Origin of the sequence: Zhongshania sp. (assembly GCF_041584495.1) — a bacterium.
GTDB lineage: Bacteria > Pseudomonadota > Gammaproteobacteria > Pseudomonadales > Spongiibacteraceae > Spongiibacter.
In genome coordinates this window covers 1-57,671 of sequence record NZ_JBFHDY010000004.1, presented here as the reverse complement: position 1 = coordinate 57,671, position 57,671 = coordinate 1, and the positions used below count along the sequence as shown (strand labels likewise).

The 57,671-nt window shown below is 51.1% G+C and carries 54 protein-coding genes (1 of these 54 running past the window's edge); 35 read left to right on the top strand and 19 right to left on the bottom strand.

Annotated elements, in window-relative coordinates; all coding sequences use genetic code 11:
- The 3 genes in view from ABYP33_RS01545 to ABYP33_RS01535 are tightly spaced (at most 48 nt apart) and all read left to right on the top strand, a layout consistent with a single transcriptional unit that may run on beyond the window.
- Window positions 1-641 carry the 3' portion of a TerC family protein gene (locus tag ABYP33_RS01545; RefSeq protein WP_373087561.1) on the top strand. It extends 103 nt beyond the left edge of the window, so 641 of the gene's 744 nt are visible here — the last part of the coding sequence; the start codon falls outside the window, past its left edge; it ends in the stop codon at window positions 639-641.
- Window positions 642-689: 48 nt separating this feature from the next.
- Window positions 690-1,937 (top strand): hypothetical protein, encoded by a 1,248-nt coding sequence (locus ABYP33_RS01540; protein WP_373087558.1) that lies wholly within the window; start codon window positions 690-692, stop codon window positions 1,935-1,937.
- Window positions 1,938-1,967: 30 nt separating this feature from the next.
- Window positions 1,968-2,492: an O-acetyl-ADP-ribose deacetylase gene (locus tag ABYP33_RS01535; RefSeq protein ID WP_373087556.1), complete on the top strand. Its 525-nt coding sequence runs from the start codon at window positions 1,968-1,970 to the stop codon at window positions 2,490-2,492.
- Here ABYP33_RS01535 and ABYP33_RS01530 read toward each other — a convergent pair.
- On the bottom strand, window positions 2,489-2,944 hold the full coding sequence (locus tag ABYP33_RS01530) for a TlpA family protein disulfide reductase (RefSeq protein ID WP_373087554.1): 456 nt from the start codon (window positions 2,942-2,944) through the stop codon (window positions 2,489-2,491). The two genes, ABYP33_RS01535 and ABYP33_RS01530, sit on opposite strands and share 4 nt — an antisense overlap.
- 84 nt (window positions 2,945-3,028) lie before the next feature.
- Between ABYP33_RS01530 and arsC the strand changes: the two genes are divergently transcribed.
- From arsC to sppA, 4 genes are read left to right on the top strand one after another with little or no spacing between them, the layout of a single operon-like run.
- Window positions 3,029-3,382 (top strand): arsenate reductase (glutaredoxin), encoded by a 354-nt coding sequence (arsC, locus tag ABYP33_RS01525; protein ID WP_373087552.1) that lies wholly within the window; start codon window positions 3,029-3,031, stop codon window positions 3,380-3,382.
- A gap of 35 nt (window positions 3,383-3,417) precedes the next feature.
- The gene (wrbA, locus tag ABYP33_RS01520) at window positions 3,418-4,014 is read left to right on the top strand and encodes an NAD(P)H:quinone oxidoreductase (protein ID WP_373087550.1); all 597 of its coding nucleotides are present in this window, start codon (window positions 3,418-3,420) and stop codon (window positions 4,012-4,014) included.
- A 7-nt stretch (window positions 4,015-4,021) separates the two neighbouring features.
- A complete protein-coding gene (locus tag ABYP33_RS01515) occupies window positions 4,022-4,414 on the top strand; it encodes a DUF2069 domain-containing protein (protein ID WP_373087548.1) in 393 nt (130 codons plus the stop codon).
- A complete protein-coding gene (gene sppA, locus ABYP33_RS01510) occupies window positions 4,411-6,228 on the top strand; it encodes a signal peptide peptidase SppA (protein ID WP_373087546.1) in 1,818 nt (605 codons plus the stop codon). The genes ABYP33_RS01515 and sppA overlap by 4 nt, the downstream gene beginning before the upstream one ends.
- Before the next feature lie 39 nt (window positions 6,229-6,267).
- Here sppA and glpE read toward each other — a convergent pair whose 3' ends face one another.
- Window positions 6,268-6,591: a thiosulfate sulfurtransferase GlpE gene (gene glpE, locus ABYP33_RS01505; RefSeq protein WP_373087544.1), complete on the bottom strand. Its 324-nt coding sequence runs from the start codon at window positions 6,589-6,591 to the stop codon at window positions 6,268-6,270.
- A gap of 44 nt (window positions 6,592-6,635) precedes the next feature.
- Here glpE and ABYP33_RS01500 point away from each other — a divergent pair, with 44 nt between their 5' ends.
- Window positions 6,636-7,022, top strand: coding sequence for a diacylglycerol kinase family protein (locus ABYP33_RS01500; RefSeq protein ID WP_373087542.1), 387 nt, complete (start codon window positions 6,636-6,638; stop codon window positions 7,020-7,022).
- A gap of 41 nt (window positions 7,023-7,063) precedes the next feature.
- On the opposite strand, the gene ABYP33_RS01495 is transcribed toward ABYP33_RS01500, so the two are convergent.
- The 6 genes from ABYP33_RS01495 to cls form a co-directional block, all read right to left on the bottom strand.
- Window positions 7,064-10,207, bottom strand: a complete 3,144-nt coding sequence (locus tag ABYP33_RS01495; protein WP_373087540.1) for an efflux RND transporter permease subunit — start codon at window positions 10,205-10,207, stop codon at window positions 7,064-7,066.
- Window positions 10,204-11,433, bottom strand: a complete 1,230-nt coding sequence (locus tag ABYP33_RS01490) for an efflux RND transporter periplasmic adaptor subunit (protein WP_373087538.1) — start codon at window positions 11,431-11,433, stop codon at window positions 10,204-10,206. Before ABYP33_RS01490 ends, ABYP33_RS01495 begins: the two co-directional genes overlap by 4 nt.
- Before the next feature lie 149 nt (window positions 11,434-11,582).
- On the bottom strand, window positions 11,583-13,904 hold the full coding sequence (locus tag ABYP33_RS01485; protein ID WP_373087536.1) for an MlaD family protein: 2,322 nt from the start codon (window positions 13,902-13,904) through the stop codon (window positions 11,583-11,585).
- The gene (locus ABYP33_RS01480) at window positions 13,897-14,511 is read right to left on the bottom strand and encodes a paraquat-inducible protein A (RefSeq protein ID WP_373087602.1); all 615 of its coding nucleotides are present in this window, start codon (window positions 14,509-14,511) and stop codon (window positions 13,897-13,899) included. Before ABYP33_RS01480 ends, ABYP33_RS01485 begins: the two co-directional genes overlap by 8 nt.
- 6 nt (window positions 14,512-14,517) lie before the next feature.
- Window positions 14,518-15,144 (bottom strand): paraquat-inducible protein A, encoded by a 627-nt coding sequence (locus ABYP33_RS01475; RefSeq protein ID WP_373087533.1) that lies wholly within the window; start codon window positions 15,142-15,144, stop codon window positions 14,518-14,520.
- Between the two features lie 4 nt (window positions 15,145-15,148).
- On the bottom strand, window positions 15,149-16,621 hold the full coding sequence (cls, locus tag ABYP33_RS01470; protein WP_373087531.1) for a cardiolipin synthase: 1,473 nt from the start codon (window positions 16,619-16,621) through the stop codon (window positions 15,149-15,151).
- 193 nt (window positions 16,622-16,814) lie between these two features.
- On the opposite strand from cls, the gene ABYP33_RS01465 reads away from it, so the two are divergent.
- The 11 genes from ABYP33_RS01465 to chrA all read left to right on the top strand — a co-directional run bounded on the left by ABYP33_RS01465 (window position 16,815) and on the right by chrA (window position 23,536).
- Complete coding sequence (locus ABYP33_RS01465) at window positions 16,815-17,330, top strand: MaoC family dehydratase (protein ID WP_373087529.1); 516 nt, start codon at window positions 16,815-16,817, stop codon at window positions 17,328-17,330.
- Window positions 17,327-17,542, top strand: a complete 216-nt coding sequence (locus tag ABYP33_RS01460) for a hypothetical protein (protein WP_373087527.1) — start codon at window positions 17,327-17,329, stop codon at window positions 17,540-17,542. The genes ABYP33_RS01465 and ABYP33_RS01460 overlap by 4 nt, the downstream gene beginning before the upstream one ends.
- A complete protein-coding gene (locus ABYP33_RS01455; RefSeq protein WP_373087525.1) occupies window positions 17,526-17,687 on the top strand; it encodes a hypothetical protein in 162 nt (53 codons plus the stop codon). The genes ABYP33_RS01460 and ABYP33_RS01455 overlap by 17 nt, the downstream gene beginning before the upstream one ends.
- A 110-nt stretch (window positions 17,688-17,797) precedes the next feature.
- A complete protein-coding gene (locus tag ABYP33_RS01450) occupies window positions 17,798-17,989 on the top strand; it encodes a hypothetical protein (RefSeq protein ID WP_373087523.1) in 192 nt (63 codons plus the stop codon).
- The gene (locus ABYP33_RS01445; protein WP_373087521.1) at window positions 17,986-18,342 is read left to right on the top strand and encodes an amidohydrolase family protein; all 357 of its coding nucleotides are present in this window, start codon (window positions 17,986-17,988) and stop codon (window positions 18,340-18,342) included. The genes ABYP33_RS01450 and ABYP33_RS01445 overlap by 4 nt, the downstream gene beginning before the upstream one ends.
- Before the next feature lie 129 nt (window positions 18,343-18,471).
- Window positions 18,472-18,768 (top strand): hypothetical protein, encoded by a 297-nt coding sequence (locus ABYP33_RS01440; RefSeq protein ID WP_373087519.1) that lies wholly within the window; start codon window positions 18,472-18,474, stop codon window positions 18,766-18,768.
- A 192-nt stretch (window positions 18,769-18,960) separates the two neighbouring features.
- The gene (locus ABYP33_RS01435) at window positions 18,961-19,578 is read left to right on the top strand and encodes a hemolysin III family protein (protein ID WP_373087517.1); all 618 of its coding nucleotides are present in this window, start codon (window positions 18,961-18,963) and stop codon (window positions 19,576-19,578) included.
- A 26-nt stretch (window positions 19,579-19,604) separates the two neighbouring features.
- Window positions 19,605-19,874, top strand: a complete 270-nt coding sequence (locus ABYP33_RS01430) for a hypothetical protein (RefSeq protein ID WP_373087514.1) — start codon at window positions 19,605-19,607, stop codon at window positions 19,872-19,874.
- A 38-nt stretch (window positions 19,875-19,912) separates the two neighbouring features.
- Entirely contained in the window at window positions 19,913-20,299 is a 387-nt protein-coding gene (locus tag ABYP33_RS01425; RefSeq protein ID WP_373087511.1) for an acyl-CoA thioesterase, read from the top strand.
- Window positions 20,300-20,467: 168 nt separating this feature from the next.
- The gene (locus ABYP33_RS01420) at window positions 20,468-22,300 is read left to right on the top strand and encodes a DEAD/DEAH box helicase (RefSeq protein ID WP_373087509.1); all 1,833 of its coding nucleotides are present in this window, start codon (window positions 20,468-20,470) and stop codon (window positions 22,298-22,300) included.
- 66 nt (window positions 22,301-22,366) lie between these two features.
- A complete protein-coding gene (gene chrA, locus ABYP33_RS01415; RefSeq protein WP_373087507.1) occupies window positions 22,367-23,536 on the top strand; it encodes a chromate efflux transporter in 1,170 nt (389 codons plus the stop codon).
- A gap of 72 nt (window positions 23,537-23,608) precedes the next feature.
- Here chrA and ABYP33_RS01410 read toward each other — a convergent pair whose 3' ends face one another.
- On the bottom strand, window positions 23,609-25,597 hold the full coding sequence (locus tag ABYP33_RS01410; protein WP_373087505.1) for an SDR family oxidoreductase: 1,989 nt from the start codon (window positions 25,595-25,597) through the stop codon (window positions 23,609-23,611).
- Window positions 25,598-25,647: 50 nt separating this feature from the next.
- Window positions 25,648-27,051 (bottom strand): wax ester/triacylglycerol synthase family O-acyltransferase, encoded by a 1,404-nt coding sequence (locus ABYP33_RS01405; RefSeq protein WP_373087503.1) that lies wholly within the window; start codon window positions 27,049-27,051, stop codon window positions 25,648-25,650.
- A 261-nt stretch (window positions 27,052-27,312) separates the two neighbouring features.
- Between ABYP33_RS01405 and ABYP33_RS01400 the strand changes: the two genes are divergently transcribed.
- Together ABYP33_RS01400 and ABYP33_RS01395 are read left to right on the top strand one after the other, a co-directional pair.
- The gene (locus ABYP33_RS01400) at window positions 27,313-28,158 is read left to right on the top strand and encodes a peroxiredoxin family protein (RefSeq protein ID WP_373087501.1); all 846 of its coding nucleotides are present in this window, start codon (window positions 27,313-27,315) and stop codon (window positions 28,156-28,158) included.
- Window positions 28,159-28,164: 6 nt separating this feature from the next.
- Complete coding sequence (locus ABYP33_RS01395; RefSeq protein WP_373087498.1) at window positions 28,165-28,839, top strand: NUDIX domain-containing protein; 675 nt, start codon at window positions 28,165-28,167, stop codon at window positions 28,837-28,839.
- 413 nt (window positions 28,840-29,252) lie between these two features.
- Here the strand turns inward: ABYP33_RS01395 and ABYP33_RS01390 are convergent, their stop codons facing one another.
- Window positions 29,253-29,426, bottom strand: coding sequence for a hypothetical protein (locus ABYP33_RS01390; protein ID WP_373087496.1), 174 nt, complete (start codon window positions 29,424-29,426; stop codon window positions 29,253-29,255).
- Between the two features lie 273 nt (window positions 29,427-29,699).
- Between ABYP33_RS01390 and ABYP33_RS01385 the strand changes: the two genes are divergently transcribed.
- Genes ABYP33_RS01385 through ABYP33_RS01370 form a run of 4 tightly spaced genes read left to right on the top strand, consistent with a single transcriptional unit; the run spans window position 29,700 to window position 31,660 of the window.
- Entirely contained in the window at window positions 29,700-30,125 is a 426-nt protein-coding gene (locus ABYP33_RS01385) for an EF-hand domain-containing protein (RefSeq protein WP_373087494.1), read from the top strand.
- A 37-nt stretch (window positions 30,126-30,162) separates the two neighbouring features.
- Entirely contained in the window at window positions 30,163-30,717 is a 555-nt protein-coding gene (locus tag ABYP33_RS01380) for an RNA polymerase sigma factor (protein ID WP_373087492.1), read from the top strand.
- Window positions 30,714-31,187 carry a hypothetical protein gene (locus ABYP33_RS01375; RefSeq protein WP_373087488.1) on the top strand — a complete coding sequence of 158 codons (474 nt, stop codon included), beginning with the start codon at window positions 30,714-30,716 and terminating at the stop codon, window positions 31,185-31,187. The genes ABYP33_RS01380 and ABYP33_RS01375 overlap by 4 nt, the downstream gene beginning before the upstream one ends.
- Window positions 31,184-31,660, top strand: coding sequence for a periplasmic heavy metal sensor (locus ABYP33_RS01370; RefSeq protein ID WP_373087486.1), 477 nt, complete (start codon window positions 31,184-31,186; stop codon window positions 31,658-31,660). Before ABYP33_RS01375 ends, ABYP33_RS01370 begins: the two co-directional genes overlap by 4 nt.
- 497 nt (window positions 31,661-32,157) lie before the next feature.
- On the opposite strand, the gene ABYP33_RS01365 is transcribed toward ABYP33_RS01370, so the two are convergent.
- From ABYP33_RS01365 to purM, 3 genes are read right to left on the bottom strand one after another with little or no spacing between them, the layout of a single operon-like run.
- Window positions 32,158-33,021 (bottom strand): DUF3108 domain-containing protein, encoded by an 864-nt coding sequence (locus ABYP33_RS01365; RefSeq protein ID WP_373087484.1) that lies wholly within the window; start codon window positions 33,019-33,021, stop codon window positions 32,158-32,160.
- The gene (gene purN / locus ABYP33_RS01360) at window positions 32,975-33,625 is read right to left on the bottom strand and encodes a phosphoribosylglycinamide formyltransferase (protein WP_373087482.1); all 651 of its coding nucleotides are present in this window, start codon (window positions 33,623-33,625) and stop codon (window positions 32,975-32,977) included. Before purN ends, ABYP33_RS01365 begins: the two co-directional genes overlap by 47 nt.
- A 3-nt stretch (window positions 33,626-33,628) precedes the next feature.
- Window positions 33,629-34,678, bottom strand: a complete 1,050-nt coding sequence (purM, locus tag ABYP33_RS01355; protein ID WP_373087480.1) for a phosphoribosylformylglycinamidine cyclo-ligase — start codon at window positions 34,676-34,678, stop codon at window positions 33,629-33,631.
- 43 nt (window positions 34,679-34,721) lie between these two features.
- Between purM and ABYP33_RS01350 the strand changes: the two genes are divergently transcribed.
- The 6 genes from ABYP33_RS01350 to ABYP33_RS01325 all read left to right on the top strand — a co-directional run bounded on the left by ABYP33_RS01350 (window position 34,722) and on the right by ABYP33_RS01325 (window position 43,588).
- Entirely contained in the window at window positions 34,722-35,921 is a 1,200-nt protein-coding gene (locus tag ABYP33_RS01350) for a DUF2066 domain-containing protein (protein ID WP_373087478.1), read from the top strand.
- Window positions 35,918-37,009: an AI-2E family transporter gene (locus tag ABYP33_RS01345; protein ID WP_373087476.1), complete on the top strand. Its 1,092-nt coding sequence runs from the start codon at window positions 35,918-35,920 to the stop codon at window positions 37,007-37,009. The genes ABYP33_RS01350 and ABYP33_RS01345 overlap by 4 nt, the downstream gene beginning before the upstream one ends.
- Window positions 37,009-37,704 carry a DnaA regulatory inactivator Hda gene (gene hda, locus ABYP33_RS01340; RefSeq protein WP_373087473.1) on the top strand — a complete coding sequence of 232 codons (696 nt, stop codon included), beginning with the start codon at window positions 37,009-37,011 and terminating at the stop codon, window positions 37,702-37,704. Before ABYP33_RS01345 ends, hda begins: the two co-directional genes overlap by 1 nt.
- A gap of 242 nt (window positions 37,705-37,946) precedes the next feature.
- Entirely contained in the window at window positions 37,947-39,053 is a 1,107-nt protein-coding gene (locus tag ABYP33_RS01335; protein ID WP_373087471.1) for an OmpA family protein, read from the top strand.
- A gap of 398 nt (window positions 39,054-39,451) precedes the next feature.
- Entirely contained in the window at window positions 39,452-41,635 is a 2,184-nt protein-coding gene (locus ABYP33_RS01330; RefSeq protein WP_373087469.1) for a molybdopterin oxidoreductase family protein, read from the top strand.
- Between the two features lie 102 nt (window positions 41,636-41,737).
- Window positions 41,738-43,588 (top strand): DmsC/YnfH family molybdoenzyme membrane anchor subunit, encoded by a 1,851-nt coding sequence (locus ABYP33_RS01325; RefSeq protein ID WP_373087467.1) that lies wholly within the window; start codon window positions 41,738-41,740, stop codon window positions 43,586-43,588.
- A 69-nt stretch (window positions 43,589-43,657) separates the two neighbouring features.
- On the opposite strand, the gene ABYP33_RS01320 is transcribed toward ABYP33_RS01325, so the two are convergent.
- Window positions 43,658-44,338, bottom strand: coding sequence for a DNA-3-methyladenine glycosylase I (locus ABYP33_RS01320; protein ID WP_373087464.1), 681 nt, complete (start codon window positions 44,336-44,338; stop codon window positions 43,658-43,660).
- A gap of 251 nt (window positions 44,339-44,589) precedes the next feature.
- On the opposite strand from ABYP33_RS01320, the gene ABYP33_RS01315 reads away from it, so the two are divergent.
- The 3 genes from ABYP33_RS01315 (at window position 44,590) to ABYP33_RS01305 (ending at window position 49,242) form a co-directional block, all read left to right on the top strand.
- A complete protein-coding gene (locus ABYP33_RS01315; RefSeq protein ID WP_373087462.1) occupies window positions 44,590-46,302 on the top strand; it encodes an FAD-binding protein in 1,713 nt (570 codons plus the stop codon).
- A 153-nt stretch (window positions 46,303-46,455) separates the two neighbouring features.
- Complete coding sequence (locus ABYP33_RS01310; protein ID WP_373087460.1) at window positions 46,456-48,726, top strand: esterase-like activity of phytase family protein; 2,271 nt, start codon at window positions 46,456-46,458, stop codon at window positions 48,724-48,726.
- Window positions 48,727-48,903: 177 nt separating this feature from the next.
- Window positions 48,904-49,242 carry a hypothetical protein gene (locus ABYP33_RS01305; protein ID WP_373087458.1) on the top strand — a complete coding sequence of 113 codons (339 nt, stop codon included), beginning with the start codon at window positions 48,904-48,906 and terminating at the stop codon, window positions 49,240-49,242.
- Window positions 49,243-49,357: 115 nt separating this feature from the next.
- On the opposite strand, the gene ABYP33_RS01300 is transcribed toward ABYP33_RS01305, so the two are convergent.
- The 4 genes from ABYP33_RS01300 to ABYP33_RS01285 all read right to left on the bottom strand — a co-directional run bounded on the left by ABYP33_RS01300 (window position 49,358) and on the right by ABYP33_RS01285 (window position 55,959).
- Window positions 49,358-49,765, bottom strand: a complete 408-nt coding sequence (locus ABYP33_RS01300) for a response regulator (protein WP_373087456.1) — start codon at window positions 49,763-49,765, stop codon at window positions 49,358-49,360.
- Entirely contained in the window at window positions 49,762-51,573 is a 1,812-nt protein-coding gene (locus ABYP33_RS01295) for a CHASE domain-containing protein (protein WP_373087454.1), read from the bottom strand. Before ABYP33_RS01295 ends, ABYP33_RS01300 begins: the two co-directional genes overlap by 4 nt.
- A 234-nt stretch (window positions 51,574-51,807) precedes the next feature.
- Entirely contained in the window at window positions 51,808-53,295 is a 1,488-nt protein-coding gene (locus tag ABYP33_RS01290) for an FAD-dependent oxidoreductase (RefSeq protein ID WP_373087452.1), read from the bottom strand.
- A 147-nt stretch (window positions 53,296-53,442) separates the two neighbouring features.
- Complete coding sequence (locus ABYP33_RS01285; protein WP_373087449.1) at window positions 53,443-55,959, bottom strand: TonB-dependent receptor; 2,517 nt, start codon at window positions 55,957-55,959, stop codon at window positions 53,443-53,445.
- A 343-nt stretch (window positions 55,960-56,302) separates the two neighbouring features.
- On the opposite strand from ABYP33_RS01285, the gene fabV reads away from it, so the two are divergent.
- Window positions 56,303-57,493 carry an enoyl-ACP reductase FabV gene (gene fabV, locus ABYP33_RS01280; RefSeq protein ID WP_373087446.1) on the top strand — a complete coding sequence of 397 codons (1,191 nt, stop codon included), beginning with the start codon at window positions 56,303-56,305 and terminating at the stop codon, window positions 57,491-57,493.
- The last annotated feature ends 178 nt before the right edge of the window (window positions 57,494-57,671 follow it).

Genomic DNA, 57,671 nt, shown 5'->3' with positions numbered 1-57,671 from the left:
TGGTTGGACGCTTGCCGGTAGAGCAGCGTGACCGCGCACGCAAATTAGGTCTGGGCTTGGCGATGGCATCGCGGTTGGTTTTACTTTTTAGCCTAGTTTGGGTGATGGGCTTGGTCGAGCCCTGGTTTACCGCCTTTGGTCACGAGATTTCCGGGCGCGATGTAATTTTGATTTTGGGAGGTTTATTTTTACTCGGCAAATCCACCCGCGAAATTCACGGTAGCTTGGAGGCTGTTCCAGACTCGGCGGCCGTTAATGTGGTGAGTGGTTTTGGTATGGTGCTTGTTCAAATTGCGGTATTGGATATTGTTTTTTCCCTAGACTCTGTAATTACCGCTGTGGGCTTGGTGGACGATTTAGCGATTATGGTGATTGCGGTTGTTGTGGCCGTGTTGGTGATGTTGTTCGCGGCTAAGCCAATTGGTGATTTTGTCGATGAAAATCCGACCTTCAAAATGTTGGCCTTGTCCTTTTTGATCATGATTGGCCTTACCCTGATCGCGGAGGGTTTTGATGTGCATGTACCGAAAGGCTATGTGTATTTTGCGATGGCTTTTTCCGTTCTCGTTGAAGTTTTAAATATGCGAATTCGCAATGCTCGGGGCGCTAAGGCGATAAAATTAACAAAGAAACTGGAATAGCGTGGCGCATAGTATGAGCCTTCAGTTTGCAATAAAGCAGAGAATACGATGACAAGGAAAGAGCAAAAGGTAATTGGTGATGTTCTTAGTGCGGGGCGCCTAAGCGTTGATGCCATTGCTGGGGTGAGCGACATCGCAGAAGGCTTGCACCACGCCATTATCACCATTGGCGGCGTGCTGAGTAAGAATGAGCTGCAGGCTGCTGAGGACGGCGTTCCGCGCAGTAAACGCACGGGTGGTATTAGCGGCCTAATTTATAGCAGCATTCGTCAAGTAAACGGTTTGCTGGGTCTTGGTCTGGATATCTTGATACCACGGTTAACGAGTAAAGTGGGGGACGATGCCAGCGCACCGGGACGGGCCGCAGTTGTGTCGGCGCTGAATGGCGTGCTTGGCGATCATCTGCAGCGTAAGGCTAACCCGCTGGCAATTAGCATGGCTTTTTGCCGCGATGGCAGAGCGCTGGACAATGCAGCCCTAAAAGCGCTGTTGGCCGACAATAAGAAAATAGCCATTTTTGTTCACGGCTTATGTATGAATGACCAGCAGTGGACGCGTAAGGGCCATAACCACGGTGAAGCGCTGGCGGCTGAGCTCGGCTTTACGCCCTTGTATCTTCGCTATAACTCCGGCCTACATACCTCTGAGAATGGTCGCGCTTTTGCGGACTTGTTAGCGCAGCTTAGTGATTGTGGGCACGCAGACGCAGAGTTTTATATTGTTGCCCACAGTATGGGGGGCTTGGTGTCTCGCAGTGCGTGGCATTACGGCGCAGCACAAAAGCAGCGCTGGCTTACCCAGGTACAAAAAATCGTGTTTTTGGGTACGCCTCATCATGGCGCGGTACTAGAGCGCGGTGGTAACTGGATTGACGTGCTATTAGATAGCAATCCCTATAGCGCGCCGTTTTCGCGTTTAGCGCGGGTGCGCAGCAGTGGTATTACCGATTTACGCTATGGCAATGTGGTAGATGAAGATTGGGGCAGGGTTGATCGCTTTCGTATGGCGGGTGACACGAGAATACCACTCAGCCTACCTGTTGGGCCTGAGTGTTACGCCCTTGCCGCAACGACATCCCTCGACGTTCACCCGCTTGTTAATAAAGTGCTTGGTGATGGCTTGGTATCGGTAAACAGTGCGCTGGGCAAGCACCGCGACCCACTGCGGCAACTGGCGTTTAAAGCCGATCAGCAATGGCTGGGCACAGGTGTAAATCATATGGCATTGCTCAATCATCCCGATGTTTATCAGGCGCTCAAGGGTTTTATGGTCTCGCCGTCACCGATTGGTTGCTAACTGCCCAATTTTTTTGGCTTAGGAGGTGTGATGTCGCTCGTCGGCTTTCATATTGTGGAGGGCGATATCTGTGCGATGGCGGTCGATGCCATTGTGAATGCCGCCAATTCGACCTTACTCGGCGGTGGTGGTGTGGACGGCGCAATTCATCGGGCGGCAGGGCCGGCGCTGTTGGCCTATTGCCGCCAGTTGCAGGGCTGTGATACCGGGGATGCTAAGCTTAGTCCCGGCTTTTTACTCCCTGCCCGAGCCGTTATCCATACTGTTGGCCCAATATGGCGTGGCGGGCGACAGGGTGAGGCGGAACTGCTGGCGTCGTGTTATCGCCGGTGTATTCAACTTGCCGTGGCCGAAGGTTTTAAGTCCATTGCGTTTCCGGCGATCAGTTGCGGGGTTTACGCTTACCCGCATCGCGAGGCGACCGAAATTGCGGTTGCGACACTGCGACGTTGGGTTCCAGATAGCGCCTTGCAAAGCATCTATTTAGTAGCGTTTAGTCGCGAAATGGCAGCGCATTGGGCTGCCGCATGCGCGGCAGCGGGGGGTGAACCCTAGAGTTGCTTTGCGGCCTTCTCAATAGCGCTAGCGAGACTTTCGCGGGTTTGGGGCCCGGTGAGTGTGGCTTGTACCTTGCCGTTCGCGTCGAGCAATAAGGTGGTCGGCAATACTTGTGGTCGAGGTACGCCGAGCTCGGGGGCTGGGTCAGCACTCAGCGAGGGAAACGCAATACCCATCTCCGCAATGGCCGCCGTTAAGGCCTCGCCCTCTAATCCGTCGTAATTAACACCGTATATTTTTATGTCAGTGTTGGCCTTGGCAAATTCATTCAGGTCGGGAATTTCCTCGCGACAGGGGCCACACCATGTTGCCCAATAGTTGATGAGCTGCCACTTTCCTTGGTTAAATTGCCCAGCCTTGCCGTCTACCGTGGTGAAATCGGGTTTACTGCAGGCGCTAATGCCCAATAACAGCAAGAAAAATAGTGACCTAATTGGCTTTGTGTTCATGTAAATACTCGATGCTGGTCCTGCCGACGGGCTGGGGGTGTATAATGCCGCGATAAAATTACTGAAGTATGACGCGGGGAGCGTATGGCTGATTATACCATTTACCACAATCCACGGTGCTCAAAATCTCGGCAAACCTTGCAGATACTCACTGACAAGGGTGTCGAACCTGAAATTATAGCGTATCTCGAAACACCGCCGTCGGCGACGGAGCTAAAACAGCTTATTGTAAAACTCGGGATAAGTCCTCGCCAATTGCTGCGCAAAGGCGAAGATGCTTATAAAGCTTTGGGCTTGGCGGACACAGGTAAAAGTGATGCTGAGCTAATAGCGGCTATGGCGGCCGAACCAAAATTGATTGAACGACCGATTGTGGTGAAGGCTACGCGCGCGGTGCTGGGTCGACCACCTGAAAATGTCTTGGCGCTAATCGATTAAATGGATGGGCGCAAAGATTTAAGAGGGCGTATATCTTGAGTAGTGATTCCTTTGTATTGGTTTTGTATTACAGTCGCCACGGTGCCACTGAACGCTTGGCGCAGCAGATCGCCAGAGGGGTAGAACAAGCGGGCGTTGAAGCGAGAATTCGCACGGTGCCTGCGGTGTCTGCCGCCTGTGAAGCGACCGCCGATGAGATACCAGAGAGCGGCCATTTGTATGCTAGCGAAGATGACTTGCGCGATTGTGCGGGCTTGCTGTTGGGGAGCCCCACGCGTTTTGGCAATATGGCCGCACCGTTAAAGTATTTTCTCGATGGCACATCGAGCTTGTGGATGAGCGGGGCGCTGATTGGTAAGCCTGCCGGGGTGTTCACCTCTAGCGCGAGCATGCACGGCGGCCAAGAGAGTACCTTGTTAACCATGATGATGCCGCTGCTTCATCACGGTATGGTAATTGCGGGTTTGCCGTACAGCGAAGCGGCGTTAACGACCACCCAAAGTGGTGGAACCCCTTACGGGGCTTCACATGTGGCTGGACAAGATGGCCGGGCGGTAGACAGTACCGAACTTGAATTGGCGGCGGCATTGGGGCGGCGCATCGCGGCATTAAGTAAAAAGCTGCAATCCTGAGGTAAATATGACGGCAATAGAAAGGCGCGCGCTGTTCGCTGCATGGGCAATGAAAATAAGCTATATCGCTTTTTTATTGAGTCTGACCCTTGGTACATGGGTATGGGTTCAAGAAGGGCGGCAGCCGAGTATCAGTATTTGGTTAATTCGTACGGTGCCGATATTGCTGTTTGCCTACGGTGTATTTAAGCACCGGCTGCGCAGTATTGCTTGGCTGTGTTTTGCCGTTTTAATGTATTTTGCGATGGCGGTAACTGAGGCGATGTCGCCCTATGTTATCTGGTTTAATTATATTGAATTAGCGGTAGTCGTTGTGTTGTTTTGCAGCGCGACGGCGTTTATCCGCTGGCAGGCACAAATGCTTAAGGCTAAGCAGGCAGAGGGGACGGCAAGCGAATGACAGTGGCTCATAAACGCGGTTTTTTCTCGCGCATCGGCGCGATTATTGAGGGCACTCGGCGCTGGCTGTTCAATATATTGTTTGTTATTTTCGTCGGTGTTGTCCTCGCCGCCTTGTTTACTTCCGTGAGTGTGAGTGTGCCAGACGGTGCCGTGCTGATTGTTACGCCAGAAGGCGTCGTGGTCGACCAAATTACTGCTGTTGATGCCTTAACTCAGCTAAGCTCAAGCGGTTTGCCTACTGAAACCTTGCTCAGCGATTTAATTGAAACCGTGGATTTGGCAACAGAGGATCCGCGTATAGAGGTGATACTGCTGCAGCTTGATGAGCTTAAACACATTGGCTTGAGCAAAACCTTAGAGCTGTCTGAATCCATTAATCGCTTTCGCGACAGTGGTAAAACCGTGGTCGCGACCGCGAGTCACTATGATCAGGATCAGTATTTGCTGGCCAGTTTTGCCGACCAGATTTTTGTTCACAATATGGGCGGGGTCGGCATTGAAGGTTTTGCGGTTATTCGCAATTACTTTTTGGATGCGATTAATACGCTGAAAATCCGTTTTCATGTCTTTAAAGTGGGCAGTTTCAAGTCGGCCATTGAACCCTTGCTTCGCAACGATATGTCGGATGCGGCGAAGGAATCAAATAAGGCCTGGTTAGATCAGCTATGGGCGTTGTATAGCGATACCCTCATCGCGCGCCGGGGAATATCGGCGGAGAAGTTAGATTTTTATGTGAATCATATTGATGATGTCATGGCCAGCGTCAACGGTGATGCGGCGCAAGCCGCGCTCGATTACGGTCTGGTCGATGGTATTGTCAGTCGTCCAGCATTACGATCAATGCTGATTGAACGAGTAGGTGAAGACAAAGACGGCGCCTATAAGCATATTTTCTACCGCGACTACCTCGCCTTAAATCGAAATCTAAGGCCCGCCAAGTCCGCCGGTGTAGGTGTTATTGTGGCAAGCGGCAATATTGTCGATGGCACACAGCCCGCGGGCACTATTGGCGGTGACAGTCTCGCGAGCTTAATTCGTCAGGCCCGTCGCGATAACGACGTTAAAGCGGTGGTGCTGCGCATTGACAGTGGCGGTGGTTCGGCTTTTGCGTCCGAGGTCATTCGCGCCGAACTAGCGCAGTTGCAGGAGGCTGGTAAGCCTTTAGTCGTTTCTATGGGTAGCATGGCGGCTTCGGGTGGTTATTGGATTGCTGCTGGTGCCGATGAGATATGGGCAACCCCCGCCACACTCACTGGTTCAATCGGTATTTTTGGCGCCTTTCCCACAGTTGACGAAATGTTGAGCGGCCTCGGCATTAGTACCGATGGTATTGGAACCAGCGCAGTGGCCGGGAAGTTGCGGCCAGATATTCCGCTGGATCCAGTTCTCGAACGCGCAATTCAGTCAGGTATAGAGCATGGCTACCGCCGCTTTATTGGTATTGTGGCAGACGGCCGAAATAAGCTTGTTGAACAAGTAGAACCGATTGCCGAAGGGCGGGTGTGGAGTGGGGTGGATGCTCAGCAGCTTGGTTTGGTCGATCAGCTTGGCGGTTTAAAACAAGCCGTGGCATCGGCGGCGGCCTTGGCGGGCTTGTCGGATACCAGCAGTCGCGTCTTGCGCTTGCCGCTCACGCCCGAAGAAGAGCTAATGCAGCTACTGCTCGGCTCCGGTATGGTGAAACAGGTACTGCAAAGCTCCTCGCCGTTGCTGAGTAGCTTAAATAGCGTACTGCCAGCGTGGTCGTCGATGCTGCAATTGCGAGACAGTCGCGGTGTGTATGCCTTCTGTATTATGTGTGTGGCGCCTTAGCACGTCGTTGACTATCAGCGGCGGCCGGCTGCAGGGGTGTTAACCGGTAACGGTATCTTGAGGATAGAGTTGTCGCCACATTTCAAAGCCGCCATCCATGCTGTAGACCTCGGTGAAATCCTTTTCGACAAAGTATTGGGCCGCGCTCTGGCTACTGTTGCCATGGTAACAGTAGATAATAAGGGCTTTGTCGGGATCCGCAGCCTCGATAAACTGCTGAAGGCTTTGGTTGTCGAGGTGCGTGGCCGCCGGGATGTGGGCGGTGGCAAAGGATTGTTCGTCACGAATGTCCGCAAGTTGGCAATTGCCTGCCGCCGCCATTGCGTGTGCATCTTGGGGGGATATATGTTTGAAGTTAGGCATGAGCATTATCTGAATTGTAAAAAATAGGGGACCATAGTACCGCGATGAAAGCAAAAACTGAATGCCGTCGACGCGGCAGGGAATTTTCTTTGTTAGATCGCTTCGCCAGTCTGCGGGATGCCTTAAATGGCTTAGGTATTTTGTTGGTGGAGCAGCACAATGCGCGTATTCACTTTGTGGCCGCTATTTGCGTAGTGGCGCTGGGCCTCTTAACGGGCTTGAGTGGTGTTGAGTGGGTTACGGTGTTTGCTGCGATTGCGTTAGTTTGGATGGCTGAGGCCTTCAATACTGCCCTAGAGTATTTGGCTGATGCGGCGGTGCCAGAATCCCATGCGCTTATTGGCAAGGCCAAGGACGTGGCTGCCGCTGGGGTGCTGGTTAGTGCCGGATTTGCGGTTCTGGTCGGGCTTTGGGTATTTATTCCGGGCTAAGGTATCACTGCTCCGTACGGTGATGTCCTCGGGTACACCAATCAGAAATCTGCCGCCATTTCGCGGCGGGACTTAGAACCAGCAAGCTCGCGCATGTCTTCTAATGCCATATACATACAGGGTATGAGAATCAAGGTTATTACGGTAGCGAATATGATGCCAAAGCCGAGCGATACCGCCATCGGAATAACAAATTGCGCCTGAACGCTGTCTTCCATCAGCATCGGTAATAAGCCAAAGAAGGTCGTTAGCGAGGTCAGTAAAATGGCCCTGAAACGCATGCAGCCAGAATCGACCACCGCGTCTAACAGGCGTTCGCCCCTCGCCAGCGCGGAGTTAATAAAGTCGACCATGATCAAACTGTCGTTGACGACGACGCCGGAAAGCGCTATGACGCCAAAAAATGACATCATGCTAAACGAAATGTCGAGCACAATGTGACCGACAACCGCGCCAATGATGCCGAAAGGAATTACTCCCATAATAATAAATGGCTGTAAGTACGAGCGCAGTGGTATAGCGAGCAGGGCGTATATGCCAAGGAGCGCGATCACAAAGCCTATTGCGAGGCTTTGTAACAGCGTGCCCATTTCTTCGCTTTCACCGCTGAACTGAACTTTAACCCCTGGGTAGCGACTGCCAAACTGCGCTTTAATTACATTGGCCATGACGTCTGACGTTACCGTGCTGGGGCTGGTAAATTCCTTGTCCACTTGTGCGGTAACATTGATTGAGCGCTCGCCGTCAATACGTTTGCGTTGGCTAAAGCCGGGCTCAAATTTAATGTCAGCAACACTGCTCAGCGGTATATAAGCTTGGTCGGCGGAACGAATATACATGTTCTGTAGGTCTGACACCGCTTCGCGCTCTTCTCTCGGGTAGCGCACCATCACTTTCACTTCGTCGTTACCGCGTTGAATTCGCTGGGCTTCGGCGCCATAAAAAGTGTCACGTAACTGGCGACCTAAGGAGGCCGAGTTGATCCCCAAAACTTCGGCGCTAGGTTTTATGTCTAAAACAATTTCATCCTGAATGGCGCTGGCGCCATTGCGAATATCAAAGACCCCCTTGTAGTGGCTGAGGGCACCTTCTAAATCTTTGGCCGCCGCGTCGAGTTGGCTGTCGGAGTTACTACTCAATTTAAATGAAATGGCTGGCCCAGAGCTATGATCGGCACTGCTCACGGACATGATTTTGGCACCGGGAATGTCGCCGATTTGTTGGCGCCAGCGACGAGCTACTTCATTGCCGTCAATGTCACGCTGTTCATTTTTAGTGAGCTCCACCATAAAACTCACCATGCGGCCAGACGAGCCGAAGGCCATAACATGGCTAATAAGACGCTTGTTATCACTGGCGGCGTGCTGGCTTTGGTAGTTGGCATCTACCTCGCGCAGTGCCTTGTCCATTTGCTCAAAGGCCATTCGGGTCTGGGTCTCAGGAGTACCCTCGGTCATTTCTAAATTGGCCTTGATAAAATCGCTAGGTACCTCCGGTATCAGGACAAAGCGAACGATGCCACCCATAATTAGGCCAGTGATGACAATAAGTAAGGCGAGAAAAATCGCACCAGTTACATAGCGTTTAGCGATGGCTTTGTGGATAAAGGGCCGATAATAATTATCAACAAAATTCGTAAGCACCCTGTTTGAATAGCGGGGAATGCGGTCTAGTTGGAGCCAGAATTCACTTGTGCCCGGCTTGCTGTGAGCGAGGTGAGCCGGCAGTATCCACTTGGATTCTATTAATGAAAAACACAGGCAAAGTATCACAACCCAGCCAACTGACTCCGGAAAGGGGGCGAATGAGCCTTCTGTAAACAGGGTGGGTGAAAATGCCATAATGGTGGTAAGCACACCAAACGTGGCTGGGGTGGCAACCCGCAGTGCGCCGTTAATAACGCTGTCTATCGAATGACCTTTGTTTTCGGCTTCCGCATACGCACTTTCGCCGATAATGATAGCGTCGTCGACGACAATACCTAATACCAAAATAAAGCCGAATAGGCTCAGCATATTTAGACTGATGCCTATTAATGGCATTATGGCAAAGGTGCCAAGGAAGCAAATTGGCAGGCCAACCATCACCCAAAAGGCAAGTTTAACATTGAGAAATAAGCCGAGCACGATAAACACCAGCAAGGCACCCATGCCGAGGTTTTTTAGCATCATGTCCATGCGGCCTTGAAGATAGAAGGTGATGTCGGCCCAGGTGTCGATATTAACACCGTCGGGTAGCGTGCCGCGTTTTTGGGCGACGTAATTTTTGGCGGCATTAGCAACAGTAATTAGGTCTTGATTCCCAACGGCAAATACCTGCAAGCCGATACTGGCTTCGCTGTCAAAAAATGAAAAGCCGTCTTGTTCAACAAAGCCATCGCGAATGGTGGCTATATCACCTAGTGTCAGTCGCGTGCCGTCGGGGTGGGTGATTAGTACTAGACGTTCAAATTCGTGCTGATGGCGTGCTTGGCCACGAGTGCGCAGCATAATATCGCCATTGCTGGTTTTAATGGCGCCGCCTGGTAAATCAAGGGATGAACGCCGAATAGCCTCGGCAACCTCGCTGAGACTTAGACCGTATTGCAGCAGGGTATATTCGGGTATTTCTACGCTGATTTCAAATTCGCGTGCGCCATTTATTTGCACGTAGGCGATGTTGTCGTCCAACATAAGCTCTTGCTTAACTTCTTCAGCGAGATTCTTTAGCCCGCGTTCACCAAGGTTGCCGTAGAGCTGAATATTCAATGCGTGATTCTTAAAGTCGACACGTTTAACAATTGGCCGTTCGGCTTGTTCTGGAAAACTGACAATACCGTCCACGGCACTTTTAATTTCATCCATTACTGCCAATGTATCGTAACCACCGAATATTTCTATGATGAGTGAGGCGGCGGATTCGTCGGATGTGGATTCGACACTTTCGATGGATTCAATGTCTTTAAGGGCTTCCTCAATTTTAAGGACAACGCCTTTCTCTACCTCGTCGGGGGTGGCGCCAGGGTAGGGGACGGTAATGCTGACCATATTTAATTCGAATTCCGGCTGCACAGTGCGCTGGATACTCAGTGCAGAGCCGATACCAATACCGATGATAATAACCATCATTAAGTTTGCTGCCACGGAGTTTCGGGCAAACCAAGGGATAATGCCTTTGTGGGTGTCGAATTCGGAAGTTAAGCTCATTGCGGTATGGGCCGAGCGTTGAGGGTGGCAATAGGATTGTGCCGGGCTATTGATTCAATCAGGGTGCTGGTCTTGCGTTGATGCTTGATTTTGACCTTGGTGCCAGCGACGGCATTGGGGATGGTTGATAGGCAAATTAAGTCGCCGTTGTCGAGACCCTCGTAAACATAGACCAGTTTGCCCTCGGTGCGCAGGGTTTTGACATCCCGAGTTGCTAATTTTTGCTCTTGGTCGAGCACCCACACTTTATTGCCAGCGCGCAATATATAGCGTGGTATGGCAATTAATTCATCGATTTGCTTGCCGCTGATTTCAGCTTTGACAAAGCTGCCCATCATTAAAGTTTCACCTGGGCTATCGAGGCGGTAGGGGTCATTAATTTCGGCAACAACAAATAATACGCGACTGCGCTCATCAAGTACGCCCTCGGTGCGCACGACAGCCCCCTGCCAATGTTGGCCCAGGTCATTTTCGAAGCTTACCTTGGGGGCAGTGTTTGGCTGTCGACCACTGGGCAAATCAAGATAGCGAAGACGGTCTGTCGGAATGGGCAGGCGAACTTCGGCACGGTCAACGGCAAAAATACCACCAAGTTGGCTGCCCGTGGTGACATATTGGCCAAGATCGACATTACGGCTTTTAATAATGCCGCGATAAGGTGCGCGAATTTTGGTGCGACTCAGGTTGTTTTGGGCGTAGCTGAGGTCGGCTAAAGCGGCTTGCAAGCGCGCTTCGGCTTCTTTTAATTGGGGCTCTCGCAAGGCTAGGCTTAAGGCGTCGTTATCGGCGTGTTTGCGAGGATATTTTCTCAGGTCTTCTTTGGCAACGGCGGCCATGCCTTTTTCATGACTAAGATTGCTTTCGGCGGCGGCTAGGTTGGCTTCGGCGCGCTTTAACTCAACCTGATAATTGCGGTCATCAATAGTGAGTAAGAGGGTATTTTCGTCAACGATAACGCCACTTTCAAATTGCGGAGCAACTGCGACGACTTTGCCTGAGACCTCAGGCACCAAGTTGGTTTGCGTGCGCGGTTGTACACTGCCTTGGGAGTTGACGGGAATAGACAGGGTTTGTTTCTCTGCGACGGCAACATCGACGATCAACTCCGGCGGGGCAATCGTAATTGTCTCGGCTGGAGGCCTTAGCGCGTAAAAAATGCCAGCAATAACAGTGGCAATGAGAAGAATGATGGCTGCGATGATGGCTTGGTTAGATTGTTTCAACACGCTGAGGGTCTCTGTGGGGCTTTATGATATTCGTCATTGCATTTGCAGCGAATGCCTCGTACCGCTTGGTGGGCGAGCGCCTGAGGCCCGCAATTAGCTGAGACGCCGTCATTGTATCGTTATAGTGCGCTCTGTGGTGTGACATCTTTTTAATCCGTGCGGATCCAGTTCTCACCGGTATCCGCTTCGCGTGGTAGAGGAATGCTCGGTGTCCAATCTAACCAACTCTGCTCGACGTTTTGGCGAAGAGGGAAGACCATGCCTGAGGTGACCTGAGGCGCTAGGGGGCTTGAATCTGGCGTCGCAAAGGCAATGCCGCCCTCAAGCAGGGACTCAATGGACTTGCTGCGGATGGTTGCGCCGCTAAACAAACCAAATTTCACCGCAATGCCACTGGAGTTCCAGAACACACTGTTTTCCCTCACCAAGCCTGCATAGCGTGACTCAATATTAATATGCATCAAGGTTTGAGTGGCGTCGTCGGCTAATTCGTAGCCAAACACCTCACCCACCGGGATATCTCGGTAAAAGACTTTTACACCTTCTTTGATTGAGCCGCGTTGGGGTGCCGCAACAATTAAATTAAGCCCTGAGCTGGGTTTGCTCAGTGGTGGCGGTTTATCCAAGGCCGCGAAGCTGGTTTGCGGTGTACCGTAGCCTGGACGAACACTGATATAGCTACCGGTGACTAAGGTTTCTAAATTGCGGGTGCCGATCAGGCCGAGTTGTGGCCTTACCACCCAAAATTGACTGCCACTGCGCGCGAGTGCTTTGGCTGATGGCGCCAAGCGAGCGCTGACTTTAACGCCTTCCATATTGGTATCAAGCTCAACGGCAATGACTTCGCCAACTTTAATACCTTGGTATTTGATCTCGGTACCTTTATTAATATTGCTGCCGCTATCAAAGTACAAAAAGATGTCGCGGCCCTTGTCGGCAAAGGTGCTTTGGTAGTCGGGGTGCAGTGAATAGCGTAGTCCTTCCCAGGCCAATTGGGGCTTTTGGACTTCTGGCGTGTGGAACGCAATGCCGCCAGCGACGATGGTCGCGAGGGAGTCAGCGCGTATGTCTAGGCCGCTGAGCCCGCCACTGATGCTGATACCGCTGGCATTCCAGAACTGAGATTCGCGGTGTACCAAATGGGCGTAGCGCTGATGAATAAACGCGCCGATATTAACGCCATCGGCGTCGAGGTCGACCGATTCGACTTGGCCAACCGCTATTTTTCGGTAGTAAATCTTGGTGCCGATACTAACAGAGTTCAGTTCGTCGCTGCGCAGACTTAGGCGTAAACCGGGTTGCTGAATACCGCTATCTGGGGCTTTGAAAAGTGCCGTATAGCGCTCGGCAATGACGCCGCCCTTGCCGCTAACACGCATGGCAATGTACGGCCCGCCAAGTAGCGCATCTAGCCCGCTCACTCCCGTGCTGGAGACCTCAGGTTTTACCAGCCAAAACTGGCTGTCAGTGTTTAAGTATTGATGGTGAGGTGCACTGATGGTCAACGTAATATTGGCGCCAAGATTGGGGTTGTTGTCGACAAAACTCAATGACTCGACTTTACCGATGTTCATGCCCAATAAGCGAACATTGCTGCCGACGGTAAGGCCATCTGGGTTGCGAAAATACACCACAATTTCCTTGCTACCTTTGGCTCGCTCCCTGGTGGTGAATAGCTGGAAATGCGTGTGATTGTCGACGGCATCAGCATTAGCCGTGGGGGTCTCAAAGGCGATGCCGCCAGCGAGAATACTGGCGATTGACCCGGCATTAATGTCGATTCCCTGCAGCCCTGCGTTCACCTTTAAGCCACTTTGCTGCCAGAAGCGCGAACTGCTGTTTACAAGGTGCTGGTATTGGGGGTCAATACGGACATTGGCCTCAATACCATTTTTACTAAGCTGGTAGCTTTCAACGTCGCCAACGTCGATTTGCTGGTAGAGAATGGGCGCACCCACCGACAGCGAGCCGAGGTTATCAGCCTCAAGAACCAGTCGCAATCCTGGTAAATTGCTGGCCATTGGGGGGGGCTCGATGAGTGCCGTAAAGCGTTCAGCAGGATCACCGTCACCGGGCTTGAAGCTGATGTAATTGCCAGCCACCAAGGTGTCTAAGCCGGAAACTCCAGAAAGCGATATTTGCGGTTTTACTAGCCAGAATGCGGTGTTCTTGCGGATTAGCGGGGCAATTTGCTCGCTCAGTTCAATGGTCGCCGTTACCCCTTCGAGGTCGTCGTCGAGTTGCAGGCTGGTGACTTGGCCAACATTGATACCCTGGTACATGACCGGGGTTTTGCCGACACTTATGCCGCTGCCATTGTCGAAAGCAACGGTAACGCGCAAGCCAGTATTGTTGATGTTTTGGTAGAGCAGCCAGGCGGCGACGGCAAGCGCGATGAGTGGGAGCAGCCAAATCGCTGACAGGCTGCGTTTTGGCGCAGAGTGTGCCGATCTAATATTGTCTTCAGTCATTGTCCAAATCCCATAACAAGCGCGGGTCAAAACTATTGGCGGCGAATAGGGTAAGAACCACCACCGCAGCAAAGGCGGTGGCGGCGGGGCCACTCTCCACGGTGGCAATATTGCCGAGGTGAACCAGGGTTACCAAAATAGAGATCATAAATAAATCGAGCATCGACCAACGGCCAATAAAGTGTATAAACCGGTATAGCACTGTGCACTGCTGTTGGCTTAGGGGGAGGTGCAGCTGCACGGCCAAGATGAGAATTATAATAATTATCAGTTTAATGACTGGCACCGCGATACTGGCGATAAAGACAATGGCGGCAATGGCCTGCAAATCGGCTTGCCACAGCTTTACAACCCCAGACATGATGGTGTCTGGGTCACCTTTGCCGAAGCTGATAACGGTCAATATGGGTAAAATATTGGCTGGAATCATGAGAAATGCAGCGGCTAGCGTATAGGCCCAGCAGCGTTGTAGGCTGTGCGGCTGGCGAAAACTCAGCGGTGCAGCACAGCGGGCGCAATGCCAGGATTGTGCTTGGCTGGACGAGCTTATGCGGCTGAGCTTGCCACAGGTGGTGCAGCGAGCAATACCGCGCTGCTGCGCTGTCACTGTCATTTAGCTGCGTTGCTCCCAATATTGCCAAGCCTGCTCTTCGTGGAAATACTGGCTGCACAGAATAATGCACAGCAACAAGCCCACCAGGCAATAGGTACCGCTGGCAACACTGACTTCGCCGGGGTCCATCATCTTGACATAGGCGACAATAATGCCCATGACATAGACTTCAAGCATGCTCCAATTTTGCATCCATACTTTACATTTAAGCCAGGCAGGAAAGTAACTGGGGTAGCGCCCAAACCGGATGGATATACCAATCATGGTCGTAAGTAGCAGGTGCATAAGTGGGGCGAGCAGGGAGCAAAGCAAAATCAGTACGGCAAGCAGGTGTTCACTTTCTAGCCAGAGTCGGCCAACGCCGCCGAGCAGTGAATTGCTGCCCTGCTGGCCTACCATGTTGAGTTTTAATATTGGCAGACTCATGGCGGGTATAAACAGTAATAGTCCGCTCACGGCGGCGGCTAAGTCGATGTCGGCGGTTGGGCTTGACGCATGCCATAAGGTGGCCGCGCAGCGTGGGCAATGGCCTTCCTGGCGGTGATCGCTGTTGCTGGTGTGCAGCAAAAGATCACAGTCTGGGCAGGCGGTTAGGCCTTTAGGGATTTGGCTGGTACTGGTCATCATGGTGTTATTGCAACGGTGCAAAAAGATAGGCGCAGCGACTTAACAAGCGGCGGCGCAGAGACCATTTTGCGACTTCTCTAGGCAGCAATTGTACGCAGTGCTGTAGGTCCATAATGAGCATAGCTTCCATTTTGTTGGCAAATTGACGGTCGTGGCTAATAACGCCGATTTCAAAATTAAGACGAAATGAGCGGTTGTCGAGATTGGCAGTGCCCACCACGCTCACATCATCATCTACTAACATCACTTTCTCATGCAAGAAGCCGTCTTGGTAGTAATAGAACTGAACACCTTTGGCCAAGGTTTCTTTGATCGCGGTATAAGATGACAGTTGTATCATGATTTTATCTGGTTTGGCTGGCAATATAATACGGACATCAACGCCGCGCATGGCGGCGAGCTGCAGAGCCTGGATGACCGGGGCGTCGGGCACAAAATAAGGGCTAACAATCCACAATCTACTCGTGGCGTGGTTAATCATATTGAGAAAATAAAGCGCACAACTTTCCGTGTTATCGGCGGGGCCGGTAGAGAGAATCAAGGTGTTGATCTGCGACTTAGTAGTGGCGCTGGCGCGCAGCTGCCAATTGAGTTCGGGAAGCGATTCCGTGGCCCATAGCCAGTCTTCAGCAAAGGCGAGTTGCACGGCCTGAACGGCGGGGCCGGTCAGGGCAAGACCGGTGTCGCGCCAAGGCGTTAGTCGCGGATGCATATGTTGGTACTCATCGCCGATATTCATGCCGCCAATCAAGCAGTAGTTGCCGTCGCAAACCACAATTTTTCGGTGATTGCGAAAATTCAGCTGCAGCCGATTGCCAAGGCCCTTCGTGCTATTAAAGGGGCGAATATCGACACCGCCATTGCGAAGTTTTCGTAAATAGCTACCCGGCAATTGCAGGCTGCCAATTTCGTCGTAGATACAATAGACCGCGATCCCCTCCTGCACTTTGGCGACCAGTAACTCGGCTAATTCGCCGCCGATGTTGTCGTCGCGAATAGTGTAAAACTCAAGGAGCACGTAGCGTTTTGCTGCGGCTATTTGGCTTAGCATCTCCGCGAAAGCTTGCTCGCCATTAATAAGTAAATGGGTCTCATTGCCGCAACTAAAGGGCAGCGTGGCCAATTTTTCTAGGGCAATAAATCGCGGATCATGACTGCTATTAGTGTGGAAGTTAGTCAGCTCGGCTGCGAGCTTGGCGGCTATTTGGTCGATCTCACCGTGGTCGCTGCTTTTGGCTAAGGCGTAACCGCGAAACTTTCGACGACCAAAAACCCAGTATAGGGGCACAAACACCCAAGGTAAGCCCAGTAAGACAATAGCCCACGCCACTGCGCCCTGGGCAGTTCGAGATTTAAGAATGGCCTCAAGGGCAGAGAGCACGCCTAGCACCATGAATGTGGCGGCAAAAAGTGCAGCAATGCTGGTGCTATTACCGCTCAGCCAGTCCCAAAGCGTTGCGAGAGTGTCAGCGGGCATCACGTTGTTCTTATCTCCTTTTGTTGTCGCCTTAGTATCGCTGGATTTAGCCTAGTGAGTGTAGTCGTTTCTGAAGACGACGGGCTTGGCTTGTATCGATAGACCCGCTGAACGTGTAAAAGTGCGCTAATTTGGCTTATGCCTGCGTCGTCTCGATAGACGATGCAGGGCGCAGCAGAAGGAATGCTAAAGTATGCGCTTGACAGTAATATCGGCCAAAATCGCGCCGATCGGCAATGATGGAGCGGCAATGACAACGGTCTTTAAACACCCAAAAGATTTACATGCCTGCGTTGGTCAAGCATTGGCCTGCAGCGACTGGCTAGAAATTGATCAGGCGCGTATTAATTTGTTTGCCGACGCAACCGGTGATCATCAATGGATACATGTGGATCCAATAAAAGCAAAAGAAGGTCCTTTTGGTAAATGTATTGCTCATGGTTACTTAACGCTGTCACTCGTGAATTTATTTCTCCCCCAAATTATCGATGTGCAAGGTATTTCAATGGGGGTGAATGTTGGGTGTGAGCGCATTCGCTTTCCGGCGCCAGTGCCCGTGGGGTCTAAATTGCGGGGGCGCGGCGAATTGGTGTCGGTAGACGAGGTCAAAGATGGTGTGCAGTCTGTGGTGCGGGTGACCGTTGAAATTGAGGGCAATGACCGGCCTGCCTGTGTGGTCGATACCATAAGTCGCTATTACCCTGCGTGAAGGTGGCGATCATCTGCGGCAACCATTATTGCGAGCCTGATGATTGCTTTAGTCGCCTTATAGAGGCGCGCTTTCGCGAGTCCACGGTGTGGGTAGGGCGCCGTCGTGAAGACGGCTTCGGCATAATGATATTGGGCGCCGAGCGCCTCAATTTCTTCAGTGTCGGGGTGGGTGACTTTGTTGGCCTTTGGGCCGGTGAAGGCCTATTTTAACGGCGACGTTGATATCGGTGTCATCGTAAACGCCAATGCAATGCGGGCGATAGGCTGCCCTGAATTTATTGATAAGACGGTGCGCTTGGCGCCAATGGATAAGCAGGGGGGTGGAGGCCTTCCGGTCCTTGGTGCCGGGGTTTAATGTCAGTTGCGCAAGCCCGAGCACCACTCGCCCGTCGGCCCCTATTTTGACCCTTTGGGGGCGCGAGTACAGGGGGCGGGTGGTGGTCTGTCATATTGGCAGTGGGCTGTTTGCTGAAATGTACGCCGCGCCGCGGGGGTGAGCCTGCGAATCCGCCATTTCATCGCTTGAGTGTCTTTAATACCTATGTGGGCATGGGCGAGCGCACCGTGGTCGATCAGATCGCGGCGACGATATTTCAAAACGTATTCGGCCGTTTTCCTCAATGGCAGTTCCTCATTGTGGAGTTCGGTGCGGCGTGATTATCACGCTTGCTGAAAACATTTACCGCTGGGGCGACCACGAAATCTGCTTTGCCTTTGATAGGCCGTACTTGCCGAGTGCGGCATTTAAGTGTCATTTCAAAATTGTGCCCTTCCATGAAGGTGGCTTTTCACTAATTGCAGAGGCGGCAGGTATTGAGGCGATTGTGAATGGCTCCGACTATCCGTACCCTGAGGGTTTGCAGTGGGCCGTCGAGATGATGGATGAAATGGATGGCGTTAATGATGCGCAAATTAGAAAGGTAATGCGTGGAAATGCCGCGGCGTTACTGGGGTTTGGCAGATTAAGCTTTAGGCTAAGATTGTTTGGTTATGAAGTCAGGGTGGAATAACCATGTTTAGTCTAGGGTTTTTGGCCCTGTTTGGCAGATTATGTGTTATAACTACATCAATTAGTGGTTGCGTTGCTATCCGGTAAAGTACGTATCGGATGGTTGTCGCAGTGAATGCGGAGGTAGTCAATGGACTTGACTCATGGCAGTGTGCTTTTGGGGGACCGCGAGTTATTGGCGGACGTGCCCATGTATATAAACGCTGGCGGTAATTTTGTGCGCTGGGGCGGCTGTCTACACCTAAATAAGCAAATTAGCGAACTGCTTAACGGCAGTGACTACAGTATTCGTCTGCGCGATGGTCGGCTAGGTGATATCCGTATTCGCAAAGTGGTGAATACCAATGGCGCACTTCACGTTGAAATCCTATTTGAAGGCGTGGGCGAGCTTGCGCAAAAATCGTTAGATAGGCAGCAGAGCGGATAGTGTTTGGTCGCTTCTAAGTCAGTCGTTATTTATGACCCTTTTATCTCCCGCTTTCCCTTTACCTGGCCCGTGTTTTTTCGTTTGGGTTTAGTGCCTTTTCGCCGGTAAAATCAGTTGCTATTAAGACTCGCGCTAAGCGCTTAATTAGGCGATAGTGCGCGTCATTCGGGCGAATATGAGTGGTTTTGTATCGTGTACAAAGGTGAGCGCTTTAATAGTTTTACACATTTAGCCGGGGTGGTTGCCGCGCTAATTGGCAGTCTGTTGCTATTGTGGCCTGCGGTTGTGGCAGGCGACGGGTGGGCGATGCTGGCTTATGCTATTTACAGTATTTCCTTGCTTGCGCTCTATGGCTTTTCTACCTTGTACCACAGCTGCCGTGGTCCACGAAAAGCCTTGTTTCGTCAGCTCGACCATTTGGCCATATATTTACTAATTGCTGGTACCTATACGCCATTTCTGCTCGTCAGTTTGCGCGAGAGTGTTGGCTGGTGGATGTTTGGTGTGATTTGGTCGCTGGCGGCCCTCGGCATGTTGCTAGAGTGCGTGCCTAAAGCGAGCCGACGGTTTTGGTCAATTGCGGTGTACCTGCTAATGGGGTGGTTGGCCTTGTTTTTGATTAAGCCTCTTGGCGCCGTGCTCGCTCCCGCCGGCTTTAATTTATTACTTGCCGGTGGGCTCGCTTACACTGGTGGTATTGTGTTCTATGTTTTAGATAATAAAATTGCGCACTTTCATGGTGTTTGGCATCTTTTTGTTTTGGTGGGCAGTGTGCTGCACTATTGTAGCATTTATTATTATGTTGCCTAGTTATGCTATTTATTAGGGGTTAACTGTTGCGATTTAAGGTTTTGGCGGTATTCGGTGTTATCAATCTATTCTTTATCGTGGTAGCCTTGGTCGAGCCAATTAGCCTCGCTGAGCATGACTACGCTTGGCCCCACGCGGCGGTATTAATTCTAATTCAGGGCCTGGTCGCCCTTGCGATGCTGTATGTGGGCAGGCAAAAATTTGCGGCGGCCGATATTGCTGATAAAACCTACCCGGCAGTGGTCGTAGCCTATGTGCTTTGGTTGTGTATGGTGTGGCGCTGGTTGGCGCAATAAGCGCGTCGCAGCGTAATTGTTTGAAGTGAGTATTGTGAATGTTGTTGTGTGAAGTAAGTCCAAGGTTTTGTGAAACCGATGCCATGGGGCACATTAATAATACTGTGTTGCCGATGTGGTTTGAGTCTGCCCGCAGCGAGGTTTTTCAGATTTTTAACCCCAGTTTAGATCTCGCTAAATGGAATTTAATTCTGCGTAAAATTGATGTTGATTTTTTAGCGCAAACTTATTATGAATACCCTGCCCAGGTTCGTACACGTATTGGCCATATTGGTCAGTCTTCGTTCGTGGTTGAGCACGAGTTATGGCAGCGAGATCTAAAAACGGCCACAGGCTCGGCAGTGATGATATTTTTTGATTATAATACCCAGCAGAAATTAGACATTCCGGCTGATATACGCGCTGAATTACAAAAACTGAGCTGATATTTTCGCTTTAGGGTGGTGAGGTACGCCGCTTAATGCCAAAAAAGGCCAAAGGTTTCGCGGTAATTGTCGCCTCATGCCGGTATAATGCCGCCTCAACGCCATTGGCTGCGTTCGGCCGAATGGGGTCAAATGTTGCGGCGACTCTTGATTCCTACGGTAGCGATTATGCCCTCAGATACACCCGCGGCAGCGGATACAATTACTTTTGATGATTTAGGCCTTGCGCCCCTTATTTTGGCTGCAGTAAAGGCCGTTGGTTACGAAATTCCCTCGCCAATTCAGGCGGCGACTATCCCCCTTATTCTTGCCGGCAGAGATGTTGTCGGTCAGGCGCAAACCGGTACGGGTAAAACGGCGGCTTTTGCCTTGCCACTGTTGTCGCGTCTCGACGTAAATAGTCGTCGTACTCAAGCCTTAATATTGGCGCCGACCCGTGAGCTTGCTATTCAGGTTGCGGAGGCACTGCAGAGCTATGCGGCAAACCTACCTGGGTTTAATGTGCTGCCAATCTACGGTGGACAAGATTACCGCGGACAATTGGCGGCGCTAAAGCGCGGCGTGCAGGTGGTGGTTGGTACTCCCGGCCGGGTAATGGATCATATGCGTCGCGGCACCTTGAAATTAGATGATTTGACTAATCTGGTTCTCGACGAAGCTGACGAAATGTTGCGTATGGGCTTTATTGACGATGTTGAGTGGGTTATGTCACAAATGCCCGCTAAGCGCCAAATTGCCCTGTTTTCGGCAACCATGCCGTCAGCGATTCGCCGTATTGCCACAACGTATTTGACTAACCCTGAGCAAGTCACTATTCAGGCTAAAACCTCGACGGCGATTACTATTCGTCAGCGTTATTGGATGGCGCGGGGCCTGAATAAACTGGATGCATTGACTCGTATTCTGGAAGCCGAACCTTTTGATGGCATGATTATCTTTGTGCGAACCAAATTGGTTACCACCGAGCTGGCTGAAAAGCTCCAAGCTCGTGGCTACGCTGCAGCTGCGTTGAACGGTGATATTGCCCAAGCCCAGCGCGAGCGCACTGTAGAGCAGCTTAAAAATGGCCGCTTAGATATTGTTATTGCGACTGACGTGGCGGCTCGTGGCCTTGACGTTGAGCGTATTAGCCATGTTATTAACTACGATATTCCCCATGACACTGAAGCTTATGTACACCGTATTGGTCGTACTGGCCGCGCCGGTCGTAGCGGTGATGCAATCTTGTTTGTGGCGCCACGCGAAAAGCGTATGTTGCAAGCCATTGAGCGCGCCACCCGACAGTCTATTGAAGAAATGGGCTTGCCCAGTGCTGAGAACATCAATGCCCTGCGTGTTGATCGCTTTATGCAGAAGATCACCGATACCCTTGCCGGTACCGATTTGAGCTTTTTCCGTAAAATGCTGCAGGAATACGTCGCTAAACACGATGTGTCTGAAATTGATGTTGCCGCTGCGCTCGCTAGTCAGTTGCAAGGTGATAAGCCTTTACTGGTAAAAGACGCACCCAAGATGATGACGGATCGTCCGCAAAGTCGTGATAAGCCCGGAGGTATGTCGCGCAGGCCAGATACTGGCATGCAGCGCTACCGCATTGAAGTCGGTCGTCAGCACGGTGTGAGTGCTGGTAATATTGTTGGCGCCATCGCTAACGAAGCCAATATCGATAGTGCGAATATTGGCCGTATCTCGATTTACCCTGAGTTCACTACGGTAGATCTTCCGAAAGAAATGCCTGATGACGTGGTTCAGTGTTTACGTACTACTCGGGTCGCAGGTCAAGTGCTGAATATCTCCGTGCACGAAGGCGGTGATATGCCTATTGACGACCGAGAGCGCCCGCGCAAGCCGCGTGGTAAGCCCGGCGGTGACAAGGCGGGGCGCAAGCCGGTTAAGGCCAAGCCCAGAGTGTCAAATGCGGCGGCAAAATCAGCAAATGCAAAGCCGGGCTCAGCTAAACCAGCGCTGACTGGCACGAGAGAAAAGCGCGGCAAGGTTTAAGCTTTACGCGTTATACCTTAGACTCTTTGGCTACTCTAACCCAGAGCCCAGCCAGAGAGTTTAAGCGTGATTCTTCAGGTTTTTTTCAACTTCCTTTATCTCGGTTGTATTAGCTTTGGTGGCCCTGCGGCACACATTGGCTATTTTCGGCGGGTGTTTGTTGAGCAAAAAGCGTGGCTCAGTGAACAAGATTTCGCCGCGCATCTCGCCTTAAGTCAGTTTCTTCCCGGCCCGGCTTCTAGTCAGCTTGGCTTCGCAATTGGCTGCCAGCGCGGTGGGGTTGCTGCGGGCATTGCAGCGTTCCTTGGTTTTACCCTGCCTTCTTTCTTGCTCATGCTTGGTCTAGCCATATGGCAAACGGCTCTTCCTGAAGACAGCTGGGCGCATGGCATTATTAGCGGTTTAAAGCTCTTGGCCGTGGTCGTGGTGGCCGACGCTATTTGGAGTATGGCTGGGCAGTTTTGTCGGCAGCTAACAACAATCGTGATTACGATGATAAGTGCTCTGGTTTTATTGTTTGCGATGCACCCCTTGTGTCAGTTTGCCTTATTGCTAGGTGCGGCACTTTGGATGGCGGCGCGAGGGCAGCCCAGCGTTACGCTGGCAAAAGTCACCTTTACACCTTCGGCGTTGATCTGTCTTTTGAGCTTTGGCGGTTTATTGTTACTTGGCCTGCTGTTTCCGCAGAGCGTGTTTGGTATCTTTTATCAGGCTGGCAGCTTTGTGTTTGGGGGTGGCCATGTCGTGTTACCGCTGTTGGAGTCCTTCATTGGCGACAATGTCAGTAAGGACAGCTTTTTATTTGGCTATGCCGCCGCGCAAGCGGTGCCCGGGCCAATGTTTTCTTTTGCGAGTTATCTCGGGGCCACGCTCCGGCCTGATATGGCATTGGGCGGTGCGCTCATAGCGACTTTGGCGGTGTTTCTGCCAGGCTTTTTATTGCTGACGGGGGTGAGTGGGGTGTGGCGGCAACTCGCCCAGCATGGCCGGGTTGTGGCGGCTATTGCAGGGGTTAACGCTGTTGCGGTTGGAATGTTAGTGGCCGCGTGGGTCGATCCGGTGTTGAGTAATGCACCTAGAGACCCAGTGTCGATACTCCTCGGGATTGGCGGCTTATTTGTGCTGCGCAGCAAAAAAATACCAATTATTTGGATAATAGCGATTTTTTCTGTTTATGGGGCGGTGCGTTTTGTTGACTATTTCCCTTCTGGGTTACTGGGCACCTGGGTTATTTAGTTGGTCGACTAGACATAAAAAAGGAGGGCAAAAGCCCCCCTTTAAGTCGTAAGCTATAACACGATCATAGCCTTAGACGTGGACACCCTTCAATACCGCCGCCAGTGCCATTTGTTCGGTAGACACTTCGGGTGAGGTTGCGTCGCCTTCACCCTTCGCCGCAGATGAGTCCGGGAAGGTGCGGAACACGGTGTTCATGGTGATCTCTACCGCTTTCGGCATGATCGCATTGAGCACTTGTGCGGTAATTCCCAGGCCGGTCGCGATACGCTTGGGTCGACGGATAATGGCGTCACAAATCATGTCGGCGGCTTCTTCTGGCGACAAGGTTGGTACCGAGTTGTAGATTGAGGTTGGCCCAATCATCGGGGTTCTTACCAACGGCATATTGATGGTAGTAAAGGCAATATTGCGATCCGAAAACTCTGCAGCCGCACTGCGTGAGAACGCATCCAGTGCTGACTTCGATGCCGCATAAGCCGAGAAGCGCGGTGAGGTGCCGACAATAACCGCAATCGATGAAATATTGATCACGTGACCCGCCTTGCGTTCCAGCATTGATGGTGCCAAGCCCATAATCAGGCGAATAGCGCCAAAGTAATTGAGCTGCATGGTGCGCTCAAAGTCATGGAAACGTTCAAAGGTTAGCTCGAGTGAGCGACGAATCGAGCGTCCGGCGTTGTTGACCAGTACATCGACTTGACCGTGGTTTTCGATCAGGTTGGCAACCAGCTTGTCGCAGGAGGTTAGGTCAGCAACATCGCAGCTATAAGCAAAGCTGGTACCGCCTTTTTCAGCAATTTCCTTTTGGGTTTCTTCCAGTTTGTCTACTGAGCGGGCAACCAAAATAACCTTGGCACCAGCAGCGGCCAATTTCAGTGACGCTGCTTTACCAATACCAGACGACGCGCCGGTAATAACAATGACTTTGTCTTTGACGTTGCCGCGCAGTGAGCGATCTTTAAATAGATCAGGGTCGAGATTGCGCTCCCAGTAGTCCCAAATCTTCGCCGCGTAGTCTTCCAGCGCTGGCGGCTCAATGCCGCTGCCCTTAAGTGCTTTGAGCGTGTCACGGGTCTCGAAGCGGGTGGGCATATTCATAAAGCTAACCGCATCGCGGGGAATGCCGTAGTCGGCTAATACCGCATTGATAATGCGGCGCACGGGCGGCAGGCCTTTTACTAAGTTGAGGATTGAAGCGGGAATAAAGGCAAACATCCGCATGTCGATGCGCAGCGCAAAACGTGGCGCGTGGGCCGCTTTAGAGAAGATGTTAAGCACTTCGCCAACTTGCTGAGACGCGGGGTTCACTAAATGAAAGCAGCGTCCGTCTATGCCGGCCTTGTGTGACAAAAAGTCCATTGCATCGGCGACGTAGTCGACCGGTACAATGTTCATTTGGCCGCCTTCGATACCGATCAGCGGTAGCCACTGGGGTAGGCGATTGCGGAGCTTTTGCAACAGCTTGAAAAAGTAATAAGGTCCGTCGATTTTGTCGATTTCACCAGTTTTAGAATCGCCGACGACCATTGCTGGACGGTAGATGCGGTAGGGAATTTTGCACTCGCTGCGCACCAGCCCCTCAGAAACGTGCTTGGTGCGAAAGTAGGCGTGGTCCAAGCCCCTGGCTTCCTCGAACATGTCTTCGCGGAATACGCCGCGATACATACCTGCGGCGGCAATGGAGCTGGCAAGGTGGAAGCATTTAGCGTCCATGGCCTCGGCTGCCGCTATTGCATTTTTGGTGCCTTGAATATTGGCAATTTCTTGGCTTTCGGCATCGGCCTTGAGGTCGTAGATGGCAGCAAGGTGGTAGAACTGCTTAACAGAGCCTTTAAGGTTGGCCATGTCTTTGGCGCTAATACCGAGCTTGGCTTTGGATAAATCGCCGTACACGGCAACCAATCGGTCGCTACTTAGTCCGGTTTTTTGCAGCAGATCTTTGTATTTTTGCTTGGAGCTTCGGCGCACTAAAATATAAATGGTACCCTTGCGCTTGGCGAGCCGTTCAATAAGAAAGCGACCAATAAAGCCGGTTCCGCCGGTAACAAAATAACTCATAGGTGAATCTCCAGGTCTTTTGAAATCAGTGCTGAGTAAATCTATTATTCTTAGTTTAATGTGCCTTGATGAGGGGATACCGCCTCTTCCAAGTCGTCAAATGCATCGTGAATGTAATCACTGAGAATATCAAGGTTTGGCATCGCTTGACTGGCAACTAGACCAAATTGTAAACGGCCACCATAACTGTATAGCGTAATATTCAAGTGGTTGCTGGGTGTTAGGGCGCTAAGAGGGTACATTTCGTCGAGTTTGGCGCCTTTTAGGTACAAGGGCTTTGGTGGCCCAGGCACGTTAGACACCAAGGTATTGCCCAGTGGCGGCAGCACGTCGCCTAATTTAAGTGCTTCGCCTACCAGCGAAAGTCCACCTAATAAAACAGTATAGGCCATCACCGAGGCGGGTGGCACGCCGTCAATCTGGTAGCGAACATTGCGAAGGGTAAAGCCAATCTCCCGCAAACGCTCATAGGGGTCAGTCGTTTTATTCGCCAGTTCAACCAAGACTATGCCAATTTTATTGCCAAGGCTGTTATCGCCGCTCTTGCGCAAATTGACGGGCATCTGAATGGTGATGGGTTCATCGATATCGGCATCGCAATCTTGTAAATAGCGATGCAGTGCGCCGTCAATACACGTTAGCGCAATGTGATTTAGGGTCGACCGAGTTTGCTTGCGCAGTTTGGTAACTCGAGTCATGTCGACTGCCGCAGTGGCAATTTGGCGACCAGCGCTTACTTGGCCGGTGAGCGGGGTGTGGGGGTTCGCTTTATAGGGAACAGCAACCGCGTTTTTGGTGAGATTTAGGGCCTCTAGAGCCAGCTGGGCACTGAGCTTAGAGAGGCCTGCAATGGCTTTGATATAGTCTCCTGAACGGCCACCGAGCTGGCTTAAGACTTTCATGATCGAGATACTGTCGGCGGTGTGCTGCAGGCGCTTTTGGGGTAAAACCGACCAGATTGGCGTAACTGACTTGGTGCGCGCCGATTTGCTTAGGCTATTGACCAGCCATGAGGACATAGTAACGCCGTCCGCGTAGGCGTGGTGGAGTTTGGTGTAGATAGCAAAGCGTTGGTCATCGATGCCTTGAAATACATGCATTTCCCACATTGGGCGGCTTTTGTCGAGACGAATGCTGTGTAGCTCGCTTACCTCGGCATACAGGCTGTCACGGAAATCGTCGCCACTTAGAGTGTGGAAAAAAACGTGGTTTTCAATATTGAACTGATTATCGATTTGCCACTGCGGCGCGCTAAAACGGCTAAATTTTATGATCTGGTTAAAGGGGGCGCGAATTTCGTTAATATTACCTGCATACTCGGCAACAACGTGCTCAACGTAATTAGCGGCCGCCTTCGCTGGTTTGCGAAACATCAATAAACCGCCCACATGCTTTGGACTTGCGTCGGTTTCGGTTAGGAAAAAAGCCAGATCCATCACTGAAAGTTTTGCCATACGGTATTCACACCCTGTGTTTACAAAAATTATATAGTTACATGTTTTAAATTATAGCCTTAACTTATTGCGCTGCCCGCTATTTAATTTGAATACGCTACTAGTCTATGTCCTAATGTTTTTCGTAGCTATTGCCGCTTTTTTGTGGGCAAAATATTTTAGGTCAATCTGCGGCGGACCTGATTTTCTAAAGCTAACCCACAATAAGCCTATTTAACAGTGTGGGTGAGGGGTTGGGGTGAATAGTGGGGATAATAAAAAATGATAAAGGCCCTGCTAGGCCACATTAAGCGTTGGTATGCTATTCCGTATCTGTTTATGTGCATAATAGTGACCGTGCAAAGTGCATCGTATCACCTAAGTGCTAATGCCTTTAGCTGGTCGTGGCTGGGGGTGAGTGTCGCCATCGCGCCCTTGGTGCTGTTTATGGCAATTGCCTACTTTTTGCCCTGGTCGGGTATCAGTAATTATATTGTGCTCCCTATCGTAGCGGCCTTGCTTGGTGCGGTTCTGGCGATTATTGAAATGCGCTTGCTGCCGACGTTTTATACTTTATTTTTTGGTCTTGGTGGCGTGCTGATCTATATTTTTTGGTATTCTGATCTAGATCGACGAGATAACCCGGTCCTTAAAATGGGCGCAAAACTACCTGAGTTTACGGTTCAAACCATCGCGGGTGACGAGCTTCATTCATCTGCATTTCTGGGGCGTAAAACACTCTACATTTTTTATCGCGGCAATTGGTGTCCGGTTTGCTACGCGCAAATTCAGGCCTTGGCTGAGGAATATCAAGAAATTCAGCGTCGTGGGGTTGCGGTGGTCTTAATTAGTCCACAATCGCCGAAAAAGAGCGCTGAATTGGCTGAGCACCTAAATACCGCTATGCAAGTTTGCGTTGATAAAGATAATCGTGCTGCTAAACGTTTGGGCATCGTCCACCAATATGGCGTGCCACTTTGGGTATGGGGTTACGGAAGTGATACGGTGTTGCCGACCACTTTGATTGTGGATGAAAATGGCAGCATTGTATACGCCGATTTAACCGACAATTTTAGGGTCCGACCAAGAGTACAAACATTGATAAACGCCCTCGACGGCATGTGGTAATTCAATATGAGTTCAGAGATAAGTGCGGCGGCAACTGCCGTAATCGTTCGTGATGGCGAGGCGGGTATTGAAACCTTATTGCTACGTCGCCACAGTCAATTGAAGGTGAGCGGAGGGCACTGGGTGTTTCCCGGTGGCCGAATAGATCCCGAAGACTACCGGGGGGGCAGTGACGATGAGCAGGCTGCTCGTGTTGCGGCGCTTCGCGAAACACAAGAAGAATCGGGCTTGGTACTCAATCCAGAGTCCCTCGTGTTTTTGTCTCATTGGACTACCCCGCCAACCATGGGGCGACGGTTTGCGACGTGGTTTTATCTTGCGGTGGTGAATCACGACTTACCCGAGGTGCTTGTTGATGGCGAGGAAATGGACGCTTATTGCTGGGCAAGTCCAGGCGAATTTTTAGTGCAGCATCGGCGCGGTGAACTTGCCTTATTGCCACCGACGGTGGTCACCCTCGACGAATTGGATCGTTGTAATAGCGCCGCTGAGGCGCAACGGTTTTACGGTGAGCGGCCAGTGCCCTTTATTGCCCCGCGGATCTCGAAGCACAACGACGTTATATGTATGCTTTACGGGGGGGATGCCGGCTACGACGCGATTGACCCTACTGCGAAGGGTGCTAAAAACCGCTGTTACTTAGAATCTGGGGTTTGGCGTTACGACTTTTGTGAGGCCTAGCGCTGGACGAGTACTCGCGCCGAGTCGAGAGGGAGTGTGGCATCAACGCGTCGCCAATTTTTGATTACTTTATAGGCATATTTTAATGTGCCTACCGAACCGTTGTAGCGGGCGAGGGCGCGACTAACATCGCCATTCGCGCGATCCAGATAGTGCTCGAAGATTTTACATCCATAACGAGTATTGGTTGTAGTTTGAATAGCGTGTCACTTGAATGACCCGGTACATCTCGGCAGAACGGCATTAGCTGTATTAAGCCCCGGGGGCCAACTTTCGTGTGGCGCGGCTATTGGAGCTGTTTTCCGTCTCAATGTGCGCGAGTGCCAGCCTCGGTAGCAGCTGTGCCTAGGGCGTGTTTGTGCGTCAATGCCAATATTCGGAGGCGTTGTGCGGATCGCGCACATTGCGTCTAGTCACATATAGCCATCATTGTGATCGTTGAGCGACGGTGTTCTTATTATGGTCTCGTCGGCGAGGCTGGCTTCAATGGGGCCGCGCAGTGCATAGCTGCTTTCGGCAAAGGAATAATGAGAAACCCATAAATAAGAAAGTAAAGCTGCGATTGTGGCGGTGAGGCGTACAGGCATAACAATCCTAGGTTAGGGATATTCTGTTCGCATTTCTATTATTTAGCTCTGGGCTGATGGTGGCCGATGTGTGCCCTTGTTACCCTAACAGGGGCTTCAAGTCATTGAGTTAAATTAGATTTGCGCTTTAGTTTAACGCATTTTGAGCTTCATGAGGGCTAGTGGTCTGCATCAGACAAGCTGCCAAAATTAACCGCGAGGGATTTTTGGGTCTCAGGTGTTTAATCAATACGGCCGTAGCAATCTACTATTTCTTTGTTGGAGTACCTTATTATGAATACGAAATTAATCTTGTGTGCCGCATTGCTGAGCGCCTCTAGCGTGGCGGTTCAGGCTGGTGACGGTCCTGGTCGTCATCACAATCCTGATCTGAATCTCGACGGTGTTGTTACTACAGCTGAAATGCTGGAACATCGCCAAGGCATGTTTAAAAAAATGGACTTAAATGGTGATGGCTTTGTGACCGAGGCCGAAGCGGCGGCGGTGCGAGCGAAGATGGCGGCGAAGCGACAAAAAATGCACGAGGAAAAGGCCAAGGCGCGTTTTGCCAAGACTGATAGCAATGGCGACGGTATGATCTCTGCTGATGAGTTCTCTCGCGAGGCAGGACAAAAAATTGAGCTGCTGGATGCTGACGGTGATGGCGAGGTTAGTCGCCGTGAAATGCGGTCGGCTATGCGCGAAAAGCGGGGGAATTAAGTTGCTCAATCATTGCGCCGTCGCAGATTCTCGCTGAATGCTGATCGACGACAGTGAGTTAATGCGCCGGCTTGCCGGTGGCGATCAGCAAGCATTTGCAAGCTTGCTTAGTCGACACAGCAAATTGGTGCTTAATGTCTTGTACCGCATTGTACTGTCTCGTGATGACGCCGAAGACCTCTGTCAAGAGGTCTTCGAGCGGCTGTGGCGGCAAGCCCCACAGTGGCGTGATGACGCCAAACTAACAACTTGGCTATATCGTGTAGCAAATAACTTGGCGATTAATTTTCGTCAGCGAGTACAGCAGCGCTATGTGCTGAATGAAGATTTACTCATGGCTGAGTGTGATGCCGCGAGCGTGGATGCTGATGCCGAAGTCAGTATGCCTCTACTGGGGATGAACGATAATACTTTGTTGCGTGCCTTAGCTAGCTTGCCCGCCAACTATCGGGCGGTGCTAGCATTTCGGTTTTATCGCGATTTAGCGGTCAAAGACATCGCTGAAATTATGGGGATATCCGCCAAGGCGGTCGAATCGCAGTTAGGGCGGGCTAAAGCTCAGTTAAAGCAAAATTTGGGAGGTGGCGAGTGAATATAATGCAAAAATTCTTGGCCAATACACTGCGGAATTTTGGCAGTAACCGCAATACATGGCCTCGCTGGCGCCAATTTTTGCTCAGTATATGCATCGCGCTTAGCGATGCTTGCCGGCAAGATTGGCAGGCCGCGCAGCGCAAAGTGAATGCTGCAGACACCGCGCTGGCCCAGACTTATGTTGATGGCATAGCGGAGTTGACTGTCAGCAGTGTAATGACGCGGCGTTTGCACACAATTACTGCGCAGCCCCAGTGCCGTACTGGATTAGCATCTGAGTCGGGGGTGATGAAGGCGAAAATGCCTTTCTGGCAAATCAGCTGTGCTTCTGCGATGGCATCTGCCGTATTAGGGGTAGCATTGGGTGCGGGTGGTTACGTGGCTGAATTTACCGATTCCGATGTCGCTTACCTAGAGACCTCAATGACATACGAAGTGAGTGACTGGCTTGCGGGAGATATCCAATGACATCTAAGCGAGGGATTTTATTTGCCTTGTTAGCATCACTGATTGTGAACGGCGCGCTGATTGGTTTGTTTGTCGGCCATCGTATGGCGGGGGAAGATCGCCGTGCCATGCATGGCATGACTCGGCAACTGCTGCGCGATGAACCCAGCGAATTTGCTGAGCCAATGCGTAATGCGATGGAGGCTCACCGCGGTGAAATGCGCAATGCGTTCCGGTACATGCGCAGCGCGCGACGAGATATGTTTAAAATATTAAAAATGCCAGGGGTCACTACCGACGAGTTAAATCAAGCGTTAGCGCAAATTCGCGAGGCGGAAATGAATTTGAAAAAAGTCAGCCATCAGGTACTGGCGGAAGTCTTACCGCAGATGCCCGTTGATCAGCGTTTGCACTTTGCCAAGGCGGACATGATGCGGCGTCATGGCGGCGATGCCCATGGTGGTGATAGGAGAGTCCGCGAGGCAGGGATGTAGCTTAGTGTGCCAACGTAGTGCTTGGTAAGTAGTCAACAAGTTTTGGTGCTTTTGTTAGCGAGCAAGTGCGTGACGGGGTGATCTTAGTCATGTGTTAGCTCCTTTAGTAAGCATGTTTGCGATGCGCGCACTTTTCGGCCATTCTTGGGTGGCGTGGCGCTGAGCATATAGTAGCTTAGTCCGTTTAAAGACTTTCTCTTGCTGTGTTCGTGAAGCCACTCTTGCTGTAAAGCGGTTTGCACTAATAATGTGGCCTGAAGGTAGGGGGTATTTCTTGTGTCTTTGGCTTCATAAGTACGACGCTCACAATGCCCAGTATTTACACCAATTATGTAGAAATCGTGCAATTCTTAACATCTAAAAATAAACTGCTATTTCAGTGTGAATCTGGTTTTTAACGGACGACTAAATGCTGGGTAGTTATACCTGTGTAGGCAGGTATCCATGTTGTAGGGTACAAACGGATCACATAGGTAACGCTTTTTATCGCTCAGCAACTAGCCCTTAACTTCTTTACCGTTAACGGTCGCGCTGAGTAACTCTAGTGAGTAGGTATCATCTTCGTCGGTTTGTTCAAGCCGAACGATCAGGTAATTCCAATCTTTCGCCAGCCACACGATGGTTTCGCTGTCGCTGCCTTCACGGCTGCGGCGTAGCTTCACGGTATTTAATGTGCCAACTGGGCTGTCGATGATTTCTTCACCCATTTTTTCTACTTGGTAGGTTTTGTGTTTGCCGCGGTTGACCACGGTTTGCACCATGGTGGTATCAAAGCGGCCAGAAATTAATGCCTGGCGCATTTGCAGTTGGGCGCTGAGTTGGTCAAAGGTGCCTGCCGTTAGCGGTGCCGACCATGGTTTACGGTATTTTTTATCGGTGGCGAGGGCGCGAGGCCAGTCAAAATTAATCTTTTGGTCTTGCTTGCCGCTGAAACTATTATTGTATTCATAGCGCAGTGGTCGCAGTCCCATGGTACCGTCTTCAATGATGCTTTCTTCGCTGACTTTGATAAACATCAATTTGGCGTGTTGGGATAGCCGCCAGTTATTGCCTTGTTTGCTTAAGCTGCGAGTGGCTGTGGTGGTTAGGCTATTACTGCTAATTTTGTATTCAGCTTCGTAAGGTAGAATTTTGCTTGTTTGCGCGGCTGGGGGGTTAACAGATTCCGCTTTAGTGGGTTCGGCGTTTATTAGCGCGGTTTTAGCGGGTGGGACGGGAACCAGCATTTTGGGGGCCGTGTCGTGAATGGCGCTTATGCCGCCACCGCTTGCAAATGCGTGGCTTGCAAGGGTGAAAAATACTAGTAAGAGTAGGCTATTCTTGCGGAAAAAGAATGCCTGTTTCGGGTAAGACTTGCTCATCGAATACCGCCTTTGAGTCTTGTAAAACTAAGCGTCCCTCAGCAAACCATCGCGCAGCCAAGGGGTAGATTGTATGCTCTTTGGACAGTACCCGAGTCGCAAGTGCTGCAGCATCGTCGCCAGGAAATACCGGTATTTTTGCCTGAATTATGGCGGGGCCGCCGTCTAATTCTTCGGTGACGAAGTGAACAGTGGCGCCCGCTTCACGGTCACCCGCATCGAGCGCACGCTGGTGGGTATGCAGACCAGGGTATTTAGGTAATAAAGAGGGGTGGATATTAATAAGCCGCCCCAGGTAGTGGCGAACAAAACCCGGGGTAAGGATGCGCATAAAGCCAGCGAGTACCACCAAGTCGGCGTGATAGCTATCTATGCAGGCTTGCAGGTCGGCATCGAAGGCTTCGCGACTGGCGAATTGGGTGTGGTCGATACAAGCGGTAGTGATGCCGGCTTGTTTGGCGCGTTCCAGGCCAAAGGCTCGCGCCTTATTGCTGATGACCGCGCAAATCTCGACGTTGGGTAGCCGGCCGTCTCTGCTGGCATCGATAAATGCCTGGAGGTTAGAGCCGCTACCCGAGAGCAGTATGATAAGTTTGCAGGGCATAAATTACATGCCTGCAATAGTGACGTGCGGCTCGTCTTCCCCTGCGGCTTCAATGCTGCCGATCTCTTGTGCTACTTCACCTTGCTGGGTGAGCATGTCGATAACGGCTTCGGCGTCATCGGCGGCAACCGCCATTACCATGCCAATACCGCAGTTAAAGGTGCGATACATTTCCCGTGTCTCGACATTGCCCTGTTCTTGCAGCCAGTCAAAGATGGCTGGGCGCTGCCAAGCGCTGCTGTCAATGACGGCCTTGGTGTTGCGAGGCAAAACGCGGGGGAGGTTATCCAGCAAGCCGCCGCCAGTAATGTGGGCAAGGGCGTTGACTCGATATTGCTTGATAACTCGCAGTACGGGTTTGATGTAAATTCGCGTTGGCGCCAGCAGGGTTTCCCCTAAGGTGCTATCGCCAAACGCTTGATCCAGCGTGGCGCCGCTGTGCTCAATGATCTTGCGCACTAGCGAATAGCCATTGGAATGCGGGCCGGACGAGTTGATACCTATCAACTTATCGCCGATTTTGACCGAGCTGCCGTCAATGATATTGGCTTTTTCGACCACGCCAACACAGAAACCGGCGAGATCGTAATCATCGCCTTCGTACATACCTGGCATTTCGGCGGTTTCGCCGCCGACCAGTGCACAGCCCGCCTGCTCGCAGCCGGTGCCTATGCCGCTAACAACATTGGCGGCAATATCGACATTTAGGGCGCCAGTGGCGTAGTAGTCGAGAAAGAAGAGCGGTTCCGCACCGGTTACCAGTAGGTCATTGACGCACATGGCAACCAAATCGATACCGATGGTGTCGTGAATACCCACATCCATCGCGAGTTTAAGTTTGGTGCCGACGCCGTCGGTGCCCGAAACCAGTACCGGCTCTTTATAGCCAGTTGGAATTTGGCACAGGGCACCGAAGCCGCCAAGGCCACTCATGACCTCCGGGCGACGGGTGCGTTTGGCAACATCTTTAATGCGTTCTACTAGCGCATCACCGGCATCGATATCAACGCCGGCATCTTTATAGCTTAAGCTTGGCTTACTGGTGTCAGTCATAGTCGTTGGCTGTCCTCTAAGAGGGCGCCATTCTAGCTTGATTGTGAGTTTAATTCAGCAGCAAAAGCGCGACTTTTTGCCACTACTCACGACGATGTCCCGGTTGCTTGCTACAATGGCGCCTTGGGACGGGCAAAAGGGCTTAAAACAAGTGAAGCAAATTATTAGGGTGTCGGTTGTTTTCGGGCTATTGGTCGTGGCAGGAATGAGTATAGTGATGGCCGGTACCGTGGCTAATTTATACGATGAGCAACTGGTGGTGGAATCGCAGTCACCTGAAACTCTTAAAAATGCTGCTGCTGAAGCACTGGAGCGAGTCCTTATTCGGGTCTCCGGTCGGCGTGATATCGCGAGTAATGCCGCCGTCGCCGAGGTACTGGCTAGGCCTGAGCCTTTGATTACCCAGTATCGTTATCAGCGCAGCAAGAGTGAAAGCGGTGAAACTATACTGCTGCTCAGCCTCAGCTTTTCCCCTCGGCAAGTTAATTCAGAGCTGCAGTCCGCGGGGTTGCCCGTGTGGTCGGCGAATCGCCCCGCTGTATTGGTTTGGCTGTTGGCTGATACCGCTGAGGGGCGCCAGTTTGTGGGTGCTGACAGTCAGGGTGAACTCCTTAAGGATTTAAAGGAGGTGGCGCAGCGCCGGGGTTTGGATCTACAACTGCCTTTGTTCGATCTGGCGGATTCGACGAATTTAACGAGTGATCAGCTCTGGCAGATGTCGGTGGACGATGTGCGTCGCGCCTCGGCGCGTTATTCCGCGCCATTTGTGTTGATGGGGCGCGCGTCGCAGTTTTCTACTGGGCAGTGGATTGCAAGCTGGATGGTACTGCAGGGCGATGAAGTGATCCGCCTCGATAGTGAGGGCTTAGACGGGCGAGATTTATTAGCGAGGCCAGTGGATGCACTCGCTGACCTCCAGGCGTCAAAATACTCGGTGGTGGCCAGCGGGGGCGTGAATAGCGCAAATAGTTTGATACACGTGAGTGGTATCACGAATTTTGCCGCTTACGCCGATATGCTTACCTATTTAGAGGGTTTGGCGGTGGTTCAGCATGCTAATACGGTGTGGATCTCGGATAATGACTTGATATTGGAGTTGGTATTAAATGACGATATGGAAAAAGTTAAGCGCTTTCTGAGTCTCGATGGCCGCTTGCTGGAACAGTCTGTTAGTACGATGGTAATGAACAGTGCCGCGCTATCAGTGCGAGGCTACTATCGCTGGTCGGGTCAACACCTATGAAAGCCCTGCCAAAGCCTCTGTGGGTGATTATTGGCCTTGGCCTAGTTGCCCTGCTGATTCATTTGCTGGCACCAATATTAATGCCTTTTTTACTGGCGGCAGTATTGGCTTATATGGGTGACCCGCTTGCCGATAGACTGGAGGCAAGGGGCATGGGGCGGACTTGGGCAGTAGTAACGGTGTTTGCCACCCTTAGCCTTGGTGGTGCGCTAATTATATTGGTTACCCTGCCGCTTCTGATTGAGCAGCTGCAGTTATTAATGGAGCGCTTATACGACGGACTGCGCTGGGTGCAGTCCACTGGTTTGCCTAAACTGCGTGAATATTTGGATCTGCCTGAGCAAACTCAGCCTATGGAGAGCGCTCGGGAAGCGATCAGCGAACATTGGGCGAGTGCTGGCGGCATACTTTTTTATCTGTGGGATAAGGTCAGTGGCTCCAGTTTGGCCTTGATCGCGTGGCTGGCCAATATGACCTTGGTGCCAGTGGTGACATTTTACTTGCTGAGAGACTGGGACGTCTTGATGGCGGCGATTCGCAATTTATTGCCGCGCTCGATTGAAATGCGCACCGTGCTTATTGCTAAAGAGTGCGACGAGATACTAGGTGCTTTTGCCCGTGGCCAGCTACTGGTTATGTTGGCGTTGGCCGTAGTGTATACGCTAGGGTTGTGGATAGTGGGTCTCGATTTGGCGTTGATTCTAGGCTTAGCAGCGGGTTTGGCGAGTATCGTGCCGTATCTTGGCGTTATCGTCGGTATTGGCGCAGCGGGTACGGCGGCGTTTTTTCAGTTTGACGGTCTTTGGCCGCTGGCGGGGGTCGCGGCGGTGTTTGGGTTTGGTCAGTTATTAGAGTCGATGTTGTTAACGCCGCTCTTAGTTGGCGATAAAATTGGCTTACATCCCGTAATGGTTATATTTGCGATTTTGGCGGGTGGCCAGTTGTTTGGCTTTGTCGGTATCTTGCTGGCCCTGCCTTTTGCAGCCGTGATAAAGGTGATGATTAACCATTTGCACGAATATTATAAGCAAAGTGGGTTTTACGGCGCGATTCCCGCCTCTGCCGCAGAGCGGGAGCTGGGGGATTGATGGCTAGTCAGCAGCTACCATTAGCGCTCAAACTTGACAACGATGCTACTTTTGATAACTTCTATATTGCTGATGAGCATCGGCTATTGCTTAATCAGCTTCGCCATCAAGCAATGGCGCAGGGTGAAAAATGGATTTATCTTAGCGGCGGAGTCGGTCGCAGCCACCTTTTGCAGGCATGCTGTCATTTGGCTGAAGCCAATGGTCTGTACGCTCGTTACATCCCCCTTGCGGATGTTGTGGATTATGAGCCCGGGGCCCTATTGGAAGGCTCAGAGTATTTAGATTTACTCTGCTTAGACGACCTTGACGTGGTTGCAGGGCGGCCAAATTGGGAGCGAGCGCTGTTCAATTGCTACAATCAGATGCTGACAACCGGGGCGCGGATGTTAGTTGCCTCCGCCAAGCCGATTGTTCAGCAGGGTATTGTCCTTGCCGACCTGCATTCGCGGTTGCAAAGTTTCAGTGTTTATCTGCTTCGCGATTCCGATGAGGCTACGCGACTTGCAGCATTTCAGTTTCGGGCTAGACTGCGGGGTATTAGTATTTCGGATGCCGTAGCTGAATATATTTATATGCGTTGTCAGCGAGACCTTGCGAGTTTGTTTGGGATATTGAATACTCTTGATCAAGTCAGCTTAGTGGAGCAGAGAAAATTGACTATTCCATTTATAAAAAAAGTGATGGGATGGTGATTATTTTTTGCTTGAAAAATTGGTAATGGCCCAAAATGCGGCTATTTTTAGCATGTGCATGGGAGCTTGCTTGCTAATAAGTGTTCGGGGTGCTGATTTTTAGGGATGCATTGTTCGTTGCGTGGCGTGGTAAAATTACACAAAATCAGACGTGCAAGCGTCAATGCCCGTGTTATTCTGAGTTAATGGCGTGCTTTCACGGCATAGCAAAGGAAGTTTCTAAAAAAATGAAGGGGAGTGTTATGCGTAAATTTATATTGGGTGCAGCCGTTGCAAGTTGCATGTTGCCAACGATAGCGTCTGCAGCTGAAGAAGGCACATGGTATTTGAACCCTGCAATTGGCTACCAAGTATTTGATGGTTCGCGTGACTTAACCAGCACCGAAGTTGCTTTGTTTGGTGCTGAATATGTACTCAGCAAAGACTGGGGCATTGAATTGCGTGGTTTGTACAGTGTTGCGGCAAGTGATCGCAATATTCGTGCGCTGGATCAAAAGATTCTTGGTAGTAGTGTAGATATGCTGCGTTACTTCAGCAATGACAGTAAGTTCACTCCTTACCTCGCTGGTGGTATGGGGGTTATTGAAGCGGACTATGAAAGTGGCCGTTACGACAGCCAGACCCAGTTAAACGTGGGTGGCGGTGTGCGTTATACAATTGATGAAAACTGGTCGGTTCGTGGTGACACGCGTTTGGTTTATGGTACTGATCACGAAACCCGCGACGGCAATGCTTCGATTGGCTTGAGCTACGCTTTTGGTGGCTCATCTGTTGCCAAGCCCGCGCCAAAGCCAATGATGGCTGACTCAGACGCCGATGGTGTTGAAGATAGCGTTGACCAGTGCCCGGGCACTCCAGCTGGTGTGGCCGTTGACGCTAAGGGTTGTGCTTTGGATAAAGACGGTGACGGCGTGCCAAACTACCGTGACAAGTGTCCAAATACCCCGGCAGGTCGTCAAGTTGATAAATTCGGTTGTAAGTTTGTCATCAAACACTCCGAAAGCATCAAGTTGGAAATCAACTTCCCGAACAACTCTGACGCCATTCCGGTTGCCTATGCGTCAGAGCTGAAAAAGGTCGCTGCGTTCATGACCAAGTTTGCAGGTGTGAAGGCGGTTGTTGAAGGTCATGCCGACAGCAATGGTGCTGCCGCTTATAACAAGCAGCTGTCACAGCGTCGCGCAGACTCTGTACGCAACGCGCTGATTCGCGATTACAATATTGCGGAAAATCGTCTGAGTGCAGTTGGTTATGGTGAAGAGCGCCCGATTGCTGATAACAGAACTGCGGATGGCCGTCGTGCTAACCGCCGTGTTGTTGCGGTAATGCAAGCAGAAGTTATTGAATAAGCTTCGGTAATCTCTTGGAAAAGGGGCTTCGGCCCCTTTTTTAGGTCCAAATAAAATGGCGGTACCGCCGCGATCCAAATACACCTCGCAGTAAATACGTGCGCCAGCTGCCAGCATATTCATAAAGTGCGCCACTCCTTAAATGACACAACCGCAGAGCCTCAGTCTGCGCTCGCTCGGCTTGCGCTAAAACGCCCCGTGTTTGACGCTATGTTTCCAATGATTTGTGCCATGGCCTCGCTCTTTTGTAGGCCGTGAGTTAACTGGCACGGTTCTTGTAGATGTTAGTTAGATAGCGCCGTAAATAGCTCGTGAATCACCATAATGGTGCGCTTGGCGGCGACTTGCAATTGTTCGCATGCTCTAATTTGGTGCTGCGGTGATCAGGGGAGATGCAGATGATCTTTGGGCGTAAGAATAGAAAGCCAATCACAATCACTGATAAGAAAGTTGTCGAGTGGAAATACGCTGTGTGTGGGTATTGCTCCACAGGCTGCTCAATTGAGGTTGGACTGAATGCCGAAGGCAAGCCTGTGACCAGTCGTGGCAAGGGCAATGCGCCCGTAAATCAGGGCAAGTTGTGCATAAAAGGCATTTTTGAGCACGAATTGAGTGATAGCGCTGGACGCGGCGTAGAGCCGCTCATTCGCAATAAAATATACGATGCTTTTCAGCCCACCAGTTGGGATACCGCGCTGGATAAAACTGCCGCCGAGTTTATGCGCATACAAGAAACATATGGGCGCGACAGTGTGGCGGTAGTATCTACCGGGCAATTGTTGACCGAGGAATTTTACACCCTGGGAAAATTAGTGCGGGGCGTGATCGGCACTAATAACTACGACGGCAACACGACCTTGTGCATGGCCTCTGCGGTGTCGGGCTATAAGCGCTCCTTTGGTGCCGATGGTCCGCCAGGGTGCTATGACGATTTTGAGAGCACCCACTGTTTAATGGCCTTTGGGTCCAATTTGCCGGAGCAGCACCCTATTATTTATTGGCGCTTGAAAGAGGCGCTGGAAAAACGCAAATTCCCACTGATTGTAGTGGATCCTCGGGTCACCATGTTCGCTCAGTTTGCCGATATTCATTTGCCGATTGCTCCCGGTACTGACCTTGTTCTGCTAAATGCCCTTGCCCACGTTATTTTGGCTGAAGGTCTGCAAGACGAGGCTTATATTGAAGCCCACTGTAATGGCTTTGATGAATTGCAAGCGACGGTTGCCAAATACGACCCGGTTACCGCCTCGCGGATATGCGGTATCGATGCCGATATGATTAAAAATGTAGCCCGAATTTATGCCAAGGCGCCGTCGGCGATGAGCATCTGGACCATGGGGATTAATCAGAGTACTCATGGTACTGACGGTGTGTGCGGCATTAATAACCTAAATTTGATTACCGGTAATATTGGTATTCCCGGCGGTACCAGCCTGTCTATTACGGGCCAGTGTAATGCCATGGGCACACGGGAGTGGTCGTCATGCTCGGGTTTACCTGGCTACCGCGCTCTTGAAAAACAAGAGCACCGCGACGAGGTTGCTAAATTTTGGGGTGTTGACGAAAGCTTTTTCCCTGCCAAGCGCGGCTTGCAGCAAACGGATATTTTTCCCGCGATCGAATCGGGCGAGATTAAAGCGTTGTGGATTGTCGCGACGAACCCCTTAACGTCTATGCCCAACCAGCCGCGGATTAAAAAGGCCTTAGAAAAATTGGAATTTATGGTGGTACAAGACGGCTACAAGGACTGTGAAACCGTTAATTTCGCCCATGTATATTTCCCCGCCGCGGTTTGGGGCGAAAAGGAGGGGGTCCTGACTAACACCGAGCGCAGAGTGAATTTAGTGCGTAAATTCGTTGAACCACCGGGCAATGCCAAAGCTGACCACTGGATTTTTAATGAATTGGCGAAGCGGTTTGACCGCGGGCGGGCGATGACCTTTCCAGGCAGTACCTCAGATATTTTTGATGAGATGAAGCAGTTATCGAAGGGCGCGGCGCGCAATCTCGATATATCGGGAATGAGTCATGATCTGATTGAAACCCAGCGCGGCATCCAATGGCCGATGCGTGAAGGTGACGACACCGGTAATCCGCGCTTGTATAGCGATGGGGTCTTTCCAACGCCTAATGGTAAAGCCAATTTGCTGGCCATGGATTATATCGAAGATAACGAAGTGCCCGATGATAGCTATCCGTTTTGGTTAAACAGTGGGCGGGTAATTGAACATTTTCACACCCGCACTAAGACAGGGAAAATTGGTAATTTGAATAAGTTTAGTCCAACGCCGTATATGGAAATGAACCCAGATTCGGCGCGGGAGCAGGGCGTTAAACATCAAAGCTATGTGCGGTTGGTATCAAAGCGCGGTGATGCCGTGGTCATGGTTCAGCTAACTCAGCGGGTGCCTCATAACATGGTGTTTATCCCCATGCATTATCACGATTGCGTGAATCGTCTGTCCTTGGGCTTGCTCGATCCTTATTCCCGCCAGCCCGCGTTTAAGCAGTGCGCAGTGCGCATTGAACAGATCGATCAGAAGGAAGCGGGGCGGCTTAATGTGGAGCGCCGAGCGTATTAATTGGCGCGGCGTATAGTCGCGCAGAACACCTTGTAGTCTGTCATATTGTTTTAGAGCAGCCTAGCACCAGAGGTGCGAGGCGTTCGACAAAGGGTCTTAAATATGTGGAAAGTTAGAGACGATGAACCCAGTTATGCCTTTCTTAAGGAGCCAACAGCCCCGGAGGTAAATTACTACGAGGCGCCCATCGACCTTATCGCCCGTACCGGTGGGGCTCTGCCCGCTGGTCGGGAAATGTTTATCAATGAAGAACCGGGGGTGGGTAATAACCCCAATCGCAATAAACAGCACGCCTTTCATTTTACGGCGGACAACTGCATTGGTTGCCATGCTTGCGAAGCGGCATGCAGTGAGAAAAATGACAACCCGGCGCATATCAGCTTCCGTTCGGTTGGCTATGTTGAGGGTGGCACCTACCCTGATTTTAAGCGCATGAATATTTCCATGGCCTGTAATCATTGTGATGACCCGGTGTGCTTAAAAGGCTGCCCCACGCGCGCCTATACCAAACACGTGGAATACGGCGCGGTGCTACAAGACCCAGAAACTTGTTTTGGCTGCGGTTATTGCACTTGGGTTTGCCCTTATAATGCGCCTCAGCTGGACCCGATCAAAGGTCAGGTCTCTAAATGCAATATGTGTGTAGATCGTTTAGAGGTTAATCTAAAGCCCGCTTGCGTGTCAGCTTGCCTAGGCAACGCGCTTAACTTTGGCGTTGTTGATGACCTTCCAGAAAATCGTGAGCAGGGTAAAACGAGTATTCCTGGCTTCCCAGATCCACAAATCACTCATCCTAATATTCGTTTTCAGCAAATCAAAAATATGCCCGATGAGGTCACGCGCCCAGATGGTATGGCGGTGAAATACCACAAGGATGACGACGGTCAATATCGTCCGGTGGTAGATCAAAAGAAAGGCGTAGAGAAAAAGTGGAGTCTGGGCAAACTCAGTTCACGTGAGAATCCCTTGGTCATCTTTACCCTTGTTAGCCAAACCTCGCTAGGTGTATTTTTATTGAGCTTTCTTGGCGCGCAGCTGGGCGTTGAAAGTATTATTGCCCTGCGGGATTCGGTAATGTATGTCCCGCTCATGGCCGTAACCGTTGGGCTTGCCGGTCTGGGGATGTTAATGTCGGCCACGCACCTTGGTAAACCATGGCGTTTTTATCGTGGTTTTAATAATTTGCGGCACTCGCCTGTATGTCGTGAAGGCTTGGGTATGCTCCTGTATATGGTTTTTGCGGGCCTGCATTTACTCGCGATGCTACCGGAGAATAGCGTGTTTACCGCCTTGCTGGGTGAGTGGGGTGGCTTTCCTGTCGTGGCCACGATAACGGGCTATTTGGCGCTGATTGCCGGCGCTGTTGGTCTGTACTATATGTATCGCTGCTACCGTATTCCTGCGCGGCCCTTCTGGAATCACTGGCAGACCGGTAGTGCCTTTTTGGGTACGGCGCTTACTTTGGGTGGTATTGTGCTGGGTGTCATTGGCGTGCCAACACTGATGCTAATTGGTGGCGATGGCTTGGCGATACTGAAGCTGAGCCTAGTGAGTATTGTTATTGGTGCTGTTATAGAAGGTGTTGGTTTGTGGCGTCATGGCGTGGCAATGGACAAGGCGAATAACGAAGGCAGCGTGTCTCATTATATTCAATGCACCTTGTTTGGTAAGAGCTATATGCTGCGCAATCTATTGATTCTGGCTAATCTGGTTCTTGCTGTAGCGCTTTTAAGCAGTGCAGAGCTTGGTGTTGAGACGTTGGTGGCGAGCGCATTATTGTGTGGCTCGATTATGACGACGGCATTGATTGGTCGCTGTCTGTTTTATGTCTTAGTTGTCCCTACCACCATGCCGGGTGCATTCTTTTGGAAGAACAAGGATTTTGAAGAGCATGCGCGAGATATCGGTTTGGCTAATATGCCGCAGGTTGGCGTTGTAGCACACGCGCATTAATCAGTTAGCTCAACGATAGCGAAGGCTGAGTCTTCGCTATCTTTACAACGCTATTACGCTATTACGCGATTAGCGAGGTCCAATGGAGAGGGCCAAAATCATACTTAACTCGGCCAGGGTGCGGCCACTCTCTTGTTGCATTTCATTAAAGGCCATTTGCACCTTTTTTAGATCGCGTTGCGCGGTAACTTGCGCCTTGTCGATGATGCCGACGCTTAGTAGTGCAGTGCACACGTCCTGGCTTAAAATAAAGGTATCCTTGCCACTAAAACGCAGAAAGTACTGACCAGAATTACCGCCAAGGCGGCTGCCGTGTTTTTTCATATATGCCCACAAGCCGGTGATATCATCACTTGGCCAGCCAGCTAAAAACTTGCCAAAGCTGCCGTGTTCTCGCTGGATATCGAGGATAAACAAGGCGTTGTCTTGAACCGATTTTACCTTGGTTAAATTACGCACAATACGTTTGTCACTGGCCATGGCCTCAATTTCTTCTGGCGATCTTGATGCTACCCAAATGGGTAAAAAGCCATTAAACACCTCTTCAAACCCTGGCCATTTCAGTGAAATCACCCGCCAGACAAAGCCCGCTCGAAACACGCACGCGGCCATTTCGGCTAAAAACTGCTTGTCTGGAATTGCGCCCAGCTCCTTGTTGTTTAGAACCCGAGGCAGCTGATCTTCAATGGCGGCTAAGGATCCGTGTTGAGCCAGCGCTCGCTCCAGAAAGCTACTATACAGTGTCGTCATAATATGGGATCCCTTGATCCGGGGCTATCGTCGTCAAACTTTGCTTAGCCTACCTGATGTGCGGCGAGTCGTCATGGTTGTTGTCGCGTACTGCAGACGGATGATAGAGCTATTGGCCCATAGGTGTTTATGATAGTGCAATGAAGGGCTTTATATCGCCGATACGGCTATGACATACCTTGATCACGCTGGTTGGTGCGTATACCACCTAAAATGCCATCGCGATTTTAGATTGAACGCAGGAAATAATAATGACTGAGACCAGCTGGGATCACAGCGTAGATGTATTCATTGTTGGCAGCGGCAACGGTGCGCTTACCGCCGCCTTAAGCAGCTATGAGATGGGTGTGACCGATATCCTGATTGTTGAAAAGTCAGCGAAGATTGGTGGCACCAGCGCGACCTCTGGCGGAGGGGTATGGATTCCCTGTAACCGCTACGCCAAAGCTGCTGGCGCCGAAGACAGCTTTGATGATGCTAAAGCTTATTTGTCAAACACTACCCCGGCAGGGGCTGTACCTGAGGAAATGATCGACACCTATTTACGCAATGGCCCCAAAATGATTGATTTCTTACACGAGTGCAGTGATGTTCGCTATGAAACCCTAGAGCATTACCCAGACTATTACACCAATGTAGAGGGCTCGCGTACCGGCCATCGATCGATGGAGCCGGCGCGCTTTGACTCATCATTGCTGGGCGAGGACGTTAAACGACTTCGTCCCTCACATCATATGATGCGCTTGTTTAGTCGCATTTATTTCACTCAAGTGGAAGCGGCTTTACTGACCTTGCAAGGACCTGGCTGGATTAAATTAACCATGAAGTTAATTGCCAGCTGGGCTTTGGATTTTGGGTGGCTAATCAAAGGCAACGGCCTCGGACGTGATGTTTGTACTGGTGCGGCTGGTGTGGCCAGGCTGTGGTATTCGGTTAAAAAGCGCAATATACCTTTGTGGGCAAACGCGCCAATGGAAGAGTTAATCGAAGACAATGGCCGCGTGGTCGGCGCGATCATCAAGCGTGACGGTAAGCTTGTGCGCGTGCAGGCGCGCAAGGGCGTGATTCTGGCTGCGGGCGGCTTTGAGCGCAATCAGCAGATGCGCGAGCAGTACCTGCCCGCGCCCACCAGTAGCGATTGGAGTGGCGGCGTTGCGGACAATACGGGTGATGCAATTCAGGCTGGCCTGAAACTGGGGGCGGCAACCCGGTTAATGGATGGCGCATGGTGGTGCACCACCGTGTCGGTGCCCGGTGAGCCGGCGCCTCGCCTTAGTGTGATGGAAAAATCCTACCCTGGCTCGTGTATTGTGAATTTGCGTGGTGAGCGCTTTGCCAACGAGTCGCAAAATTACATGGCGTTTCAGAAAGACCTCTATAAGCAGCACACCGAGGCGACCCCTTGCTCGCCAATGTATCAAATATTTGATGCTCGTTTTCGCCGCGACTATATCGTTGGTCCGCTGATGACGGCCTCATTGAAGCCCGATTGGACCATACCCAAAGAGTGGTTTGAAACCAAGCTGGTGGGTAAGGCGAATACCGTGCGCGAACTTGCTGAACAACTGGGCATCGACGCTGATAATTTAGAGACAACGGTAGGCAAAATGAACGGCTTTGCCAAAACCGGTAAAGATCTCGATTTTCAGCGCGGCGATTCGGCTTACGACCGCTATTACGGCGATCCGCGCTTTGAGCCAAACCCCTGTCTTGGCGCAATTGACGAGGCACCGTTTTACGCTATGCGTTTGGAGGCTGGCGATTTCGGTACCCAGGGCGGTTTGGCGACCAACCCCGATGCCCAAGTGCTTAAAGACGATGGCAGTGCTATCGCGGGTTTGTACGCAGTAGGGAATTGCAGTGCGGCAGTACTCCCGACGTATCCGGGCCCGGGCTCGACCTTGGGGCCGGCGATGACCTTTGCGTATCAAGCAGCCAAACACCTTAGCGGCTTTAAGGACTAGCCGCACTTACTAAAGTGACGCGGGCCGCCGGACCAGAGGGCGCGGTCAGCCTCATATAAAGTCCATCTTACTGACATAAAACTGTCAGCGCTTTGTCGCAATTCCTCCGTAATCTACAGCGATTCATATTTTTGTCGCATTTTCGGAGGATTCATGCAATTTAAAAAAACAGCATTATCGTGGGGGATTGCACTGGCAACGCCGCTAATCTTGGCTGCTTGTGGCGGTGACAACAATAAAACGCCTGCGTCGCAAGCCAGCGCTGAAAAAAACTTTAATCGCATTGCCGTGTACCCGGTATGCATGCAGGCCGACGCGACCTGCAATAGTGATGACGCAACGGCCGCCGAAATTGTCGCTGCCAGCACCGACGGTATGACCCTCGTTTACACCGATAGTCCCAAAGAACAGTTGGGCTTTGTCGATATCAGCAATCCTGCTGCGCCAACTGGCTTGGGTGTATTGCCGCTCGTTGGTGAACCGACGTCAGTCGCAATTAAAGGCGATTATGCGGTGGTGGGGGTCAATACCAGCAGCGATTATGTGAGTGTCTCCGGTTTGCTGGTAGTGGTGGATATTGCCACTCGCAGTATTGTTCACTCAATGGATGTTGGCGGTCAGCCAGACTCGGTGGCGGTGAGCCCAGACGGTAGCTATGCCGCCGTGGTGATCGAAAATGAGCGTGACGAAGATCTTAATGATGGTGCTTTGCCGCAAACGCCAGCGGGTAAGTTGGTGGTGGTAAATTTAAGCGGAGCGCCCGCTGACTGGACCAGCAGCGCCGTGGAGCTCACAGGGCTAGCGGGTTTATACCCAACTGATCCAGAGCCTGAGTTTGTGGATATCAATGCCGATAATATTGCGCTTGTTTCCATGCAGGAAAACAACCACATCGTCCTTGTTGATCTTACTGACGGCAGTATCGTGAAATCCTTCAGTGCAGGAACTGTCGATTTGACTGGGATCGATGCCAATGAAGATGATGTGATTAACCAGAGCGAATCGCTAAGCGACGTATTGCGTGAGCCCGATGGTGTGAGCTGGTTGTCTACGGAATATTTTGTTACCGCCAATGAGGGAGACCTCGACGGTGGCAGTCGTAGTTTTAGTGTTTTTAATACCGCTGGCGACGTGGTTTTCGAGGCCGGTAATAGTCTAGATCAACTGACGGCCCGTATTGGCCACTACCCTGAGTCGCGCTCCGAAAACAAAGGTAATGAACCGGAAAACGCGGAGTACGGCGTATTTGGTGAAGACCGCCTACTCTTTGTGAATTCGGAGCGAGCTAGTGTGGTGTTTGTATACGACGTGGCCGATTTTACCAAGCCGGTATTAAAGCAAGTGCTCCCTGCCGGTGCCGGGCCGGAGGGCGCCTTGGCCATACCCGCGCGCAATTTGCTCATTGCTGCCAGTGAAGAAGATGACCGTGGCGCCGTTATTCGCTCAGGTCTGAATATATATCAGTACGGTATAGCGCCGGCCAGCTACCCAACCATCGTATCCAATGATCGTGACGATGGCTCGCCAATTCCTTGGAGCGCATTGTCTGGTTTGTCCGCCGACCCGTCGGATGGCACCTTGGTATACGCGGTGGATGACAGCTACTACAAGAAAAATCGGATTTTCACCTTAGATGTTAGCCAGCAACCCGCCGTAATCACCACCGAAACTCATATTATCGACAGCAACGGGGTGTTAGCTAACTTACCATTGGGTACCTTGCCCGCGGGTACAGTTAACGATGACAAGACGGTTAATATCGACCCAGAAGGTGTTGTCAAACTGGCCGATGGCGATTTTTGGATTGCCTCAGAGGGCAAGGGCAATCAGATTGATGGGGCTGTTACCAGTAGGAATGTGCTAATTAACACCGACGCCGATGGTCTTATTCAAAAGGCGGTGACTTTGCCTGCAGCGGTGAATTTGCTTCAGCGCAACAATGGTTTTGAGGGGGTAGCTGAGTACGAGGGTAAACTGTATGTCGCGTTCCAGCGCGCTTGGCAAAATGAAGATGCGGTTCGGATTGGTATCTATGATATCGCCGCCGAAAGCTGGAGCTTCTTATTTTACTCGCTCGATGCGCCGGAATCTCAACATGGTGGCTGGGTTGGCTTATCGGAAATTACTGCCATAGGTGGTGGCGAGTTCGTGGTGATCGAACGGGATAATCAGGGCGGGCCAGACGCGGCCATCAAGCGCTTGTATAAATTCGACACGACTGGCCTCGCCGATGGCGCCACAGTGACTAAAACCTTGGTTCGCGACGTATTGCCGGATATGAAAACCACCGGTGGTCTTGTTACCGAGAAAATTGAAGGTTTGGCCTTGTTAGCCAATGGCGATTTACTGATGGTGAACGATAACGATGGCGTTGATGACAGCAACGGTGAAACCCAATTAATGAATTTGGGTAAGTTATTCTAAAACCCAGCTCGATCTACAGCTAAAGCCCGCCGTTGTGCGGGCTTTTTGCTTTTGAGCTTGGGGTGCTAAGGTGGTGCCGATTACAGCGCTTCTTCGACCGGAGGTTTGTAATTTTGACGCATTAATTTTCTTTGTTGCGCGGGTGTAGCTCCTCTTATATTGAGTAGGAATGGATGTATGCGGCAACAAAAGGGATTTTATATGCGAATCACAAGGCCTCTATTATCTAGAGTCATTGTTGTGGTCATGGCGCTTAATATAAGCGCTTGCACAACTACCCGAGCTTACCAACCAACAGTGAACAGTCCGCCGCCGCTATTGCCTGGCAAGTCTTATCAAGTTTCCTTTGTTAATGGTAAACATGAGGCCCGAGTCATTGCGGCGGTGAATGAAAATGGCTTTAGTGATAAAGCAGGGCATAGCCATTTGCTTTCTGAAGTAACGAAGTTTCAGAGCAACATTTTAGCTTTCTTAAGACAACGGGCGCTGTTGCGGCAGGAACACGAGTTTTTTTGATGGCGGCTGGTATCTACTTGGTAGAAAAATATTTGAAGATGGTGGCTCACGTGGTGACAATGTTTCCATGCCTATGCAAGCGAAATGACAAATCTTATTATGCGAGCCCCCAGAGCTAGGAAAAATACTGATCGACAATATCTCGTAGTTTGTCTGCCGACAACGGTTTACTGCAATACGCGATGACAGAGGGGTGAGACTCCGCGCGCTCATGATCGCTGGGGTTGACCGAGGTTGATAGTATGATAATGACTGGCTGACGAAGGTCTTGAGGAACAATGTCTTCGTAACGATTGAGAAACTCCCAGCCGTCAATAACGGGCATATTAATATCTAAAAATATTAAGTCGGGTAGGCGCTGATTTTTTTTGACTGCGTCGCCAAGCATGTTTAGGGCATCACCAGCATGGTTGTAGGCAGTGACTATTTTACAAACCTTGGCTTTCTCGACGATCATCTGATGGTAATAATTGTCGGCACCACTATCGTCAATTAATATGATTTTCTCAAGCTTGTTCGTCATAGTGTAATCACCTTGGGTATGGTAAAGCTGAAGGTGCTGCCCTTGTTCAAACTTGAGTCCACCCAGATTTTCCCGCCGTGTAAATTGATTACTTTTTTGCAGTTGGCGAGGCCAATGCCACTGCCAGGGTACACGTCTTGGCTGTGGAGTCGTTTAAATATCATAAAAATTTGGTCGAGATACTCGGCCTCTATACCAATGCCGTTATCGCTGACAGTAAAGCACCAGTCCTTGCCTTTATCAACGCAGACAATATCTATTTGCAAATTAGTGTCGGCTTTTTTGAATTTAAGGGCATTGCTAATGAGGTTTAGGAATAGCATGTGCAGCTCGGTTTCAAAGCCGCTAATGGTGGGTAGCTTGGCAATACTGATATTGGTGTTGCTGTGGTCGATAGCGGCGTCTAAGTCGGCAATGACGTCTGCCACGAGATTATTGCAATTAATTTGCGCGAGGGTCGGTTCGCGGCCTATTCGACTGTAAGACATTAGGCCAAAGACCAAGTTGCGCATGCGCTCGGCCGCTTCACTAATAAATTTAACGGACAGTAAGACCCGTTCGCTTTGTTCCTTGCCCGCGAGTTCTTCTTCCAGAAGCTCGCTGAAATTGCTCAAGGTACGGAGTGGTTCCTGAAGATCGTGGGAGGCGGCAAAGGCAAATTGGGCTAATTCCTCATTGGATGCCTCAAGACGTACTACGGATTTTTGCAGTTCCTGTGCTTTGTATTGATAGCTTTCAGACATGCGCTCGGCAAATAACAGGGCGCGTCGATTTGCCCGTGAGAGCAGCAGAAATAGGCTGAGCAGCATTGTGTCGATAAAAATACCGCCAATCAGTATCAGGGTCGGCTGCGAGTTTTGGGTTTCCGTGCGAAATGCTTTGGTTGACCACACGTTGACCTGCCACTGGCGGCCGTAAACATCGATTGGATAGGTTTTGGTGAAGAGTGGCTCGGGGTCGAAGTCCGTTTCATTGGCGGTGTTTTCGTCGTAGAGGTAGTCGCCATTGTCACTAATGCTAATGCCGACTTGGCGACGGCTTTTTTCTAATGTGCCGCGCATAAGTTTATGGACAACAAACGGCGCATAGACCATGCCGGCAAAATTGTTGCGTCTCGCGCTTAAGTCGTCGTTTTGCAAGTCTGTGTAAAAGGGCGCATAGAATAAAAAACCCGGTGTTTTTTCGGCGTCTTGTACCAAGATAATGGGGCCAGTAATTTGCGCTTGGCCACTATCTCTGGCTTTTAATGCGGCATTTAGGCGGTTAGCTTCGTGGGCGACGTCTAAGCCGACCGCCGCTAAATTGTCTTTAGCGGGTTCGATATACGTTATGGGGAGTAAATAGTCGTTATTGTGCTGGGGGTGTATGGCGTAATTGGGGCGGAGTTGACGTTGCGCTTGTAGGTAGCTGTCGAGCTTGTCGGCTTGCACATTGTGGATGACGCCAATGCCATTGATGCCTTTGTACTTTGCAGGTAAATGCAGCTCGGTGGCAAATGCCTGCCACTGCTGATTGTCTATGCTGCCTTTGTGAGAACTGATGGTCGCGACTCCGGCCCAGAGTGCGTCTTCGTATTTTTGTAGGCGCTCGGATATAAGGGTAATAACTTGGTCTGCCTCGCGCTCAAAACGGTTTTCTATTTTGTCTTGTACCTGTATGCGGGAGTATTGCCACACACCAAGCGTTAACAGAAGTGACAAGCAAACCACTAGCCAGTGAAACCAGTGCAGGCCACCTGCCTTTTGGAGTGCTTGCTGTTCCGTACGTATTGCGACTTGATCGGTTTCTTGGTTGTGGCTGTTGGTCATAAAATAAGCAAAAAATCAGTAGTTGGCAAAATTGCTAAATCGACTGGCTTGGTGCATTACATGTTCGTGGCAAAAGTGCACCTCAAGTACTTGAACTATATAGGAACAATACCGTTCCGTCAGAATTCTCGACAGTATAGGCAACGAATAGGGAAGCTGCCGCTCGCGAGCGGCAAAATTTAGCGGGCTGACTACGCCGCGCTTGATTGCAGCGCAGCCAGCGGGATTGCAGAATTACTTTTGCGCGGCGCTGAGGCCTGCGCGACGACCGAAATAGGTGACGTCACCTACCGACATGCCGCTGGCGTAGCCAGCGGCAGTGCGCGGTATTCCAGCGGTGGTTCGACCCGCAGCATAAAGTCCGGGAATAACGTCGCCGTCAGGATTAAGCACTTCGCCGCTGGCTAGGGTATCTAGACCGCCGAGGGTAAAAAACGGATAGAAGGGGCCGCGACCTAAGGTGCAATCCAAGGCCACATAGGGCGGTGTGAGTGGTCGGAGCCACGCCGTCGCTTTGTGAAACAAGGGGTCTTTGCCTTCGCTGGCGCCAGCATTGTATTGGCTTACAGTGTGTTGCAGGCTACCTGCGGGTAATTCTAATTCTTGTTCTAATTCGACTACGCTGTCGCCGGTTCCCGCCACCTGCGCACCGAGATAACTCATTTTCTCGTAGTCGCCATAGCCTTCAACATCGGTAATAAAGTAAATGCGTTGGGCATTGCCTTGGGCCATTAAGGCGTTATAGCCAACACGGCCGTGATAGCAGTCTTCATTAATAAACCGCTGGGCCTTGTCGTTGATTAAAATACCGTAGGTAAGTGAAGCTGGGGGGTAATACGGCAGGCTGACAAAGCATTCGTGCATATTGGTGGTGCCAGCCCCCACTCCCATGCCCATGAGAATGCCGCTGCCGATATCGCCCGGATTGCCGATGGGAATTAGACCACGGTCAAAGGTGGGCGCGTATTTGCGCACCATGGCTTCGTTCATGCAGAAACCGCCGGCGCACAATATGACGCCTTTGCGGGCGCGCACGGCTTTTTCTTGTTGATCGATGCGCACGACGATGCCTTCAACTTCACCCTTGTCATTGCTAATTAAGGTCAGTGCGCGGCTATCGTAGTGGACGTCTACTTGGCGACTGTGTACTGCCTCAGTGAGAATCTTCATTAGCAGGGGGCCGCCATTGTCGCCCTCTACTTCGAGGTTGTGGCCACGGGGTACTGGCCTGGCATGCTCGGTAAAGGGGTAGGCTTTTTCATTGCCAGTGAACAGCAGGCAGTCGTCGGTTAAGGCCATGATCGCCCGTTCTTTCAGCTCGCTCATTTTAAAGGGCACGCCAAGACCGGTGAGCCACTGGTAATGATTGAGACTGTTTTCGCAGTAGTCGCGAATTTTACTGTCGTCGGCCTGATTGCCAAAACAGGCTTTTAGGTAATTCACCATATTCTCGGTGTCGTCGTGATAACCACAAGCTTGCTGGACGGGGGTGCCGCCATTACCGCCCATATAGATTTCAGCGCTAGACAGGGCCGTGGAGCCACCGCTGGCACTGGCTAATTCAAAAATAGTAACTTTGGCACCGGCGTCGGCCGCTTCTATCGCGGCAGCTGCCCCGGCGCCGCCGAAACCAATAATGGCAACGTCGGTTTCGATGTCCCAGTGCTGAATATCGCCGCTGTTACGGGGCTTGCTGGCAGTGGTTTTTGCTGCTGTCGTCATGGGGCTACCTATTCATCTTATTGTCTACGCGCACGAGTGCTGATGCTTTACCGAGTGCAAATTGTGCGTGGCAGCCATTACGCGGTAAATGATCTGTTTGCAGTACATAAAAAAGGCTGCCGAAGCAGCCTTTTTAATTAGTGTTGATTAATACTCGTAAAACACATCAAGCCCGAAGGTGCGCGGTTCGCCCCAGATCACTGAGCGGTCAGCTTGGGGTAGATTGTCGACGGCGGTTAATTCGTATTCCGTGTCGAGCAGGTTCTTCGCCCATATGCCTGCACCTAGACGTCCGTCGGCAAAGGCGATGTCGCTTAAGCTAAGCCGCGCATTAACTAACTCGTACTGGCGCAAATGCGTATTCTTTACATTTTCAGCGCGGGAGCCACCGTTGCGCTCGTCCATATAGTTTACGCTGATATTCGCGCTACCGGTGCCCCAATCGGCGTGAAACAAAGTGTAATCAGCCGACAGAGTGAAGGAGTTTTCAGGCGCAGAGAAGAACACGAACTTATCTGAGGCATCGTTGCCGTTTATGTCAGTCGCTTTGGTTACCTCGGTATTGAGGTAGGCGTAGTTGGCCATCAACAACAGCTCGCGGGTCAGCATAAACGTAATGTCGGTTTCAAAGCCGTACATTTCTGCTTCACCGGCGTTGGTGACCTTGGTGTCTGCGACGGTGCCGGTCAGGATAAAGTTTAATTGCATGTCTTCGTATTGGCTAAAAAAGACGTTGGCATTGATACGTAGGCGGCGATCCATCAGTTCGCTTTTTAGACCTAGCTCATACGAGGTGACGTATTCTGCATCAAAGCCGTCTGCATAACCAAAGCCATAGTCATTGCCGTCGGTTGCGGGGCCTTGATTGCCGTCTTTTTGTGGGTCGCGGGTATTAAAACCGCCAGATTTATAGGCCTCAACACGTTTACCGTAAATATTGATGTCGTCAGTGATGTCATATTCCGCGACAAAGCTGAAGGAGTCATTGCTAAAGTCTTGTGACGCGGGAATACTATCAAAATTACGGCAGTCGGCGTTGAGTGGATTACCGCCACACTGCACAAAGGAGACGTCAATTGCGCTCAAGGCGGTTTCTGCTATCGTCATATCCCGCTGGAACTTAACCGTTTTACGTTCGTCCTCGGAGTGACGCGCGCCAAAGGTTAGGTGAAGACGTTCACCCAGTATTTGGGGTGTCCACGTAAACTGACCAAAAATCGCGGCGGCGCTATTGTCGATGTCGTATTTCTGGCTGAGCATGTTGACCGCACGGAACGTCGTTAGCGGATCAGTAATGCCGCCTAGTAAGGCGCCAATACCGGGAATGGCAGCGGTCGAGGGCAGGCCGAGGTTTATCGGACCGCTCAGCTGGTGGTGCAGGGGCGTGTTATCTTCCTGCGCGGTTTCTTCAAAGTAATAGGCACCCACAATATAGTCCACACTGCCGTCGAAGGCGTCGCCGCTCAATTGCAGCTCATGGGAAAACTGCTCTTGAGAAACCTTGGGGTAGACCAGTGGGGTGCATTGACCAGCACCAAGCACAAACTCTGCTGCTTGGCCGCAATATTCGTTGGAGTCTAGACGGAAGACTTTTTTGCTGGTGCTGCCATTGCCGTGGGGGTCTTGGTCGGGCTCTAGGCCTTTGCCACCACCGAGGTCGGCGTAGGATTGGTCGTAAAGCTCACGGAAGGCGCCAATATATTTCAATTGAACGTGATTAAATTCCTTGGTGAGAGTAAGGGCATGGCCTTCTATATCAGTTGATGATTGTTCAAAATTTGCAATAGTCGAAACGCTTTGTTGGCGGCTAGGTGAGTAGCTACTGTAGGTGCTAGCGTCCACTAAATCGGCTTGGCTCCCTGATATCGGGGTGCGCTTTCGAACATGCTGATACTGGCTGTTGTAATAGTCAAAATCAGATTTGTCGTAGGCGTAGTCTAGCGCGAGGGTGTCGCTAATATCCCACCGTAAATCAAAGCGAAAGCCGTCGACATCGCGGTCGCCAAAGTCGCCACCTGGACCGTTGTTGGCAACATGGCCGTCTTGCATGGTTTGCAGCGCCGCGAGTTTAACAGCCAAGGTATCGGTCAGGGGGATATTGACCATGGTCTTGGAGGTAAAAAGATCGCGATTGCCAAAGGTCAGCTTTTGCTTCAATTCAACGGTGTCAGTGGTCGGCTTTTTGGTGATTAGATTAATCGCGCCGCCGGTCGTGTTACGACCATAGAGCGTGCCCTGAGGACCTCGCAATATTTCGATGCGTTCCAAATCTGCAACATCCAAGGCGGTGCCGGTAGAGCGGGCAATGTAGACGCCGTCTACGTATATGCCTACTGGTGGATCTTGGGTTATTTGGGCGTCAGAAATGCCAATGCCGCGAATAAAAATTCGTAAAGTGGCGTTATTGATTGGAAATGGTTCAATAGTGAGGCTGGGAACCTTAGAGCCGATATCGCCTAAACTGCTAATACCTTCAATTTCGAGGCGTTCACTGCCAAACGCAGTCAGTGAAATGGGCGTATCCTGCAGTGATTCAGCCTTCTTTTGGGCCGTCACAATCACCTCTTCGAGAGCAAACTTCTCTTGTGCTAGGGCGTTGGTGCCGATAGCTGATAAGCTGATGCCGCTGATTGCTGCTATGAATTTTAGCCTTTTTTTGTTCATGACTGCCTCTTGACATCTTGGTGCATTATCGCGATAAATCGATTTTTATATTTATTAATTCGTAATTATGTATCTTATATATTACGCGTAAGTTAATTCATGTGATCTAGGTTACACAATCGTTACTTTTTGATCTTACCATAGCTAGGTGTTGCTTGGTGTTAAATACATGAGATTTTTTCTGGATTTTACTCAGTGATACTGCCATAGCAGTATTAGATTAGTGGTTTTACTCAGTCTAATCGCTTTTCTATGTTGACGGTGAGTATTAGTGCGAGCCGATAAGGCTGGTTATAATGCCCCTCGCTGAAATATTTTTTCTATAATTTGGAGCAGGGACCTTATGATCATCAAGCCTCGTGTGCGCGGTTTTATGTGTGTAACCACTCACCCCAAGGGTTGTGAAGCCAATGTTAGTCAGCAAATTGACTACGTTAAGGCTCAGGGCGCGATCAACGATGGCCCCAAGCGCGTATTGGTTATTGGTGCATCGACGGGCTATGGTCTAGCCTCGCGTATCACCGCCGCGTTTGGCGCCCGTGCCGCTACGCTCGGGATTTTCTTTGAGAAAGAAGGCATTGACCGAAAGCCCGGCACTGCAGGTTGGTATAACTCAGCAGCATTCCACAAGTTTGCCGAAGCCGAGGGTCTGTACGCTAAAAGTATTAATGGCGACGCCTTTTCAGACGAGATTAAAGAAAAAACCATCGCTCAGATTAAAGCGGATCTGGGCCAGATAGACCTGGTGGTCTACAGCTTGGCGTCACCCCGCCGTCAGCACCCGAAAACCGGTGTGGTGCATAACTCAACGCTGAAGCCGATTGGTAAGGATGTTACCCAGCGCGGCGTGAATACTGATAAAGAAACCATTGAAAACTTCACCTTGATGGCGGCGAGTGATGAAGAGATCAATAACACTGTCGCTGTCATGGGGGGGGAAGACTGGCAGATGTGGATTGATGCCCTAGATGACGCCGGTGTATTGGCCGATGGCGCCAAGACTACTGCGTACACCTATTTGGGTGATCGCCTGACGTGGGATATATACTGGCATGGCACTATTGGCGCCGCTAAAAAAGATCTTGATAAGCGGGTGATTAATATTCGTGAACGTCTCGCGGCCAAAGGCGGCGATGCTCGCGTGTCGGTATTAAAGGCGGTAGTAACCCAAGCGAGTTCGGCAATCCCTGTTATGCCACTGTATTTGGCGCTGTTGTTTAAAGTCATGAAGAGTGATGGTAGCCATGAGGGCTGCATTGAGCAGGTTTATGGCTTGTTTAAAAATAGCTTGTACGGCGCTGAACCGATTCGTGACGAGGAGGGCAGATTGCGCGCGGATGGTCTGGAAATGCGACCAGAAATTCAAGACGCGGTTGCTAAAATGTGGGAGGCAGTAAGCACTGAGAACCTACTTGAAACCACTGATTTCGCGGGGTATAAACGCGAGTTTTTGCGCCTGTTCGGGTTTGAAATCGACGGTGTTGATTACGATGCCGATGTCGACCCAGTGGTTGGAATCAACAATATGGTCTGACACAGCAACTCGGTGTTTAAAAAGGAAGCTCAGGCTTCCTTTTTTATGCGTGCGCCAGGCATGGCGCGTAGCGCCGTGACGGGCGCTGTTCCAAACCGCGTGGTGGCGATTGGATGACTTGGTGGTGAGAGTCCACTATCGGCCCGGCAAGGGGAACGATTAGCCGAACGGCAAGGGT

Bases quoted from the DNA above. Each gene is read 5' to 3' on its own strand.
- ABYP33_RS01380 (WP_373087492.1), top strand. From the start codon at position 30,163: ATGCTGATCGACGACAGTGAGTTAATGCGCCGGCTTGCCGGTGGCGAT.
- ABYP33_RS01370 (WP_373087486.1), top strand. From the start codon at position 31,184: ATGACATCTAAGCGAGGGATTTTATTTGCCTTGTTAGCATCACTGATT.
- ABYP33_RS01515 (WP_373087548.1), top strand. From the start codon at position 4,022: ATGACGGCAATAGAAAGGCGCGCGCTGTTCGCTGCATGGGCAATGAAA.
- ABYP33_RS01290 (WP_373087452.1), bottom strand. From the start codon at position 53,295: ATGACGACAGCAGCAAAAACCACTGCCAGCAAGCCCCGTAACAGCGGC.
- ABYP33_RS01305 (WP_373087458.1), top strand. From the start codon at position 48,904: ATGCGGCAACAAAAGGGATTTTATATGCGAATCACAAGGCCTCTATTA.
- ABYP33_RS01330 (WP_373087469.1), top strand. From the start codon at position 39,452: ATGATCTTTGGGCGTAAGAATAGAAAGCCAATCACAATCACTGATAAG.
- sppA (WP_373087546.1), top strand. From the start codon at position 4,411: ATGACAGTGGCTCATAAACGCGGTTTTTTCTCGCGCATCGGCGCGATT.
- ABYP33_RS01365 (WP_373087484.1), bottom strand. From the start codon at position 33,021: ATGAGCAAGTCTTACCCGAAACAGGCATTCTTTTTCCGCAAGAATAGC.
- ABYP33_RS01485 (WP_373087536.1), bottom strand. From the start codon at position 13,904: ATGACTGAAGACAATATTAGATCGGCACACTCTGCGCCAAAACGCAGC.
- ABYP33_RS01500 (WP_373087542.1), top strand. From the start codon at position 6,636: ATGAAAGCAAAAACTGAATGCCGTCGACGCGGCAGGGAATTTTCTTTG.
- ABYP33_RS01385 (WP_373087494.1), top strand. From the start codon at position 29,700: ATGAATACGAAATTAATCTTGTGTGCCGCATTGCTGAGCGCCTCTAGC.
- ABYP33_RS01285 (WP_373087449.1), bottom strand. From the start codon at position 55,959: ATGAACAAAAAAAGGCTAAAATTCATAGCAGCAATCAGCGGCATCAGC.
- ABYP33_RS01395 (WP_373087498.1), top strand. From the start codon at position 28,165: ATGAGTTCAGAGATAAGTGCGGCGGCAACTGCCGTAATCGTTCGTGAT.
- ABYP33_RS01440 (WP_373087519.1), top strand. From the start codon at position 18,472: ATGGACTTGACTCATGGCAGTGTGCTTTTGGGGGACCGCGAGTTATTG.
- fabV (WP_373087446.1), top strand. From the start codon at position 56,303: ATGATCATCAAGCCTCGTGTGCGCGGTTTTATGTGTGTAACCACTCAC.
- ABYP33_RS01425 (WP_373087511.1), top strand. From the start codon at position 19,913: ATGTTGTTGTGTGAAGTAAGTCCAAGGTTTTGTGAAACCGATGCCATG.
- ABYP33_RS01325 (WP_373087467.1), top strand. From the start codon at position 41,738: ATGTGGAAAGTTAGAGACGATGAACCCAGTTATGCCTTTCTTAAGGAG.
- ABYP33_RS01345 (WP_373087476.1), top strand. From the start codon at position 35,918: ATGAAAGCCCTGCCAAAGCCTCTGTGGGTGATTATTGGCCTTGGCCTA.
- cls (WP_373087531.1), bottom strand. From the start codon at position 16,621: ATGCCCGCTGACACTCTCGCAACGCTTTGGGACTGGCTGAGCGGTAAT.
- ABYP33_RS01295 (WP_373087454.1), bottom strand. From the start codon at position 51,573: ATGACCAACAGCCACAACCAAGAAACCGATCAAGTCGCAATACGTACG.
- ABYP33_RS01535 (WP_373087556.1), top strand. From the start codon at position 1,968: ATGTCGCTCGTCGGCTTTCATATTGTGGAGGGCGATATCTGTGCGATG.
- ABYP33_RS01475 (WP_373087533.1), bottom strand. From the start codon at position 15,144: ATGATGACCAGTACCAGCCAAATCCCTAAAGGCCTAACCGCCTGCCCA.
- ABYP33_RS01390 (WP_373087496.1), bottom strand. From the start codon at position 29,426: ATGCCTGTACGCCTCACCGCCACAATCGCAGCTTTACTTTCTTATTTA.
- ABYP33_RS01530 (WP_373087554.1), bottom strand. From the start codon at position 2,944: ATGAACACAAAGCCAATTAGGTCACTATTTTTCTTGCTGTTATTGGGC.
- arsC (WP_373087552.1), top strand. From the start codon at position 3,029: ATGGCTGATTATACCATTTACCACAATCCACGGTGCTCAAAATCTCGG.
- ABYP33_RS01320 (WP_373087464.1), bottom strand. From the start codon at position 44,338: ATGACGACACTGTATAGTAGCTTTCTGGAGCGAGCGCTGGCTCAACAC.
- purM (WP_373087480.1), bottom strand. From the start codon at position 34,678: ATGACTGACACCAGTAAGCCAAGCTTAAGCTATAAAGATGCCGGCGTT.
- ABYP33_RS01420 (WP_373087509.1), top strand. From the start codon at position 20,468: ATGCCCTCAGATACACCCGCGGCAGCGGATACAATTACTTTTGATGAT.
- purN (WP_373087482.1), bottom strand. From the start codon at position 33,625: ATGCCCTGCAAACTTATCATACTGCTCTCGGGTAGCGGCTCTAACCTC.
- glpE (WP_373087544.1), bottom strand. From the start codon at position 6,591: ATGCCTAACTTCAAACATATATCCCCCCAAGATGCACACGCAATGGCG.
- ABYP33_RS01335 (WP_373087471.1), top strand. From the start codon at position 37,947: ATGCGTAAATTTATATTGGGTGCAGCCGTTGCAAGTTGCATGTTGCCA.
- ABYP33_RS01400 (WP_373087501.1), top strand. From the start codon at position 27,313: ATGATAAAGGCCCTGCTAGGCCACATTAAGCGTTGGTATGCTATTCCG.
- ABYP33_RS01315 (WP_373087462.1), top strand. From the start codon at position 44,590: ATGACTGAGACCAGCTGGGATCACAGCGTAGATGTATTCATTGTTGGC.
- ABYP33_RS01410 (WP_373087505.1), bottom strand. From the start codon at position 25,597: ATGAGTTATTTTGTTACCGGCGGAACCGGCTTTATTGGTCGCTTTCTT.
- ABYP33_RS01495 (WP_373087540.1), bottom strand. From the start codon at position 10,207: ATGAGCTTAACTTCCGAATTCGACACCCACAAAGGCATTATCCCTTGG.
- ABYP33_RS01405 (WP_373087503.1), bottom strand. From the start codon at position 27,051: ATGGCAAAACTTTCAGTGATGGATCTGGCTTTTTTCCTAACCGAAACC.
- ABYP33_RS01300 (WP_373087456.1), bottom strand. From the start codon at position 49,765: ATGACGAACAAGCTTGAGAAAATCATATTAATTGACGATAGTGGTGCC.
- ABYP33_RS01540 (WP_373087558.1), top strand. From the start codon at position 690: ATGACAAGGAAAGAGCAAAAGGTAATTGGTGATGTTCTTAGTGCGGGG.
- hda (WP_373087473.1), top strand. From the start codon at position 37,009: ATGGCTAGTCAGCAGCTACCATTAGCGCTCAAACTTGACAACGATGCT.
- ABYP33_RS01310 (WP_373087460.1), top strand. From the start codon at position 46,456: ATGCAATTTAAAAAAACAGCATTATCGTGGGGGATTGCACTGGCAACG.
- ABYP33_RS01465 (WP_373087529.1), top strand. From the start codon at position 16,815: ATGCGCTTGACAGTAATATCGGCCAAAATCGCGCCGATCGGCAATGAT.